Origin of the sequence: Embleya sp. NPDC050154, assembly GCF_044460165.1 — a bacterium.
GTDB lineage: Bacteria > Actinomycetota > Actinomycetes > Streptomycetales > Streptomycetaceae > Embleya.
Window position 1 is genome coordinate 1 of the sequence record NZ_JBITJP010000014.1, and the last position, 55,987, is coordinate 55,987.

49 protein-coding genes, 3 tRNA genes and 1 pseudogene (1 of these 53 cut by a window edge) are annotated in these 55,987 nt (G+C 71.6%); 22 read left to right on the forward strand and 31 right to left on the reverse strand.

Going from position 1 to position 55,987, the window contains the following annotated elements:
* Window positions 1–533: 533 nt before the first annotated feature.
* From ACIBSV_RS27265 to ACIBSV_RS27280, 4 genes are all read left to right on the forward strand, one after another.
* Window positions 534–827 (forward strand): hypothetical protein, encoded by a 294-nt coding sequence (locus ACIBSV_RS27265; RefSeq protein ID WP_395867465.1) that lies wholly within the window; start codon window positions 534–536, stop codon window positions 825–827.
* A gap of 101 nt (window positions 828–928) precedes the next feature.
* Window positions 929–1,381 (forward strand): hypothetical protein, encoded by a 453-nt coding sequence (locus tag ACIBSV_RS27270; protein WP_395867467.1) that lies wholly within the window; start codon window positions 929–931, stop codon window positions 1,379–1,381.
* 132 nt (window positions 1,382–1,513) lie between these two features.
* Window positions 1,514–2,563, forward strand: coding sequence for a 5'/3'-nucleotidase SurE (locus ACIBSV_RS27275; RefSeq protein ID WP_395867469.1), 1,050 nt, complete (start codon window positions 1,514–1,516; stop codon window positions 2,561–2,563).
* Between the two features lie 96 nt (window positions 2,564–2,659).
* A complete protein-coding gene (locus ACIBSV_RS27280; protein WP_395867471.1) occupies window positions 2,660–3,529 on the forward strand; it encodes a spermidine synthase in 870 nt (289 codons plus the stop codon).
* A gap of 88 nt (window positions 3,530–3,617) precedes the next feature.
* Here the strand turns inward: ACIBSV_RS27280 and ACIBSV_RS27285 are convergent, their stop codons facing one another.
* From ACIBSV_RS27285 to ACIBSV_RS27320, 8 genes are all read right to left on the reverse strand, one after another.
* Complete coding sequence (locus tag ACIBSV_RS27285; RefSeq protein ID WP_395867473.1) at window positions 3,618–4,427, reverse strand: ABC transporter permease; 810 nt, start codon at window positions 4,425–4,427, stop codon at window positions 3,618–3,620.
* Complete coding sequence (locus ACIBSV_RS27290) at window positions 4,408–5,322, reverse strand: 2-aminoethylphosphonate ABC transporter permease subunit (RefSeq protein ID WP_395867475.1); 915 nt, start codon at window positions 5,320–5,322, stop codon at window positions 4,408–4,410. Before ACIBSV_RS27290 ends, ACIBSV_RS27285 begins: the two co-directional genes overlap by 20 nt.
* Window positions 5,319–6,476 (reverse strand): ABC transporter ATP-binding protein, encoded by a 1,158-nt coding sequence (locus ACIBSV_RS27295; RefSeq protein ID WP_395867477.1) that lies wholly within the window; start codon window positions 6,474–6,476, stop codon window positions 5,319–5,321. Before ACIBSV_RS27295 ends, ACIBSV_RS27290 begins: the two co-directional genes overlap by 4 nt.
* 49 nt (window positions 6,477–6,525) lie before the next feature.
* Complete coding sequence (locus ACIBSV_RS27300; protein WP_395867478.1) at window positions 6,526–7,614, reverse strand: 2-aminoethylphosphonate ABC transporter substrate-binding protein; 1,089 nt, start codon at window positions 7,612–7,614, stop codon at window positions 6,526–6,528.
* A gap of 27 nt (window positions 7,615–7,641) precedes the next feature.
* Entirely contained in the window at window positions 7,642–8,319 is a 678-nt protein-coding gene (locus tag ACIBSV_RS27305; RefSeq protein ID WP_395867479.1) for a phosphonatase-like hydrolase, read from the reverse strand.
* Window positions 8,320–8,387: 68 nt separating this feature from the next.
* Entirely contained in the window at window positions 8,388–9,512 is a 1,125-nt protein-coding gene (locus ACIBSV_RS27310) for a TIGR03364 family FAD-dependent oxidoreductase (protein WP_395867480.1), read from the reverse strand.
* A 143-nt stretch (window positions 9,513–9,655) separates the two neighbouring features.
* Entirely contained in the window at window positions 9,656–10,336 is a 681-nt protein-coding gene (locus tag ACIBSV_RS27315) for a GntR family transcriptional regulator (protein WP_395867956.1), read from the reverse strand.
* Between the two features lie 84 nt (window positions 10,337–10,420).
* Window positions 10,421–11,584 (reverse strand): glycosyltransferase, encoded by a 1,164-nt coding sequence (locus ACIBSV_RS27320; protein ID WP_395867482.1) that lies wholly within the window; start codon window positions 11,582–11,584, stop codon window positions 10,421–10,423.
* Window positions 11,585–11,753: 169 nt separating this feature from the next.
* On the opposite strand from ACIBSV_RS27320, the gene ACIBSV_RS27325 reads away from it, so the two are divergent.
* The 4 genes from ACIBSV_RS27325 (at window position 11,754) to ACIBSV_RS27340 (ending at window position 14,117) form a co-directional block, all read left to right on the forward strand.
* Window positions 11,754–11,999 carry a hypothetical protein gene (locus ACIBSV_RS27325; protein ID WP_395867484.1) on the forward strand — a complete coding sequence of 82 codons (246 nt, stop codon included), beginning with the start codon at window positions 11,754–11,756 and terminating at the stop codon, window positions 11,997–11,999.
* A gap of 215 nt (window positions 12,000–12,214) precedes the next feature.
* Window positions 12,215–13,123, forward strand: a complete 909-nt coding sequence (locus tag ACIBSV_RS27330) for an LLM class F420-dependent oxidoreductase (protein WP_395867486.1) — start codon at window positions 12,215–12,217, stop codon at window positions 13,121–13,123.
* Window positions 13,120–13,566, forward strand: coding sequence for an NIPSNAP family protein (locus tag ACIBSV_RS27335; protein ID WP_395867488.1), 447 nt, complete (start codon window positions 13,120–13,122; stop codon window positions 13,564–13,566). Before ACIBSV_RS27330 ends, ACIBSV_RS27335 begins: the two co-directional genes overlap by 4 nt.
* Window positions 13,563–14,117 (forward strand): Dabb family protein, encoded by a 555-nt coding sequence (locus ACIBSV_RS27340; protein ID WP_395867490.1) that lies wholly within the window; start codon window positions 13,563–13,565, stop codon window positions 14,115–14,117. Before ACIBSV_RS27335 ends, ACIBSV_RS27340 begins: the two co-directional genes overlap by 4 nt.
* Before the next feature lie 3 nt (window positions 14,118–14,120).
* Here the strand turns inward: ACIBSV_RS27340 and ACIBSV_RS27345 are convergent, their stop codons facing one another.
* Entirely contained in the window at window positions 14,121–14,408 is a 288-nt protein-coding gene (locus tag ACIBSV_RS27345) for a DUF397 domain-containing protein (protein WP_395867491.1), read from the reverse strand.
* Window positions 14,409–14,593: 185 nt separating this feature from the next.
* On the opposite strand from ACIBSV_RS27345, the gene ACIBSV_RS27350 reads away from it, so the two are divergent.
* Window positions 14,594–15,031, forward strand: a complete 438-nt coding sequence (locus ACIBSV_RS27350) for an ATP-binding protein (protein WP_395867493.1) — start codon at window positions 14,594–14,596, stop codon at window positions 15,029–15,031.
* Window positions 15,032–15,059: 28 nt separating this feature from the next.
* Here ACIBSV_RS27350 and ACIBSV_RS27355 read toward each other — a convergent pair whose 3' ends face one another.
* Together ACIBSV_RS27355 and ACIBSV_RS27360 are read right to left on the reverse strand one after the other, a co-directional pair.
* Window positions 15,060–18,563 carry an AAA family ATPase gene (locus tag ACIBSV_RS27355; RefSeq protein ID WP_395867495.1) on the reverse strand — a complete coding sequence of 1,168 codons (3,504 nt, stop codon included), beginning with the start codon at window positions 18,561–18,563 and terminating at the stop codon, window positions 15,060–15,062.
* The gene (locus ACIBSV_RS27360) at window positions 18,560–19,816 is read right to left on the reverse strand and encodes an exonuclease SbcCD subunit D (RefSeq protein ID WP_395867497.1); all 1,257 of its coding nucleotides are present in this window, start codon (window positions 19,814–19,816) and stop codon (window positions 18,560–18,562) included. The genes ACIBSV_RS27355 and ACIBSV_RS27360 overlap by 4 nt, the downstream gene beginning before the upstream one ends.
* 216 nt (window positions 19,817–20,032) lie before the next feature.
* Here ACIBSV_RS27360 and ACIBSV_RS27365 point away from each other — a divergent pair, with 216 nt between their 5' ends.
* Entirely contained in the window at window positions 20,033–20,380 is a 348-nt protein-coding gene (locus ACIBSV_RS27365; protein WP_395867499.1) for a hypothetical protein, read from the forward strand.
* Window positions 20,381–20,402: 22 nt separating this feature from the next.
* A tRNA-Val gene (locus ACIBSV_RS27370) sits at window positions 20,403–20,474 on the forward strand.
* Between the two features lie 113 nt (window positions 20,475–20,587).
* Here ACIBSV_RS27370 and ACIBSV_RS27375 read toward each other — a convergent pair.
* The 3 genes and pseudogenes from ACIBSV_RS27375 to ACIBSV_RS27385 form a co-directional block, all read right to left on the reverse strand.
* Window positions 20,588–21,028, reverse strand: a pseudogene (locus tag ACIBSV_RS27375) (transglycosylase family protein); the annotation flags it as partial.
* A 129-nt stretch (window positions 21,029–21,157) separates the two neighbouring features.
* A complete protein-coding gene (locus ACIBSV_RS27380; protein ID WP_395867502.1) occupies window positions 21,158–21,469 on the reverse strand; it encodes a hypothetical protein in 312 nt (103 codons plus the stop codon).
* 257 nt (window positions 21,470–21,726) lie between these two features.
* Window positions 21,727–22,302 (reverse strand): GNAT family N-acetyltransferase, encoded by a 576-nt coding sequence (locus ACIBSV_RS27385; RefSeq protein WP_395867504.1) that lies wholly within the window; start codon window positions 22,300–22,302, stop codon window positions 21,727–21,729.
* 198 nt (window positions 22,303–22,500) lie between these two features.
* Here ACIBSV_RS27385 and ACIBSV_RS27390 point away from each other — a divergent pair, with 198 nt between their 5' ends.
* From ACIBSV_RS27390 to ACIBSV_RS27400, 3 genes are all read left to right on the forward strand, one after another.
* Complete coding sequence (locus ACIBSV_RS27390; protein WP_395867506.1) at window positions 22,501–24,651, forward strand: bifunctional glycosyltransferase 87/phosphatase PAP2 family protein; 2,151 nt, start codon at window positions 22,501–22,503, stop codon at window positions 24,649–24,651.
* A gap of 127 nt (window positions 24,652–24,778) precedes the next feature.
* The gene (locus tag ACIBSV_RS27395; protein ID WP_395867508.1) at window positions 24,779–25,210 is read left to right on the forward strand and encodes an ATP-binding protein; all 432 of its coding nucleotides are present in this window, start codon (window positions 24,779–24,781) and stop codon (window positions 25,208–25,210) included.
* A gap of 275 nt (window positions 25,211–25,485) precedes the next feature.
* The gene (locus ACIBSV_RS27400; RefSeq protein WP_395867510.1) at window positions 25,486–27,447 is read left to right on the forward strand and encodes a phosphatidylglycerol lysyltransferase domain-containing protein; all 1,962 of its coding nucleotides are present in this window, start codon (window positions 25,486–25,488) and stop codon (window positions 27,445–27,447) included.
* Between the two features lie 122 nt (window positions 27,448–27,569).
* Here the strand turns inward: ACIBSV_RS27400 and ACIBSV_RS27405 are convergent, their stop codons facing one another.
* On the reverse strand, window positions 27,570–29,000 hold the full coding sequence (locus ACIBSV_RS27405; RefSeq protein WP_395867512.1) for a PQQ-binding-like beta-propeller repeat protein: 1,431 nt from the start codon (window positions 28,998–29,000) through the stop codon (window positions 27,570–27,572).
* A 461-nt stretch (window positions 29,001–29,461) separates the two neighbouring features.
* Here ACIBSV_RS27405 and ACIBSV_RS27410 point away from each other — a divergent pair, with 461 nt between their 5' ends.
* On the forward strand, window positions 29,462–30,607 hold the full coding sequence (locus ACIBSV_RS27410) for an MBL fold metallo-hydrolase (RefSeq protein WP_395867514.1): 1,146 nt from the start codon (window positions 29,462–29,464) through the stop codon (window positions 30,605–30,607).
* 67 nt (window positions 30,608–30,674) lie between these two features.
* On the opposite strand, the gene ACIBSV_RS27415 is transcribed toward ACIBSV_RS27410, so the two are convergent.
* From ACIBSV_RS27415 to ACIBSV_RS27430, 4 genes are all read right to left on the reverse strand, one after another.
* Window positions 30,675–31,607 carry a universal stress protein gene (locus ACIBSV_RS27415; RefSeq protein WP_395867516.1) on the reverse strand — a complete coding sequence of 311 codons (933 nt, stop codon included), beginning with the start codon at window positions 31,605–31,607 and terminating at the stop codon, window positions 30,675–30,677.
* Window positions 31,604–33,067: an amino acid permease gene (locus ACIBSV_RS27420; RefSeq protein WP_395867518.1), complete on the reverse strand. Its 1,464-nt coding sequence runs from the start codon at window positions 33,065–33,067 to the stop codon at window positions 31,604–31,606. The genes ACIBSV_RS27415 and ACIBSV_RS27420 overlap by 4 nt, the downstream gene beginning before the upstream one ends.
* Window positions 33,068–33,441: 374 nt before the next feature.
* Window positions 33,442–33,514 (reverse strand) — tRNA-Arg (locus tag ACIBSV_RS27425).
* Between the two features lie 564 nt (window positions 33,515–34,078).
* A tRNA-Ser gene (locus ACIBSV_RS27430) sits at window positions 34,079–34,167 on the reverse strand.
* A 144-nt stretch (window positions 34,168–34,311) separates the two neighbouring features.
* On the opposite strand from ACIBSV_RS27430, the gene ACIBSV_RS27435 reads away from it, so the two are divergent.
* On the forward strand, window positions 34,312–37,554 hold the full coding sequence (locus ACIBSV_RS27435; protein WP_395867520.1) for a PAS domain-containing protein: 3,243 nt from the start codon (window positions 34,312–34,314) through the stop codon (window positions 37,552–37,554).
* A 295-nt stretch (window positions 37,555–37,849) separates the two neighbouring features.
* Here the strand turns inward: ACIBSV_RS27435 and ACIBSV_RS27440 are convergent, their stop codons facing one another.
* Window positions 37,850–38,167 (reverse strand): hypothetical protein, encoded by a 318-nt coding sequence (locus ACIBSV_RS27440; RefSeq protein ID WP_391587367.1) that lies wholly within the window; start codon window positions 38,165–38,167, stop codon window positions 37,850–37,852.
* 337 nt (window positions 38,168–38,504) lie between these two features.
* On the opposite strand from ACIBSV_RS27440, the gene ACIBSV_RS27445 reads away from it, so the two are divergent.
* The gene (locus ACIBSV_RS27445) at window positions 38,505–40,160 is read left to right on the forward strand and encodes a long-chain fatty acid--CoA ligase (RefSeq protein WP_395867522.1); all 1,656 of its coding nucleotides are present in this window, start codon (window positions 38,505–38,507) and stop codon (window positions 40,158–40,160) included.
* Between the two features lie 142 nt (window positions 40,161–40,302).
* Here ACIBSV_RS27445 and ACIBSV_RS27450 read toward each other — a convergent pair whose 3' ends face one another.
* The 6 genes from ACIBSV_RS27450 to ACIBSV_RS27475 form a co-directional block, all read right to left on the reverse strand.
* Window positions 40,303–41,109 (reverse strand): DUF1906 domain-containing protein, encoded by an 807-nt coding sequence (locus tag ACIBSV_RS27450; RefSeq protein ID WP_395867524.1) that lies wholly within the window; start codon window positions 41,107–41,109, stop codon window positions 40,303–40,305.
* 259 nt (window positions 41,110–41,368) lie between these two features.
* Entirely contained in the window at window positions 41,369–42,550 is a 1,182-nt protein-coding gene (locus ACIBSV_RS27455; RefSeq protein ID WP_395867526.1) for a lipid-transfer protein, read from the reverse strand.
* Window positions 42,547–42,996: a MaoC family dehydratase gene (locus ACIBSV_RS27460; protein WP_395867528.1), complete on the reverse strand. Its 450-nt coding sequence runs from the start codon at window positions 42,994–42,996 to the stop codon at window positions 42,547–42,549. Before ACIBSV_RS27460 ends, ACIBSV_RS27455 begins: the two co-directional genes overlap by 4 nt.
* The gene (locus ACIBSV_RS27465) at window positions 42,993–44,120 is read right to left on the reverse strand and encodes an acyl-CoA dehydrogenase family protein (RefSeq protein WP_395867530.1); all 1,128 of its coding nucleotides are present in this window, start codon (window positions 44,118–44,120) and stop codon (window positions 42,993–42,995) included. The genes ACIBSV_RS27460 and ACIBSV_RS27465 overlap by 4 nt, the downstream gene beginning before the upstream one ends.
* Complete coding sequence (locus tag ACIBSV_RS27470) at window positions 44,120–45,094, reverse strand: bifunctional MaoC family dehydratase N-terminal/OB-fold nucleic acid binding domain-containing protein (RefSeq protein WP_395867532.1); 975 nt, start codon at window positions 45,092–45,094, stop codon at window positions 44,120–44,122. Before ACIBSV_RS27470 ends, ACIBSV_RS27465 begins: the two co-directional genes overlap by 1 nt.
* A gap of 8 nt (window positions 45,095–45,102) precedes the next feature.
* Window positions 45,103–46,284: an acyl-CoA dehydrogenase family protein gene (locus ACIBSV_RS27475; RefSeq protein ID WP_395867534.1), complete on the reverse strand. Its 1,182-nt coding sequence runs from the start codon at window positions 46,282–46,284 to the stop codon at window positions 45,103–45,105.
* Between the two features lie 294 nt (window positions 46,285–46,578).
* Here ACIBSV_RS27475 and ACIBSV_RS27480 point away from each other — a divergent pair, with 294 nt between their 5' ends.
* Both ACIBSV_RS27480 and ACIBSV_RS27485 read left to right on the forward strand, forming a co-directional pair.
* Window positions 46,579–46,986, forward strand: coding sequence for a peptidase inhibitor family I36 protein (locus tag ACIBSV_RS27480; protein WP_395867536.1), 408 nt, complete (start codon window positions 46,579–46,581; stop codon window positions 46,984–46,986).
* Window positions 46,987–47,178: 192 nt separating this feature from the next.
* Window positions 47,179–47,784 carry a DUF4291 domain-containing protein gene (locus ACIBSV_RS27485; protein WP_395867538.1) on the forward strand — a complete coding sequence of 202 codons (606 nt, stop codon included), beginning with the start codon at window positions 47,179–47,181 and terminating at the stop codon, window positions 47,782–47,784.
* A gap of 46 nt (window positions 47,785–47,830) precedes the next feature.
* Here the strand turns inward: ACIBSV_RS27485 and ACIBSV_RS27490 are convergent, their stop codons facing one another.
* The gene (locus ACIBSV_RS27490) at window positions 47,831–47,986 is read right to left on the reverse strand and encodes a hypothetical protein (RefSeq protein ID WP_395867540.1); all 156 of its coding nucleotides are present in this window, start codon (window positions 47,984–47,986) and stop codon (window positions 47,831–47,833) included.
* Window positions 47,987–48,277: 291 nt separating this feature from the next.
* On the opposite strand from ACIBSV_RS27490, the gene ACIBSV_RS27495 reads away from it, so the two are divergent.
* Window positions 48,278–48,823 carry a nuclear transport factor 2 family protein gene (locus ACIBSV_RS27495; RefSeq protein ID WP_395867542.1) on the forward strand — a complete coding sequence of 182 codons (546 nt, stop codon included), beginning with the start codon at window positions 48,278–48,280 and terminating at the stop codon, window positions 48,821–48,823.
* A 601-nt stretch (window positions 48,824–49,424) separates the two neighbouring features.
* The gene (locus ACIBSV_RS27500; RefSeq protein WP_395867544.1) at window positions 49,425–50,423 is read left to right on the forward strand and encodes a GlxA family transcriptional regulator; all 999 of its coding nucleotides are present in this window, start codon (window positions 49,425–49,427) and stop codon (window positions 50,421–50,423) included.
* 138 nt (window positions 50,424–50,561) lie between these two features.
* On the opposite strand, the gene ACIBSV_RS27505 is transcribed toward ACIBSV_RS27500, so the two are convergent.
* Together ACIBSV_RS27505 and ACIBSV_RS27510 are read right to left on the reverse strand one after the other, a co-directional pair.
* Complete coding sequence (locus ACIBSV_RS27505; RefSeq protein WP_395867546.1) at window positions 50,562–51,452, reverse strand: MmgE/PrpD family protein; 891 nt, start codon at window positions 51,450–51,452, stop codon at window positions 50,562–50,564.
* A gap of 143 nt (window positions 51,453–51,595) precedes the next feature.
* Window positions 51,596–52,996: a VWA domain-containing protein gene (locus ACIBSV_RS27510; RefSeq protein WP_395867548.1), complete on the reverse strand. Its 1,401-nt coding sequence runs from the start codon at window positions 52,994–52,996 to the stop codon at window positions 51,596–51,598.
* 137 nt (window positions 52,997–53,133) lie between these two features.
* Between ACIBSV_RS27510 and ACIBSV_RS27515 the strand changes: the two genes are divergently transcribed.
* Window positions 53,134–53,310 carry a hypothetical protein gene (locus tag ACIBSV_RS27515; protein ID WP_395867549.1) on the forward strand — a complete coding sequence of 59 codons (177 nt, stop codon included), beginning with the start codon at window positions 53,134–53,136 and terminating at the stop codon, window positions 53,308–53,310.
* A gap of 305 nt (window positions 53,311–53,615) precedes the next feature.
* On the opposite strand, the gene ACIBSV_RS27520 is transcribed toward ACIBSV_RS27515, so the two are convergent.
* Window positions 53,616–54,317 (reverse strand): transglycosylase family protein, encoded by a 702-nt coding sequence (locus tag ACIBSV_RS27520; RefSeq protein ID WP_395867551.1) that lies wholly within the window; start codon window positions 54,315–54,317, stop codon window positions 53,616–53,618.
* Between the two features lie 1,083 nt (window positions 54,318–55,400).
* On the reverse strand, window positions 55,401–55,987 hold the 3' portion of the coding sequence (locus tag ACIBSV_RS27525) for a response regulator (protein ID WP_395867553.1). 70 nt of this gene lie beyond the right edge of the window; the window shows 587 of its 657 coding nt (coding positions 71–657); its start codon lies off the right edge, out of view; its stop codon occupies window positions 55,401–55,403.

The following is a 55,987-nucleotide window of genomic DNA, read 5'->3' on the forward strand; positions in this document are numbered from 1 at the left end:
CCAGCTTAGCACACCGTTTCGGCGGCTTCGCTTTCCTCGCTTTCGGCTTCCACCGCGTTTCCGCGTTTTCCGCCTCCCGGACTCTAGCAGATCTTGCGACCCGCTTTTCGTCCGTTGCTTTCGGCCTTCGAAACTTTCGTTTCCCCGGCTTCCGGCTCTTCGAGCTTAGCAGCCCTTCCGGCCTGCTTCGCCCATCGCTTCGGCTTCGGAAATTTGTTCTCTCCGCTGCTTTCCGCGACGTCCCGAACATTAGCGGATCGCATTTCGCACCGTCGAATCGGCAGCAATTTACGTTCCGGCGTTCTTCGGGACACCCGAGCACAGAACGACGGTGTGACGCGCACGCGCACCACACCTGGTTCGAATGATCGGGATGGCCACCCCGGGACCAGCCAGCACGAGCGCCTAGGCTCGCGTCTGTCTCAGGTCTCCCTGTCGGGCAACTTGGAGGACCCTACCGGGGGTCGGAGCCGACTGCAAACCGGCGCGCGTGGCCTCCGTTTCAGGTGTTCGAACCCGAGCAGACTCCCCGCATGGTGACCTCTACTGCACGGCGAGTGAACCCGATCGCGACTGTCGTCAGTGTCGTGGCCGCGGTGATCGCCGTCATCCTCGTTCTGCACATCATTCTGTTCGTCTTCGAAGCCAACCCCACCAACGGCGCGGTGGAGACCATCGCCGACTGGGCCGACTGGCTGGCCCGCTGGGCCAAGGACCTCTTCACGCCCGACAACGTCAAGGCCCGGGTCGCGGTGAACTACGGACTGGCCGCGGTGGTCTACCTCGCCGCCGGCGCGCTGATCTCGCGTTTGGTCAGCCGGGTCTGACCGCGAACGCGGTCCGCTCGATACTTCCGTACGGTGGCGGCGCACCAGTCGCGATGATTGGTACGAGGACCGAACCGCAGCGCCGCCGACCGGAGGGCCCCATGTCCCTGCTCACCCCGGACAGCCTGGGCGATCTCCTGGGCTTGTTCGATTTCGGGAACGGGTGTGTCACCCGGGTCCACATCGACGACCCGTTCAGTCCGGGTGGGGCCACGGCACGTGTCCTGGTGGATGCCCGTGATCGGGAGCACGGCTGGCCGTGGATTCCCGTCGAATTCACCCTTACGGGACTTCGCGACTACCGGGTCGAACACGGCAAGGGCTTCTCCGGAATGCTCTATTTCGACCCGGTGCTGTCCCGATTCACCGATGAGACGTACGGGGACCTCTTCTATCTGGACTTCGATCCGGTGGACGGCCCCGGCGCGTACGAGCCGGTCGACGCCGGCGACGTCGTCGGTCGGTCCCAGTGCTTCTTCGCCGCCGAGAGTTGCTCGTGGCGTGCCCTGCCGCCCGCGGAGAGTCCCCGACTCAGGCTCATTGGTAACGCTTAGGTCTCAAACCTTTCACTTACTAGGTTTAGCTTCTACGTTCACTCGCAACCCGGATCGGTGGCGAGTGTTCGAGTCGTGAACGCTCGACTGTCGATTTCTCCGCATTCGATACGAAGTCGAGTCGAGGAACCCATGAAGCTTCAGCGGAAGCGTTTCGCCGCCCTGCCCGCGGCCATCGGCGCCGGGGCCCTGCTCCTGGCCCTGACCGGGAGTGCCGACGCGGCCCCCGGACACGGTGACAATCATTCGTCGGTGGCCGGGATGCGGATCCTCCTGAGCAACGACGACTCGATGCAGAACGCCAAGCCCGACGGCGCCGACGGCCGAGGCGTCTACGAGGTGCGCCGGGCGCTGTGCGCCGCCGGGGCGGACGTCGTGGTGATGGCGCCCTGGCAGTTCATGAGCGGCTACGGCACCGCGGCCACCGGCGGTGGTGCGCTCACCGTGTCCCGGCGCACCACGCTGCCGGCCGGTTTCGAGGGCGACTGCGCCGGGGCGCCGAGCAAGGGAGTCGTCTTCGGCGTGTGCAAGGGCGACGCCCCGTGCGGCCCGACCACCCCCAGCGCCACCCCCGTGGACACCGTACGGCTCGCCCTGCGTGGCGGGCTCGCCGCCAAGGTCGGCTGGCGCACCGGCCCCGACCTGGTGCTCACCGGCATCAACTCCGGGCCGAACGTCGCCTCGGTCACCAACGACTCGGGCACGCTGGGCGCCGCCATCGCCGCGATCGACAACGGCAAGCCGGCCATCGCGCTCAGCGGCGGCTTCGACATGGCCTCCTTCAAGGTGACCCCGGAGACCTACCGCGCCTTCGCCGACTTCCTGCCCTCGTACGTGGCGCAGCTCAAGGACCGCAAGGCGCTGTCGGACGAGTACGTCGTCAGCATCAACTACCCGAACGCGGTGCCCGGCCGGAAGCCGGGCCGGCCGGTGTGGACCGAGATCGGTACCGAGACCGTGGTGGCGATCCAGTACACGGCCAAGGCCGACGGCGACACCTTCGCGATCGGCCAGGGCGACTGCGCGGTGCCCGGTACCTTCTGCCGCCCGGAGACCAAGCGGCACGCCGACTGGACCGAGTTGAACAAGGGGAACATCACCGTCTCCGCCGCGACCGGTGACCGCACCCTCCGGGGCGGCGCGGACGACCGCCTCGAGCGGTTCGTCAGGACCGGCCGCTGAGCCGACCGGCGAATCGCGACCGAGGCGGCCCGCCCCGATCCGAGTCCGGGATCGGGGCGGGCCGCCTGGGTCGGCCACCGCCTCGATACTGGTCGGATGGCAGACAAGCAGCGCCGACGCGGTCGTGCTCCCGAGCCGGTCCGTGCCGAGGTGGGTTCCGGCAGCGCCGAACTGGAGCCCGATCCGGATCGGGCCCGGGCCTGGACGCTGCGCCTGCACGGATCACCGCAGTCGCACGTGGATCTGGGTGATCCGACCTGGCTGGAGTTCGAGTACGTGCGTCGGCTCGGCCATGTGGTCGACCTGATGGCGGACACCGGCAAGCCGCTGCGGGCTTTCCACCTCGGCGGCGGCGGGCTCACGCTGGCCCGCTACGTCGCGGCCACCCGGCCGCGGTCGCGCCAGCAGGTGGCGGAACTGGACGGGGATTTGGTCGAGTTCGTCCGCCGCGAGCTGCCGTGGGAGAAGAACTGGCAGATCCGGGTGCGTACCGGTGATGCCCGCGAGGTGGCGGGCAAGGCACCCGACGCCGCGTTCGACCTGGCCGTGGTCGACGTGTTCGCCGATTCCCGGGTGCCCGCGCATCTGACCTCGGCCGAGTTCGTCGGCGAGGTGGCCCGGACACTGGCCCCCGGCGGGGTGTACGCGGTGAATTTGGCCGACGGCGGGCGACTCGACTTCGTGCGATCCCAGGTTGCGACGGTGCGCTCGGTGTTCCCGAACCAGCTGCTGATCGCCGACCCCGCGGTATTGCGGGGTCGGCGGTTCGGCAACGTCGTGCTGGTGGCCTCGCACGGCGAGCTGCCGATCGCCGAGTTGGCCCGGCGGACCGCCGCCGACCCGTTCCCGGGGCGGATCGAGCACGGCTCGGCGCTGGCCGACTTCCCCGGTGGGGCCGCGGTGGTGCACGACGCCACGGCGGTCGCGTCGCCGGCCCCGCCCGCGCGTACCTTCGGCCGGAACTGAACCGGCGCGCACCGAACCGGCGCGCACCGAACGGACGCAAGGCGACCCCGCGCGCACCGACCCGGCGGCAAGGAACTCGGGCGAACCGCTATCGCCGTCGCTTGCGCTCCTCCACCCGGCCCTTGAGCAGGCCGACGAGCAGCAGCACCACCAGGGTCGCGACCAGCAGGACCACCGTGACCGCAGACCCGAGCAGCACCTTGCCCCGGTCGGTCAGGGTGAACACCGAGACCGGCAGGGTCCGCCATTCGGCCGGGTAGACCATGATCGTCGCGCCGACCTCGCCCATCGACAGCGCGATCGCCAGGCTCGCCGCCGCCGTGATCGACGGCAGCAACATCGGCAGCCGCACCCGCAGCAGCACTCGGGCCGCGCTCGCGCCGAGCGAGGCGGCCACGTCCGCGAAGGCCGCGTCGGTACGGTCGAGCCCGGCCGACACCGTGGAGTACGCGAACGTCACCACCAGCACCGCGTGCGCGGCGATGACGATCCACTTGGTGCCGTTGAGCAGGATCGGGCCGTCGCTGAAGGCCACCAGCATGCCCAGACCGACCACCACCGACGGCACCGCGACCGGTAGGTGGAACACCGCGTCGGTGAGCCGGCGGATCCAGCGCGGCGCGGTCCGGGCGGCGATCGCCGCCCACGTGCCGACCACGATCGCGATCAGCGACGCGCCCAGCGCGGTCTCGATGCTGACCACGAGGCTGTCGTAGTTGGTGCCCGCGGTGGCCTCGCGGATGTTCTCGCTCGTCCAGGACGCGGGCAGCACGCTGTTCCAGTCGCCGGCGAACGCGGCGATGCCCAGGATCGCCAGCGGGGCGAGCACGAGAGGGGCGAAGACGAGCGCGAAGAGGGCCCAGACGAGGGCTCGTCCGCTACGCGACCAGACCAGCACGGCCGGCTCCTGTCCGGGAGAAGACGAATCGGTAGACCGCGTAGAGCGTGAGCGACAGCGCGACCTCGACCACCGCGACCACGCACGCGCCCGGGTAGTCGAAGGTGACCGCGCCCTTGGCGTGCACGAGCATCGGCAGCGTGGTGACGTCCTTGGCGCCGATGAACAGCACGATCCCGAACTCGTTGAGGGTGAGCAGCAGGGTCAGGCTGCCGCCGGCCGCGAGCGCGGGCCATGCCTCGGGCAGCAGCACCTGGCGAATCACCCGCAGCGGTCCCGCGCCGAGCGAGGCCGCGACGTCGAGCCGGTCCCGGGGCACCAGCGCGAAGGCGGCGAGCAGCGGGCGCATCACGAACGGGGTGTAGAAGGTGATCTCGGCCAGCACCACGCACCACGGCGAGTACAGGAAGCCGACCAGCGGTTCGCCCAGGCCGAGCTTGTCCGCCGCCGCGTTCACCACGCCCGCCGTGCCGTACAGGAAGGTGAAGGCGAGCGCGATCAGGAAGGACGGGAAGGCGAGCACCGTGTCCACGATCCGTCCGACCGCGCGGGCGCCGGGGAAGGGCACGAACGACAACACCAGGGCCAGGAAGAAGCCGACCACCAGACAGCCGAGCGTGGACAGTACGGCGATCTTGACGGTGTTCCACAACGCGTCGCCGAACGAGGGCGAGTTCAGTACCTGGCGCCACACGTCCAGGCCGACCCGCTCGTCCTTGTCGACGAAGGACTGCTTGACCACGAGCGCGAGCGGATAGAGGAAGAATCCGGCGGCGAGCACGAGCGGTGGGAGTACCCACAGCGCGCGGGACGCGCCGCCGCGGGCCTTGCTCGTGCGCATCGGAGCCGGGGTGGGCTCGGCCGCGATCGGCGGTTCGGTCACGGTCGCGGTCATCCGGCCGCTCCCACCGGGACCAGGACGCACGGTGCGGCGGGCAGCGCCACGCCCAAACGCTCGCCGAGGGCCGGGACCTCGGCCAGGTCGGTGACGTCGATCCGGATCTCCCGACCCGTCGTGCCGTCGCCGTCGCCGTCGAGCACGCAGGTCAACCGGTAGTCGGCGCCGCGCCACTGGGTCGCGGTGAGCCGCGCGGGCAGCGTGTGCGGCTGGTCGACCGCGGTCACCCCGAGGGTGTGCGGGCGCGCCACCAGCATCGCCCGCTCGCCCTCGGCGAACGCGCGGGTCGGGTCGGCGGTGACGGTCAGCCCGCCCACCGCGACCTCGACCGCGTCTTCCCCGGCCGCGCACGCCGCGAGCACCCGTGCGCCGAGCAGGTTGGCCGCGCCCAGGAAGGACGCGGTGAACTCGCTGGGCGGGCGCCGGTACAGCCGGTCCGTGGCGTCCAGGTCGACCAGCCGCGCGTCCCGCATCACCGCGATCCGGTCCGCGAGGGCGAGCGCCTCGGTCTGGTCGTGGGTGACATACATGATCGCCACGTCCGGCAGGTCGGCGCGCAGCCGCTGCAACTCGCCGAGCAGGTCGGCGCGCAGCGTCGCGTCCAGCGCGGACAGCGGTTCGTCGAGCAGCAGTACGGGCGGGCGAATCGCCAATGCCCGCGCGATCGCCACCCGTTGCTGCTGCCCGCCGGACAACTCGCGGGGGTAGCGCCGGGCGTAGCTCGCCATGCCCACCATGTCCAACGCCTCGGTGACCCGGCGGGCCACCTCGGCACGCGGCACCCGGCGGGCCTTGAGCCCGAACGCGACGTTGTCCGCGACCCGCATGTGCGGGAACAGCGCGTAGTTCTGCACGACGACGCCGATCCCGCGCTTGTTCGGCGGTTCGTACGTGACGTCGCGGCCCGCCAGGGTGATCCGCCCGGAGGCGGGTCGGAGGAAACCCGCGACCGCCTTGAGCGCCGTGGACTTGCCCGAGCCGGACGGCCCGAGCAGGGCGACCGTCTCGCCCGGGGCGACCTCCAGGCTCAGTCCCTCCAGGGCCACGACGGATCCGTATCGGACCGTCAGGTCCTGGATGCCGATCGCCGGTCGGGTCGGCGCTGCGCTCACGGTGGTCGCCTCGGTGCGCTCGATGGCTGGTGCGGTCATGCGGGTTCCCTCCCTCTCCGCGGTTCTCTCGGGGTGTCGGTGGTTCGGGTCAGCGACCGACGGCCTTGTTGTACGCGGCCAGGTCCGCGTCCAGTTCCTTGAGCACCGTGTCCCATTCCGGCGTCCAGATCTCCACGCCCTCCAAGGCCTTGGCGATCTCGGCGGCGTTGGCGTCGGTCGGCTTGACGTCCTCGCGCGCGGGCAGGCCCAGCGCGTCGGCGGAGACCGAGGTCTGCGCCTCCGGGGAGAGCAGGTAGTCCATCAGCTTGCGGCCGGCGTCGGCGTGCGGGGCGCCGGAGGACAGGCCCATGAAGTACGGCAACGCGAAGGTCGAGGCCTTGCCCGCGTCGTCCGCCGGGAACCAGACCTTGAAGTTGGACTTGTCGTTGTGGATCGACGCCAGGTTCATCTGGAGGTCGCCGTTGGCCACGCTGAGCTCGCCCTTGCCGACCTTGGGCTGGAGCTTGCCGGTGGAGGAGGACGGGCCGACGTTGTTCGACTCGAGCCGCTTGAGGTAGTCGAGCGCGCCCTGCTTGCCGTACAGGTGCTGGAGCTGGATCAGCACGGCGGTGCCGTCACCGGCCTGGCCCGGCGTCGAGTACTGGAGCTTGGACTTGAACCGGCCCTCGGTCAGCTCCTGGAACTTGGTCGGCGCGGGCTTGGCCTGGTCGGGGTTGTAGATCCAGGACGCGTAGTTGTTGACCACGGCCACATAGCGGCCCTGCGCGTCCTTGGAGCCGGCCGGCACCTTGTCGGCGCCGGCGGGCGCGTACGCGGTGAGCAGGTTCGCCTGGGCCGCGCGCTGGATGAACGGCGGCAGCGTGATCGCCACGTCGGCCTGCGGGTTGCCCTTCTCCTTCTCCATGCGGGTGACCACCTCGCCGGAGCCGGACTCCACCAGGTTGACCTTGATCCCGGTCTTCTTCTCGAAGTCCGCGAAGCGCTTGGTGTACCAGTCGGCGAGCCCGTCCACGGAGTAGACCGTCACGCTGCCGGAGCCCTTGGCGGGCGCGCCGCCGGAGGCGGCGTTCGCGGCGGGCTTGGTGTCGTCCGAGCCGCTCCCGCCGGTCCCGCCGCAGGCGCTCGCGCTGAGCACGACCACGGTGGCGGCGGCGGTGAGGCCGAGGATGCGTCGCATGGAAAATCGCCCTTTCGAAAAGACGAATCAGCCCTGGAGCAGGGCGGGGAGGTCGCGGATGGAGCCGAGTACGTGGGTGGCGCCGGCCGCTTCGAGGGCGGCGCGGTCGTGCGCGCCGGTGAGCACACCGGCGGCGATGGAGGCACCGGAGCGCAGCCCGGTGAGCACGTCGAACGCGGTGTCGCCGACCACGGCGACCTCCCGCAGGTCCTCGACGCCCAGGCGCAGTACGGCGGTGAGCACCAGGTCGGGGTAGGGCCGTCCGCGCCCGGCGTCGGCCGGGCACAGGGTCAGGTCGGCCAGGTCGGTCCAGCCGAGCGAGGCCAGGATCGCGTCCTGGGTGGGTCGGCCGAAGCCGGTGGTGAGTGCGACCTTGACCCCGTCGGCGCGCAGCGCGCGGACGGCCGCCTCGGCGCCCTCGATCGGCGCGCACCGGCCCGCCGCGACCAGGTCGGCGTAGGCCGCCTCGAAGGCGAGGTTGGCGGCTTGCGCACGCTCCTCGTCGCCGTCGAGCAGGGCCCGGAAGACGGTGATCTTGCTTTCGCCCATGGTGGCGTGGACGTAGCCGAGCTTGTGCTCGAAGTCGGCGGAGCCGACCTCGACGCCGGCCGCGCCGATCGCCCGGGTGAACGCCTCGACGACGAGGCCGTCGTCGGCGACGGTGGTGCCGGCCATGTCCAGGACGGCGAGCTGATAGTGCGTCATGAGTGGTGCTCCGGTTGGGCTTTCGGCAACGGGCGGGAGTTTCGGGGGTGGGCGGGGCGCAGCCGGGCCTAGAGGCCGGCCAGGTTCGCGGTGCGTTCGGCGATGGCGGGCGAGCAGGTCATCCCGCGCCCGCCGGGGCCGGTCACCAACCAGGTCGCGGGGGCGACCTGCTCGCGGTGCACGACCCGGGTGGTGTCGGTGGTCTGCGCGTACACCCCGGCCCAGCGGCGGCGCACGGCCGGCAACGGCCGGCCGAGCAGGCTCTCGGCGACCTCGACCAGGTGCTCGTAGGGCGCGGAGTCCACGTCGAACGTGAACGGCTCGTCGTACTCGTGCGTGTCGCCGATGGTCAGGCCGCCGTCGAGGCGCTGGACCATCAGCAGTTGCATGCGGTGCTCGGCGGGCACCGGCGCCTGGGGGTGGGCCGCGCGGAGCGCGTCGAGCGCGGTGCCGGCGTAGGCGGGGTAGTAGCGGAAGCTGTCGCCGTCGGCGACCGAGGTGGTCAGCGGCTCGTCGAGCGGGTCGGTCTGCATCATCTGTAGGCGCACCCGGCGCACCGGCAGCTCGGGGGCGAGCTCGCGGACCAGGCCGGTCAGCCAGGCGCCGGTGCACAGCACCACCAGGTCGCCTTCGTGGGTGTGGCCGTGGTCGTCGCGTACGCCGGTGCCGCTCGGCAGCAGGTCGCGCACCTCGCGTCCGGGCAGCCAGGTGTACCGGCCGCCGGCCGCCAGGTGGGCGCGCAGCGCGGGCAGTGCGACCCGGGACTCGACCGCGCCGTCGCGCTCGCACCACAGGGCGGCGTCGAAGCCGCCGCGCAGCGCCGGGTTGTGCTCGCGGGCCTCGCCCGGGGTGAGCAGCTTCAGGCCGCGCTCGGTGGCGTCGGGCAGCGCGAGGGCCGCCTCGGCCACCGCGACCTCCTCGGCGCCTCGGCACACGGTGAGCGAACCGTTGGGGCGAAAGCCGGTACCGGGCACGTCGGCGCCGATCCGCTCCCACAGTTCGCGGGCCCGCAGCGCGGTGGCCAGTTCGTCGCCGACGGCCCGGCCACCGATCCACACCAGGCCGAAGTTGCGCACCGAAGCACCGCGCGCCTCGCGCTCGCGCTCGATGTGCACGACCTCGTGACCTCGATCGATGGCCTGCCAGGCATGCATGGTGCCCAGCACGCCACCTCCGACGACGATGACTCGCACCGGCTTCCTCCACGTTCTCGGGGGCGATTGCGACCAGCTTGGGAGTGGTCGATGCCGAGCATGCGGAGGCGGTATGTCGTCCGGATGAACAGTCCGTTAAGGTCCGAACCTGTTATCCTTTCGTGATCAAACCCTGTCGGGGCCTACGCGCGCAGACGCGTGGCGAAGCCCATCCGGTCACCCCGGAACAGCGCCCGGACCCGCTCGATGGGCACGCCGTCCGGGTCGTAGGACGTGCGCATGACCAGCAGCATCGGCAGCGCCGGGTTGGTCTCCAGGAGCAGCGCCTCGCGCGGCGCGGCCAAGACGGTCTCCACGGTCTCGTCTATCTCCGCGAAGACCACTCCCAGGTCCTTCTGCAGGCACAGGTACAGCGACCCCTCCGGGCGCAGCACGTCCAGGATGGTGGGAAAGCGGTCCAGCGGCAGGTACGTGCTCTCCAGGCCGATCGGCTCGTCGTCGGCGAGCAGCACCCGCTCCAGGTGCACGGTCAGGTCACCGGTGCGGATCCGCAACCGCTCGGCCAGATCGGGCTGCGCGACGTGGTGTTCGAGGGTGACCACCCGGCGGCTGGGGGTCAGCCCCATCGAGCGCACCGCCTCGGTGTAGCTGCCGAGGCTGACCGGCTGCATGAGCTTGGGCGGCGCGACGTAGGTGCCCCGTCCTCGGGCGGAGCGCAGTCGGCCCTCCATCACCAACTCGCCGATCGCCGATCGCAGGGTGCTGCGGGCGACCCCGTAGGTCGCGGCGAGTTCGCGTTCGGAGGGCAGCAGCGCGTCTTCGCCCAACTCGTCCATGAGTTGGAGCAGGCTCATCTTCACCATGTACGACTTGGGGACGCGGCCGTGTTCGGGGACGCCGTCGCGATAGGGACGGGCGGTGGAGTCTGGGCTGGGCACGAACGGAGCCTATTCGGCCGGCGCCGGGTACGTGCGACCCTTCCACGCCGCACCCCGCCCGCGCGCGTGCCGAACCGCCGAGTGCACGGTCATGCCCAGGTACAGCGTGGCCGCGAAGGGCAACAACACCGCCTCCGCGGCGGGCCGCCCGTAGTAGCGCACCATCGGCACGTAGGTCCCGGTCATCAGGGCCCACACCGCGAGCGCGAGCAGCGCGAGCGCGGCGTCGCCGCCGACGATCGCGGCGAACAGCGCGACCGGCGCGGCCAGGTAGATCAGCGCCAGCCCCACCACGGTGCCCGCGAGCAGCAGCCAGGAGTGCCGCAACTGCGCGAAGGCGCTGCGCGCGACCATGTTCCACAGGTCCGCCAACGCCGGGTAGGGCCGCACGCTGTCCACGTGCCGCACCGGGTCGGCCAGCACCAGCCGGATCCGCCCGCCCGAGCGCTTGACCGCGGTGCCCAGCGACACGTCGTCGATCACCGCGTCCCGGATCGCCGCCACGCCGCCGGCCCGCTCCAGCGCGGTACGCCGGACCAACACGCAGCCGCCCGCGGCCGCCGCGACCCGCGAGCCGGGCCGGTTCACCCGGCGGAACGGGAAGAGCTTGCCGAAGAAGTACACGAAGGCGGGCACGATCAGCTTCTCCCACCGGGTGTGCGTGCGCAGCCGGGCCATCACCGAGAGCAGGTCCAGGCGCTCGTGTTCGGCCTCGCCGACCAGGCGGGCGAGCGAACCGGGCGCGTGCGCGATGTCCGCGTCGGTGAACAGGATCCAGTCCACGTCGCCGACCGACTCGACGCCGTGCCGCAGCGCCCACACCTTGCCGGTCCAGCCCGCCGGCGGCTCGCCGGGCGAGGTCACGGTGAGTGGCACCCGGGCCGCCGCGCCCAGTCGCCGGGCCAGCTCGCCGGTCCCGTCCGTGCTGCCGTCGTCGACCAGGAGCACCTCGACCCGGCCGGGAAAGTCCTGCGCGAGCAGCGTGGGCAGGCTGTCGCCGAGCACCGCCGCCTCGTCGCGCGCGGGCACGATCACCGCCACCGACGCGGTCTCGGCCACCGGCGCCACGGCCCCGCCAAGGCGCACGTCGGTGCGCCAGAACCAGCCGTGGCACAGCGTCAGGTAGAGCCAGGCGAGGCCGGACACGGCGGTGATCCACAACAAGACGTCCACATCGGAAGCCTGCCGGCTCCACCGCGCCACTCGGGCGCTCCTTCCGGGTGAAGTCCGCGCGCGAACGGAGTCCTCGTCTCAAGAGCGCGAGCGCCGCGCCCGATAGCGGGTAGGGGAGCGTTCTCGACAGCTGGGTGAACTACCCATCGGCAGAAGGGCGGTGCCCGTCATGGGCGACGCGACGACGAGGACCCAGGAGCATGTTCGCGGCGGGGCCACCCGCTGGCAGGGATTCGAGGTCGGCACCCGCGTACGCGTGCAGGTGGGCCTGAGCACCGGCCACATCGGTGAGGTGTGCGAGGTGTTCGCCGACGCGCATCGGCCGCCGCTGTCCCCGTACCAGTGGTACTCGGTGCGTTTCGCCGACGGCCTTCGCCCGCTGTACCGGCACGACGAGCTCGTCGAGCTCGCCTAGCCCCTTCCCTCCCGATCCGCCGTCCGGCCCGGTCGGCCTGCCCGCACAGACCGCGTGCGCCCGCGCCCCGATGGCGGGCGCACGCGGCATTCCCCGGGCCGAAGACCCCGGGTCGTCCGCCCTCGGTCGCGTGTCCAACGACACCGTCGGTCGGGTCTTGCGCTCGCACGCCCGCCGGGGCAGGGTGCGGACACGGGATCTGAAAGGGCGTCAGAATGACGATCAAGCTGGGCGCGATGGCGCCCTTCGCGGACGGTCTGATCACCTCCGGCGGCTTCCTGCGCGACTTCGCCGGGACGCTGGAGGAGTGCGGCGTCGAATCCGTGTGGACCGTCGAACACGTCGTGGTCGCCGAGGACTACGAGCCCCTGTACCCGTACTCGGATTCCGGTCGCACCCCCAGCGCCGCCGGCGTGGTGCCGATGCCCGACCCGCTGGAGACCATCGCCTTCCTCGCCGGCGCCTCGCGCACGCTGCGCTTCGGTACGGCGATGGTGGTCGCGCCGCTGCACAGCCCGGTGGTGCTGGCCAAACGGGTCGCCACCATCGACCGGCACTCGGGCGGCCGGTTGATGCTGGGCCTGGGCATCGGGTGGCAGAAGGAGGAGTACGCCGCGGTCGGCGCGTCCTTCACCGAGCGCGGCGCCCGCCTGGAGGAGTGTGTCGGCGCGATGCGCGCGCTGTGGGCCGACGCCCCCGCCACCTTCAGCGGCAGGTTCACCTCCTTCGAGCGCGTGCACTGCCTGCCGCGCCCCGAACGTGGTGCGGTGCCGGTGGTCCTGGGCGGCAACAGCGAGCCCGCCGTGCGCCGGGCCGGGCGGCTCGGCGACGGCTGGTTCCCGTACACGATCGCGCCCGACGAGTTCGAGACGCGCGCCGAACTGCTGCGCACGTGCGCGCGTGCGGCCGGCCGCACGGCGGACGCGGTCGAGATCACCGCATGGCCGGGCTCGTGCGACCGCGAGCTCCAGCACGACCCGAACTGGGTGCGCCGGTTCACCGACGCGGGCGCGACCCGGCTGGTGTTCGCGCCGAACCCGGCCGAACTGGCCGGTCCCGGTGGGCTGGACACGTTGCGCGAGCGGATCGCGCGCTACCGCGAGACCGTGCTGGACAAGCTGTGAGCACCGCCGCCGAACCCGTTCCCGACCCGGTGAACATCCTCGACCACGTCACCCTGACGAACGATCAGGTGGCGTTGTGGCTGGGCCAGTTCCATGATCGCTATCTGCCCGGCGCGCAGCGGCGCGGAATGCGGCTGGAACGCGTCTGGCGTTCGCCCGCGGGCCGGGACGCGACCACCGTGCACATCCTGTGGGTGCTGCCGACGATCCGCGCGTTCTACGCGATGCGCGGGGCCGCGGCGGCCGATCCGGACGTCGCGGCGTTCTGGGCCGCCACCGACGGCTATGCGCTGGATCGGCAACGCCGGGCGCTGCAACCGGCGATGTCCGCGTCCGCCGCCGAGCCGGATCCGGCCCGGGTGGGCGCCGGCGACGCGGCCGCCACCGCAGCGGATCACATCCCGGCGGACCACACCGCACATCGCACGGGAGCACACGCATGACTCGTCGAGTGGTGCTGGCCACGACCATGCCCGACCCGGGGCACCGATCGCTCTCGGCCGGGCCGGACCTGCCCGGCTGCGTCGGCGGGCACGGCTACTCGTGGGATCTTCGGTCCGACGCGCGGCCCGAACTCCCGGCGCGGGCCGACGAGGTCGCGCTGCGCCCGGTGCGCGCCGGGTTCGCGCCGCTGACCGGTCCCCGGGTCAAGCGCACGCTGCTGTTGACCGTACGCGCGGGCACACCCGCCGACGTACTGGCCGAGTTCGAGGCGGATCTGATCGCCATGCCGCAGCACATCCCGACGATCCGCTCGTGGGCGCTCTCCCGGGTGGTGGAGCGGACCGGGCGGTCGCGGTGGACGCACGCGTGGGAGCAGGAGTACGCCGCGGTCGAGGGGCTGACCGGCGAGTACCTGCTGAACCCCTACCACTGGGCGCATGTGGACCGCTGGTTCGACGGCGAGGTGCCCGGGTCGATCGTGGAGCCGACGCTGGCCCACGTCTTCCGCTGGAGCGATGTCCCGGTGCTCACCGAAACCGTTCCTGACTGATCGTCACTTTCCGCGCCCGACAAGGGCAACCAACAGGTGGGTCCATTCGCGGTCGGTGAACCTCAGGACCGCACACGCACGTTGCTTCGAATCGCGCACCACCACCTCGCAGGGGTGACGATTCACCACTTCCACACAGTTCCCCTGCACGCTGCTGTAGGAGCTCCGTCGCCACGTCGGTGCGTGGGTTTCCCGCAACGAGGTCGCCATCGGCCCGTCCCCCCTGACTCGTCGAGGCCACGCCGACGGGGCGAGTCGAACCCGCTTCCTCCATGTGAGGGCCAGGGACATCGCCCGATCGGGTGAACCGTGTACACGCGGACACCGAAGTGGCGGCGAGAGTTGCACCACCGGGTTTCGTGGAGCATCCTACCGAGCACCCTCACTTTACGCGCTTACAAGATCACTTAAAGCGACGGGACGGGGCGGGGCCGCTTGCGGGGGCAAACGCAGCCCACGCAACAGGAGGTAGCTGCATGACCACCCTGGCCGATCCGGAAGTGGCGGACGCAGAGGACGAGGTCAGCCCGACCATCACGCTGCCGGCGATGCCCGCGTGCGTGTCCGCCGTGCGGGAGCATGTCCGCGTGGCGCTGACGGTTTGGGACCTCGAATCCTTGTCCGACATCGCCGTACTTCTCGCCTCCGAACTGGCGACCAATGCCGTACGCCACGCGGGTCTGGGACGCCCTTTCAGCGTCGTGGTCCGCCGAGACCGCGCCCCCGACGGCGCCGCCTGTGTGTGGATCGAGGTGCACGACACGGACACCCGGGTGCCCCAGGTGGTCGAGGCGACCGACGACGACACCACCGGGCGCGGCCTGCTCCTGGTCGAATCGTTGTCCGACGGCTGGGAGTCGATCCCCGAACCCGGGGGGAAGTGCGTGCGCTTCCGGCTCGCGATGACCGCCTGAACCCGCCCGTACGGCGCCCGCCGCGGGCTCACTCCACCGGTTGCGCCGCGGCCGACCGGGCGACGTAGACCGGCAGTTCGTGCACGTGGGCACGGCCGGGCGCGAGCGTGTCCACGGCGAGCCGACCCAGGTGCGGGTGGTGGGTGAACAACACCACCTGGAACCGGTCGGCCATCGCGTCCAGCACCGAGAGCATCGCGCGCGTGCGCCCGTCGTCGAACGTCATCGCGATGTCGTCGAGCACGATCGGCATCGCCCGACCCGCTTCGGCGTACGCGTCCAGCGAGGCCAGGCGCAGCGCCAGGTAGAGCTGATCGCGGGTGCCCTCGCTCATCTCGTCCACGCCGACGGAACCGGCCGCGGCGACCGGGGAGGAGCCGGCCCGCCGCGCGCGCAGCACCGGGGCGCCCTTGCGGCCGTCGGTCTCCACGAGCAGCCGGTCGAAGCGTCCCGCGGTGAGCGCGGTGAACACCTCCTCCGCCCGGGCCAGCACCGGAGCCTGGTTCTGCTTGCGGTAGTCCTCCATGCAGCGCAGCAGCACCTCGCGGGCCAGCCGCAGCCGGACGAACTCCTCGGTGTCCTCGGCGATCGTGGCGACCGTGCCGGCCACCTCCTCCTGGGCCCGGGCGGCGGCCACCGACTCGCGCTCCAGGTCCCGCACGATCTGCCGGCACCGACCGAGTTCCTCGCCCGCCGCGGCGTACGCCGCCTCGGCCTCCTCGACCCGGCGCGCGGCGTCCTCGATCGCCACGTCGAGTTCCTCGGGGTCGTGCCGCGCGGCCTCCTGTTCGAGTTCGGGGGACAGCAGCGCACCGTGCTCGACCAGCGCGTCCTCGATCGCGCGCAACCGCGCGGATCGGCCTACCGAGGCGCGCAGTTCGTCGGCGTCGGCGGCACCGGCGGCCTCGACCAGCGCGGCGAGTTCGCCCTCGGCACGCTCGACCGCGCCCCGCCCGGCGGCCACCGCGTCCTCCAGCCGGGCGATCCGCTCGGCGAGCCTGCCGCGGGCCTCGTCGGCCCGCCGGGCCCGGGTGGACTCCTCGTGCAGCGCGAGCACCGCGGCGAACGCCGGACGCCCGTCCGCCTCGATCGGCTCCGGCCGTCCGCACGCGGCGAACACCTCGGCCACCCGCGCGCCGAACGCGGCCACCCGCTCGTCCGCGCGGATTCGGCGCCGCTGTGCCTCGGCCGCGTGCCCCACCGCCGCCGCCACCTCGGCCAGCGTGTGCACCGCCGCTGCGACCGCGTCGGGGTCGCCCTCGGGCAGGTCCAGGCCGTGCACCAGTTCGTGCCAGCTCCGCTCCCACGCCGCGCGCTCGTCCCGGGCCCGGTCCGCCTCCGCGTCGGCTTCGGCGAGTTCGGCCTCGGCCTCGCGCACGGCCGCGAGCCCGCTCTCGCGCACCCGCATCGCGTCCGCGAGCGCGTCGCGACGGGCGTCGGCCAGTTCGATCAGCGCGGCCAGGTCGCTCGTGCCGGCCGGCGCGCCGGACTCGGCCAGCGCGACGCGAAACGCCCCCGCCAGTTCGGCGGCGCGCGCCCTGCCCGCGGCCAGTCGATCCCGCGCCGCGCGCGCCTCGACCTCGATCCGGGCCAGCTCGGCCAACGCGTCCAGGAAAGCGCCGGCGTCGTGGGGGTCCGGCGCGGGCAACCCGCTGGGCGCCCAGGCCGCCGCCCACTCCGCCGCGAGCTCGGCCCGGCGCGCGGTCAATTCCAGCCGCCGCTCGGCCAGTCGGGCCAGCGTGCGCTCGTCGTGCTCGACATCCACCCGGAGCCGGCCGAGCCGGACCGCGTCCTCGGCCCGGCGGGCGATCCGCTCGGCGATCTCGTCCGCCACCCGAACCGCGCGTTCGTAGGCGTCGATCCGGTCGTCGGTCAGCGGCGGGCTCGCGCACACCAGCGTCCACAGCCGATCGCGCTCGGCCCGGGCGGCGGCCCAGTCGGCGGGCGCGGGCGGCGGATCGGCGAGCGCGAGCACGGCCAGCTCGCGCCGCCGCGCGTCGTGATCGGCCACCGCCTCGTCCTCGGCCCGCGTACTCGCGTGCAGTTCCTCGCGGACCCGGCCCACCCGGTCCAGGTGGTCGGCGACCCGTTCCCGGCCGGGCAGTCGCAGCCGCGCCGGCCGGTCCTCGGCGAGCGGCGCCAGGTCCGCCAGGTTGTGCCGGGCCCGCAGGTCGTGCGCCTCGCGTTCGAGCTCGGCCACCCGCCGTTCGTCGCGCGCGATGTCCTCCACCAGGTTGCCCGGCACCGCCCGAAGCAGCGCGCGCAGCGCGGCCGGGTCGGCCGGCTCCGGGGTCAGCGCGCAGGTCGCGCGCGCCGCGTCCAGCCGGCCGCGGCGATGCGCGACCTGCTCGCCGGCGCCCGCGAGCCGGGCCTCGCACACCTTGAGGTGGTCCCGCAGCGCGGTGACCCGGTCGCCGACGCCGGGCGGCACGTCGTACGCCGTGGGGTCGTCCAGGGCACGGTCCGGGCGCACCCGGGACAGCAGTTCGGCGGCGCCCGCCCGGGTCTGCGACGCCTCGGCGTCGGCGTCGGCGGCCAGCTCGACCGCGTCGCGGATCGCCGCGACGTCCGCGTGCAGCGCGTCCACCTCGGCCACCTGCGCCGACAACGCGCGGTCCACCACCAGTTCGGCCGCCTCTCGGCGGGCCTCGGCCGCCTCTCGCGCGGCCCGTTCGGTCTCCGCCGTCGCCTCCCGCATCCGCTCGTCGAGCGCGGCCAACTCGGCCGCGAGCTCGGCGGGGGCCGGTGCGCCCTCGGCGAGCAGTGCGGCCCGCTCGGCGTCGAGCGCGGTGCGTCGGGCCAGCACCGGCAGCGCCTGGCGGACCCGATCCAGCCGGCTCGCCTGCGCGCGCGCCTCGCTGCGGTAGCCGCCGAGCCGGTCGCGCTCCTCCTCGGCCCGCCGGGCCTCCTTGACCGCGTCGCCGAACACCGAGGGTGCCAGCGCGTCGTCCTGGACCCGCTTGCGCAACCGGCCCAGCTCGGTCAGTCCCGCGTTGATCCGCTGGTTCTTCCCGCGCGTCTTGTACAGCTCGTCGGCGCGCTCCTCCAGGCGGGTCAGCACCTCGCCGAGTCGGGCCGAGGAGCGCGACTCGAACAGCGCCCGCCCCACGTCGCCCTCGCCCCGGAGCAGTTCCGCGCCGCCCTCGCGCAGCCCGGCGTGGTCGAGCGCGAAGACGTGCCGGAAGTCGTCGCGGCCCACGCCCGCGAGCAGTCGGGTCAGCTCGGCCTCGGCGAGCACCGTGCCGTCCGCACGGGTGAGCGGGTTCTTGTCCCGCTTGTGCCGCACCACGTCGAGCACGCTCCCGCGCTCGTCCCGCACCAGCGCGCCGAGCTTGAGGTCGCGCATCGCGTGCACGAAGTCGTACGAGGTCTGCCGGTCCATGCCGTACAGGAGCTGGTCCAGGGCGTGCCGCACGGTGGACTTGCCGGCCTCGTTCGGGCCGCTGATCACGTGCACGCCCGGGGCACCGAGCTCGATGTGCCGGTCGGTGAAGCAGCCGAACGCGATCAGGTCGAGCCGATCGATCCTCATCCGGACTCCCCGTCGGTCCCGGTGACCAGCGCCGTGAGCAGGTCGACCGCCTGATCGAAGATGTCCGCGCGCCAGGCCCGGTCCGCGGGCGTGATGCCCTCCTCAGCCACCTTGGGGTCGAGCGTGCGCAACCCGGGCACCGATCGGATCAACTGTTCGAGGGCGTCGGGATCCGCGCGCAGGGCCTTGGCGGTGCGGGCCAGGTCCTCCACCAGTGCGGGCAACTCGACCCCCGTATCGCCCAGTTCGGCGTGCCGGGTCTCCAGGCGGACCTTTTCCAGCCACACCCCGGAGAACTCGGCGGCCAGTGCCCGGGCCTCGAACACGAACCGGCGTTCGTCGCGCCACAGCGCCTCGTGCGCGTCGGACGCGCCGACGACCCGGACCCGGGCCGCCAGCAGTCGATCGCCGGCCGCGGCCCGCTCCTCGGCCATCCGCCGGCGCACCAGATCGAGCACGTCCTCGATGCCGGTCGCCTCGGTCGCGTCCACGTCCAGGCGCGCCCAGCGCACCACGTCCAGGTCGCGGTGCTCGATCTCGGCCCGGCCCCGGTCGCCGTCGACCGTGATCAGCGTCGCGCCCTTGGGCCCGGTCTCGCGGGCGTGCCGGCCCTGCACGTTGCCCGGGAAGACGATCCACGGCTCGGCGGCGTGCACCACCTCGCGCGCGTGCACGTGGCCCAGTGCCCAGTAGTCGTAGCCGCGCGAGAGCAGGTCGCCGACGCTGCACGGCGCGTAGTTCGCGTGCCCCTCGGCGCCGGTCAGCGCGGTGTGCAGCAGCCCGACGTTGAACATCCCGCCGCGCGGCGCCGGATAGCTCACCGCGAGGTTCTCGGTCACGTCCCGCACCGCGAAGCCCTGACCGTGCACGGCCAGCCCCAGGTCCTCGTACGCGACGGTCTCCGGGCGCGCGGTGGAGAACCGGTGCACGTTGGCGGGCAGGCGCAGTTCGCGGGTGATCCGGCTGTCCGCGTCGTGGTTGCCCGCGACCAGCAGGACCGGGATGTCCGCCTCGGCGAGGCGGCGCATCTGCACCGTGAAGAACAATCCCGTGTGGTAGTCCTTCCAGTCGCCGTCGTAGATGTCGCCCGCGAGCAGCACCGCGTCGACTGCCTCGGCCAGCGCCAGGTCCACCAGGTTGACCACGGCCCGCCGCGCCGCACCGCGGATCTCCGCCGCGGGTGCCCCCTCGTAGCCGGAAAGTCCGCGCAGCGGGCTGTCGATGTGCAGGTCGGCGGCGTGCAGCAGCTTCATGAAGCGGGGCGCCTCCGGTCGGCGTTCACAGGGCAGCCCAGGATAGGCACACGGCACCGACAGGGCGGGCCCTCTTCGTCGATGTGTGGCGGGCCGGCCGGACCCCGGCAAAGGTGGGGCTGGCCCCACCCCCGATCCGCCAGGCACCTACCTGGTTCGCGGGGGGCCGCCCGGCCAGGCTGGAGGAAACGCTGCACATCCGTCCTGGAGTTCGCCGTGACAGCTCGACACACCGACCGGAGCCGGCCGATCCCGGGTCCGCTCGCCGCCTGCGCGGTCTGTGCGGTGGCGGGCGCGATCCTGTGCCTGGCGGCCGCGCACCGCTACGGATTCTCCGCCGACCTGGACGTGCGCGGACTGCTGCGGCGACCCGCGCCCACCATCACGCTGGTGTTCGGGCTGTCCGGTCTGTTGGTGGCGCTGCGCGCCCGGCCGAGCCGGGGAAAACCGGTTGAACCGACCCGGCGCCCGGCGGCATTGTGGAGACTCCGCCGAAGGGCGGTGAGCACGAGCGGGCCGCCCCGTCACGGGGAGGGGGCGACCCACTCGCGTGTTACTGGTTAGGATGTGCACGAAACCTACGCAGGCTCGCGTAGCTCAGCGGGAGAGCGCCTCGTTCACACCGAGGAAGTCACTGGTTCGATCCCAGTCGTGAGCACCGATCAGATCATGATCACGCGCCAACCGAGGGCCGCTCCGAAGAGCGGCCTTCGGCACGTTCAGGACCGTGCCCGGCAGCAGGTGATCCGGGTCCTCGCCGATCGTGTCGCGGTTCGCGTCGTACAGCGCCTGCCAGCCGCCGATCACGCCGAGGTCGCGCGCGATCGACGACAGCGTGTCGCCGACCTTGACCGTGTAGGTCGACCCGAGAATGCCGATCTGTCGGGCGCATTGCGGCCACGCTTCCCAGCCCTGCATGCGCAGGATCACCTCGGCGACGGCGATCTGCTCCTCGCGGGTGGCCCGATCCGGGCGGGTGGCGTACTCCTGTCCGCCTGCCTCGTCCCACGTGCTCGGCAGGATCTGGAGCCCGCCGTAGTAGCCGTTCCCGGTGTTCAGGTTCCATCGACCGCTGCTCTCGCAGTCCGCGAGGGCGTCCCAGGTCCGGTCCTCGACGGCCTCGGCAACGGTGGCCGGGGCCACGGCCAGTCCGGCGCCTACGACACCGACCAGCAGGATTAAGACGGATGATCTGATCAACTGTTTGGCCATGTCAGCCGACAGTAGGCAGCCGGCGCCCCGATTCCGGTGACCGGACCGGGGGCAGGCCGGGGAATCACCCGAGTGCCCCAACGCGGGCGGCGGTGCGCCCGGAAACGAGCGGGTCGGATCGAGCCGGCCCTATCCGATGTCGGGCAACAGGCCCGACGGGATGTCCAGACCCGAGGGAAGCAGCCCGGACGGCAACAGACCGGAGGGCAACAGGCCGGTGGGCAGACCCGGTTGGTTGGGCCCCTGGGTGGAGGGCGTCTTCTTCGGAGCGTCCCCGTCGTCGTCCCCACGGGTGATCAGGATGATCGCGGTCACCACGGCCGCCACCACCACCAGTGCGATCACCAGCGTGATCAACGGGTTGCCGCGCCGGCCGCCGCCCTGCGGAGGCGGCTGCCCGGGCTGTTGCGGATACCGCGGTGGCGGTTCGTGGTGCGACACGGCTTCGACTCCCCCAAGCGACCGGTGCCGGGGCCGAACTATCCCCGAACACCCATGCTGTCACGATCGGGACGCGCAGGAGCCGATCCACCGAAGTCCAGGCGAAATGATCACCTGATCGAGGGGAATCCCGAACCGCCCGGGCCGGGGCGCGGGTTCGATCCCCCGTCGTGGTGCGCGGCGGGGGATCGAAGCCATGCCCGGGGTCCGGCCGATTCCCGCTCCCAGCACCGGAGGTCTCGCTCGCTCCCCCGGACTCACAGGTCCTTGGTCAGCAGTTCGAACTCCAGGTCGTCCCGCAACGGCCGGCCGAACCGCTCGTTGCCGTACGGGAACGGGGACAACACGCCGGTACGCGCGAATCCGCGCCGCTCGTACCAGGCGATCAGTTCCTCGCGCTGCCGGATCACGGTCATCTGCATGCGCTCGGCGCCCCACAGCCGCACCGCGACCCGCTCGGCCTCGGCGAGCAGCGATCGACCCAGGCCGCCGCCCTGTCGTCCCGGGCGGATCGCGAACATCCCGAAGTAGGCGACCGAGTCCGCGCGGCGCTCGAGCTGGCAACAACCGAGCAGTACGCCGTCCCGCTCGGCGATCCACATCACACTGTCGGCCCCGTCCACAACCGCCGCGACCGCGTCCGCGTCGGTGCGCTGCCCCTCCAACAGGCTCGCCTCCGTGGTCCAGCCCCGTCGACTCTCGTCTCCGCGATAGGCGGACTCGACCAGCTCGACCAGGGCAGGGATGTGGGATGCATCGGCCTGGCGGAAGGAGATCGGTATGAGCCCCTCGGGGGCCTCGTGCGTCCGCGTCGACGCGTCCTGCGGCACCATTGTTGTTTCTCGCCCCTCGTCGATTCGGCGATGTGTTCCATGCCGCCCCCGAGCGTACGGCGTGGGTCTCGCGAGGGGCCTCCGCTTTCCGTCGCGCTCGGGCGGTGACAAGGTGTCCGAAGCGTGGCAACCGAATGGCCTCGCCACGGATCGAGGGCCATCGGGCGACAGGACACGGAAAAACGGGAGAAGTCGCACATGGTGAGGGCAGGCGTTCGCCGGCTACTGGACATACGAAGGACCAGGATCTCTCTGGCCCTGGTGGGTCTGTGGCTGCTCGCCGCATGCGTCGCCATTCGACAGGCCAACGAGGTTCTCGACCGACCACAGGACCGCAGACTGCCCGAGTTGGACGCCTGGCTGGGTCCGGAAGGCGTGCTGCACCTGCCCGGTTCGCTCTACGACACCGACTCGCGCGGCACCACCTTCAGCGAGACGCCGTTCGCGGGCTGGGTGCTGCGCCCGCTCACCAAGGCGGCGGAGAACGCGCTGGGCGTCGCGTGGACGATCGTGACCCTGCTGATCGTGGCCGCGATCGGGGTGCTGGTCGCGTACGCCCTCCCGGCGTTGCGCACCCGCCGCGCGCAACTGCTCGCGGCGCCGCTGATCATCAGCCTTCTGGTGCTGTCGCTGCCGGTCCGGGGCAACCTCTCGCTCGGCCAGATGAGCCTGCTCCCGGTGCTGCTCGCGTTGCCCGCGATGCTCAGACCGGCGCCGGGCAAGCCCGCCTCGATCGCCGTGGGCGTCGCCGCCGCGCTGCACCCGGCGATGTTGCTGTTCGCCGTCTACCTGTGGATGACCGGCAAGCAGCGCACCGCCGCGAACGCGACCGCGACGTTCCTGGGGTGCACCGCGCTCGCCTGGCTCACCATGCCGCGCGACTCCTTCACCTACTGGGTGCACCACGTCGCGGGCGCGGGCCTGGGCGGGGACGCCGACGCGCTGTCCAATCAGTCGCTGCACGGCCTGATGTTGCGGATCGGGCTCTCCGGGCCGCTGGAGATCATGCTCGTGGTGCTGCTGTCCGCGGCGGTGCTGTGGTTCGGCATGCCGCGCGCGGTGGCCTACGCCAAGGACGGCCAGGCGCTGCTCGGTGTCGCGCTCGCGGGCTGCGTGATGGTCGCGGTGGCCCCGGTGTCCTGGCAGCACCAGCAGTTGTGGATCCTGCTCGCCGCCGCCGGCCGGCTGGGCGCCCGGCAGACCGACCGCATGGTGTGGCCGGTCGCGGTCTTCATGATCATGACGTTCGACAGCAAGACGCTGATCTGGGGCAAGCTCTCCGCCGTCCGGGTGGTCGCCGACAACGGTCCGCTGCTGCTCGCGATCGCGTCGGCGTGCGCGGTGCCGTTCATCACCAAGGCCTCGGCCAAGTGGACCCCGCAGGCGATGCCGCAGGGGGCCGCCGCACAGGGCCGGTTCTCCTGGATCCCCGCGCTGCCGTTCGGCTGGCGTCCGCTGTCCCGGCCGAACCTGCTGCTCGAACTGCTGATGATCAGGGTCGGCTACCAGGTCTACTCGTTCATCCGCGCCTCGGTGCCCGACCAGCGCCGGGTCGCCGAGGCGCACGGACAGCAGATCATCGACCTGGAGAAGTTCCTGCACGTCGACGTCGAGCGGAGTCTGAACCACTTCGTGGCGAGGATCGGCTGGCTGGAGAACGGCATGAACTTCTTCTACGAGACGTTCCACTTCATCGTGCCGCTGACCATCCTGGCGATCCTGTACATCCGCAAACCCGCCGCGTATCGCTCGGCCCGCACCGTGCTGAGCGTGGCCACGGTCACCGGCCTGGTCGGCTTCTGGCTCTACCCGCTCGCGCCGCCGCGCCTGATGCCCGGCTACGACTACATCGACACCGTGCACGGCGTACAGGATCTGAACAACCCGAACTTCGGCGCGCTGACCAAGATCTCCAACCAGTACGCGGCGATGCCCTCGCTGCACGTGGGCTGGTCGTTGTGGTGCGGCCTGATGATCCTGGCCATCGCGCCCAAGGGTTGGCGCTGGCTGGGCCTGACCTATCCGCTGGCGACCACGCTGGTGGTGATGGGTACCGCGAACCACTGGATCATGGACGCGGTCGGCGGTGCCGCCGTGGTCGGCCTGGGCTTCGCGGTCCAGTACCTGCTCACGGGACGCTCGGCCTTCTCGGTCGAGCCGCCCGCCGTGCCCGCGCCCGTGCCGGCGACGGTGTCGGTCGGCACCAAAGACGGGTCCGCCGTCGTGGATAACACAGCGATGTCGACCCGGGCCGGCGACTCGGTGGTGATCACCCGTACGACGGAGTCAAAACAGGATGATTCCGATCCACGCGACGATTCCGACAAACAGCCAGTCAGTCACAAATAGTGACGACACACCTTGGCATTGCCAACACTTTGCCAACGACGCCCGCAACCCGATCGTGTTTCGAGCGGTAGTCACTGTGGCCGGTGCCGGAGGGGCCCGGCCTCCCAGTGACACCTCGAGGAGCACCATGACGCACATCTCGCGCCGCGTAGCCCAGGCCGCGCTGCTCATCGCCGCCGGCGCCGCCCCGATCCTCGGCGCGTCCGCCGCCCACGCGGCGGACCTGCCCACGGGCGGCCTCGGCGCGCTGACCCAGCCGGACGTCGGCGGCGTCGCCGACAAGGTGCCCGCGGCCGCCGAGGGTGCGGGCAACACGGCGGGGGGCACGGCCTCCAAGACCCTCCCCGCGGCCTCGAAGACCGCAGGTCAGACGGCCGGCACCACCGCTTCGAACCTGAACAAGACGGTGGGTGAGGGCGCCGCGGCGGCCGCGCCGGCCGCCGGTGACGCGGTCGGACAGGCGGCCCCGGCCGCCGGTCAGCTCGCCGGTGGCGGCGTGCCCGCCGCACCGTCCCTGCCCGCCGTGCCCTCCCTCGGCGGACTCCCGCTGGGCGGCTGATTCATCCGGTTGGAATCCCAGTGAAACCGGCGGGGCCGGTGCGGCGTGTCCATTCATGCCGCACCGGCCCCGCCGTGCGTCCGCTCCGCGCTTATCCACCATTGGGATTAGCAAACGATCGGGTATCCCTCCGTGGGATGACGTACAACGGGGCCGTCGTGCGCATCCAAATACCTTGGTGCGTGTCTACGCTGTTGTGCGAGCGTTACGAAGAGTCGCAATCCTGGACATAAGACACAGGAGACTCTTCCACCACCCCACAATCGAGGAGCACGGTGTCTGCCACGACGCGGGCCGCCGCGAACGGCCACAACAAGAACGGCACCGGCACCCCGGCCGCCGAGCGCGTGCGCGGGATCTCGGCTGGGGTGCTGATCTGGTATCTGCGGATCGTGGCGGCGCTCGACTTCGTCTCGGCGATCTCGGTCCCGTTGCGGGACCGGGTACGACACCACGACACGGGGGAGTACTACACCCCGTTCCTGGTCACGTCCGGCTTCACCTCGGCCGCGCTCGCGGCTTTCCTGGCCATCATGCTCGCCCGCCGCAAGCGGGCCGCCTGGGCGTTCACGGCGATCCTGCTGGTGCCGTCCACCGGCGTGTACATCTGGGCCTTGTGGTTCGACGACCTGCGGCAACACCCGTTCAACTGGTCGTCGACGATCATCACCCTCCTGATCTGCGTCGCACTGCTGCTCAGCTTCGCCGAGTTCGGCGCCAAGGGTGACCGGGGCAACGTGCTCAAGGCGGGCCTGGTGCTGGCCGGCGGCGCGGTGGTCGGCGTGGTGCTCGGCTCGACCCTGGTCAACGCGACCGACCGGATCCCCACCTCCAGCATGGGCGACCGGATCCTGTACGCGGTGCTGCGCATCTTCACCCTCGCGCCGGACAGCGACCTGGGCTCCGTGTCGGTGCCGCGCTGGGTCGACATCGTGATCAACGTGGCCGGCGTGATGTTGTTCCTGCTGGTGCTGTTCGTGCTGTTCCGCGCGCCCAAGGGGCGCGAGTTGCTCACCCCCGACGACGAGGTGCTGCTGCGCGAACTACTCGACAAGCAGGGCGAGCGCGACTCGCTCGGCTACTTCGCGCTGCGTCGGGACAAGGCGGTGATGTGGTCGCCCAGCGGTAAGGCGGCCGTCGCCTACCGGGTCGTGGGCGGCGTCTCGCTCGCGTCCGGCGACCCGATCGGCGACCCCGAGGCGTGGCCCGGCGCGATCGACCGCTGGCTCGCCGAGGCCGAGGACCGCGCGTGGGTGCCGGCCGTGATGGGTGCCAGCGAGGAGGCCGGCACGATCTTCGCCCGGCACGGTCTGGACGCGCTGGAGCTGGGCGACGAAGCGATCGTCGAGGTGGCCGAGTTCAGCCTGGAGGGCCGCGCGATGCGGGGCGTCCGGCAGGCGTACAACCGGGTCAAGCGGGCCGGCTACACCACTCGGGTACGCCGGCACGAGGACATCCCCGAGGGCGAGATGCGCGAACTGCTCGACCTGGCCGACCACTGGCGGGACGGGCAGACCGAGCGCGGCTTCTCGATGGCGCTGGGCCGATTGGGCGACCCCGACGACGGGCGCTGCCTGATGGTCGAGTGCATGGACGACGAGGGTCGGCTGCGTGCGGTGCTGAGCTTCGTACCGTGGGGCTGCAAGGGCGTCTCGCTGGACCTGATGCGCCGCGACCGGGACTCGGACAACGGTCTGATCGAGTTCATGGTGCTGGACGTGATAGAGGGTGCGAAGGCGTACGCCGCGGCGAACGCCAAGCCCGCCAAGGGCAAGGGGAAGGGCCGCGCGCCGGAGCCGGACGCCGAGGCCGCTCCCGAGCCGACCTCGCCGGTCGACATCGAGCGGATCTCGCTCAACTTCGCGATGTTCCGCTCGGTCTTCGAGCGCGGCAACAAGCTGGGCGCGGGCCCGGTGCTGCGGTTGTGGCGCACCGTCCTGGTGTTCTTCTCGCGCTGGTGGCAGATCGAATCGCTGTACCGGGCCAACGAGAAGTACCGGCCGATCTGGGAGCCGCGCTACATCTGCTTCCGCAAGGCGAGCGAGCTGCCTCGGATCGGCATCGCGGCGGCCCGGGCCGAGGGCTTCCTGACCACGCCCACGCTGCCCCAGTTGTTCGGTGCCCGGCACGAGCAGCGGGTGGCGGCCCTGGCCAAGCGCAAGGCCGACGAGACCACGCCGCCGCTCGCCGGGTGGACCGCCGAGCAGCGGGAGCCTGCGGAGCACAAGCGGCCCTGAGCGGTCCGGGCGATCGCGCCGAAGGGCGGCGCTCCCCTGGGGAGCGCCGCCCTTCGGCGTTTCGGCGGGGCTTGGCGGACCTGTTCGGTGGATCCCGGCGGGTCCGAGCCGGCCCGGTCGACTCAGACCAGTCGACGGATCTCGCCGCGCACGCGGTAGAAGCCGCCGCGGTCGGCCGGGTGTACCGAGTCCACCACGTAGCGCGCGCCGGCGACCCGGACGTTCTTCGGGAACTGCACGTTCCAGCCGCTCTCGTAGCCGGCCGTGACCACGTGCACCCGCAGCCGGCCGCCGCCCTGGTCGACACACTCGACCACGACGCCGGTGCCCGCGTCGGTGGTGGTGGCCACCTCGGTGGTCGGCACCACCGCCTCGATCGTGGCCGCCTTGACGTCGCGCACCTGCGGAACGGTGCCGACCTGGGCCGCCTCGATCGCCGCCTCGCTCACGTCGATGCAGGCCAGCGAGCCGTCCGTGGTGACGATGTACAGCCGCTCGTCGTGGTACTGCATCGAGTAGGCCGAGCCGCACGTGGTGCCCAGCTTCCACAGTCGCTTGCCGTCCTCGGCGAAGCAGTAGACCGTGGAGGAACTGTCGCCGGCGAAGACGTACTTGCCGTTCTCGGCGGTCGCGCAGGAGAACACCGACGCGTCGCAGTCGTAGGTGGTGCGGATCGTGCCGTCCGACTTGGCGATCCGGTGCACCTTGTTGCCGGAGGTGCCGGCGTAGACGTCGTCCTTCTCCTGCCACCCGAACAGCACGCCGCCCCGGGTCTTGGTCCGCCACAGCTCCTTGCCGTCGCCGGCCGCGAACGCCTGGACGCCCGCGCTGTGCCCGTGGAAGATCGCGTTCTCGTCGCAGCGCACCATCCACGCGCCGGTGCCGTTGGTGGCCGCGGCCCACAACGACTCGTCCTCGTGGTCGATGGTGGTGCAGCCGCCGTTGGAGTCGGACACGCCCAGCACGCCGTCGTGGATGTCGAGCCAGTAGATGTCGATGTTGTCGGTGATCTCGTAGGCCACCCGCGGGGCCTTGCCGCCGACGTCGTACACGTTGCCGTTGTCGCAACCGGCGTAGATCCACGAGTCGTCCGCGACGATGCACTTGACGCCGTTGGGCAGTTGGTAGCGGCCGGTGACCTCGCCGGTGTGGTCCAGGAACCACACGTCGCCGCGCTGGTTGCCCACCAACACCCGCTCGGAGTCGACGAAGATGCCGAACGCGGAGGAGCCGGTGCGGTAGCGCCACAACACCGGCGCCGAGTTGCGGGCCGTGGTCGGCCGGGACACGATCTCGCGGCGGGTGATCGCGCGCGGCTGGCGAACGCCCTGTACCGCGGGCTCGTAGCCCTTGCGCAGCTTGGCCGCGACCTTCTTCTTGGCGTCCGCGGCGGCCTTCTCCGGGGTGGCGTGGGTCACCGTGCCGGTCTGGCCCTTGGCCCCGATCCGCCCGTACGTGACCGTGACGTCGACGCCGTCGACGACGACCTCGTAGTACTTGTGCGCGCCGTCGCCTTCTTCGGACAACTCAAGGTAGGTACGGGTCTCGGGCATGACGACTCCTCGGCTCCGCTGCTCTGTTCGGGTGGCTGTGGGTGTGCTGTCCGTGCGGGGTGGCTGCGGTTGGTCACGGTGGTCGCGGTGGTTGCGGGGCTCCGCCGTGGGAACCGTGACCGGGCGCAAGAACCATGCCGTACAAGGGGACTGATGCGCCGTCATCCCCCGTGGCGATGGCTCGACCCTACTCACGTGAGCCGACAGGGGTGGGGCCGGTGGGGCAACGCTTCGCTCACTCGGACGGCGCAACCCGGTATCGAGGGGTCGGTTCTCGGACAAAGCACTCCCGCGTTCGTCCGACCTCTACTCCGAGGGGAGGAGCGGTACGGGTGCACCCCCTCCCCCGGGACGACGTTTCAGCCATGGAGGCCGGGTTAATCTCCACTCATCCCGATCACCGGTCGCCGGTCCGGCCTCAGCACGGTCGGCCGAAGGCCCCGCTTGCCCGAGGAGTCCATGTGGCCGGGCACTTCTTGACGTCTTTGGCGCCCGCTGCGTTCGGCGCCAGACCCGCCGGTGAGCGCCTGGCGCGCATCCAGGGATCACCGCACTTCCGCGACGGCGCGTTCCGGAATCCGGTGCCGACTCGGCGTGGCAGCCCCGGCGCGATCGGCAAGATGTTGCGCGCGCAGAAGGCCGCGGCCGGATTGCGTCGGCCGGCCGGCGCCATTCCGCTGGTCACCCCGTCCGCGTTGGACTTCGCCCGGACGCCGATGACCGGGCTGCGCGCGTGTTGGCTCGGGCACGCGACCGTGCTGGTCGAGCTGGACGGTGTGCGGGTCCTGTTCGACCCGGTCTGGAGCACGCGGTGCTCGCCGTCGGCGGCGTTCGGCCCGGCGCGGCTGCACGCGGTGCCGGTGCGCTTCGCCGACCTGCCCGAGGTGGACGTCGTGGTCGTCTCGCACGACCACTACGACCACCTCGACATGGCCACGATCCGGGCCCTGGCCGGGCGCGACGCGGCGTTCGTGGTGCCGCTGGGCATCGGGGCACACTTGGAGCGGTGGGGCGTCGGCGCGGAGCGGATCACCGAGCTGGACTGGCACGAGGCGGGCGAGGTCGCCGGGCTGACTTTCACCGCGACGCCGGCGCGGCACTACTGCAATCGCGGCGCGCGGGTGCTGGGCACCGTGCTGTGGGCATCGTGGGTGGTGGCCGGGCCCCGGCACCGGGTGTTCCACAGCGGGGACAGCGGCTATTTCCCGGGCTTCGCGGACATCGGGCGCGAGCACGGGCCGTTCGACCTGACGATGATTCAGGCCGGCGCGTACGCGGAGGCGTGGCCCGAGGTGCATCTGCACCCGGAGGGCGCGGTGCAGGCGCACACGGAGCTGGGTGGTGGGTTGATGTTGCCGATCCATTGGGGGACGTTCGATCTGGCGCCGCATGCTTGGGAGGAGCCCGCCGAGCGGTCGGTGGCGGCGGCTCGGGCGCTGGGCACCGATCTGGTGATCCCGCGTCCCGGCGCGCTGTTCGAGCCGGCGCTGGTCGACGGGGCCGAGGTGGAGCCGTGGTGGCGGGAGGTGGCGGCGGCGCCGAACCGGTGGGCGGGCGACGTGGAGGCGGAGCCGGCGGCGTCGGTCAGGGCGGTGCCGGCGGCGTGAGGGTGACCGGGGGCCGAGGGGGCGGGGCCGGGTAGAGGTGGTCGTGGTCGGTTCGTCCCGGCCGAGATCACCTTGGGTCGGGCGTGTCCCACAGTTCGGCTCGAACGCCGCGGGGCAGGACCATGACCGGAGTGCGGGCATTGCGGACGATCTTGTGCGAAACGTCGCCGACGAAGACCCGTTTGACCGGGCCGACCGTGCTGGACGCGCAGATCAGCAGGTCGTCGGCCCAGGTGACGGTGTCCATCGCGGCGCGTACGTCGTCGCCCTCGGCGGTCTCCGCGTCGACCGGCACGTCGATCTCGGCCATCGCCGTCGCGAGGTCCTGCCGGGCCTGTTCGCGCGCGGCCCGCAATACCTGGTGCTCGGCGGACTGGTGCTGCTTGCCCGAGTACAGCCGGACCGGGCGCAGCACCAGGGTGAGCAGCCGCACGTCGGCATCGAGTCGGCGGGCGAACTCCACGCCGCAGGTGAGCACTCCGGTGAGCCGCGGCTCGCGCTGGTAGGCGATCGTGCACCGGGCGATGCGAGGCGGCGGGTGGTCGGCGAAGCCGCGTGGGGCCAGCGCGACCGGCACCGGTGAGCCGTGCAGGAGTTGATCGGCGGTGCTGCCGAGCGCGACGCGCGCGGTCCGGCCGCCCGGGGCCGGGCCCAGCACCACGAGCGCGGCGCCGTGACTCTCGGCGATCCGGGCCAGCCCTCGGCCGCTGCCGCGGTTGTGGCCGATCGCGCGTTCCACCGGCAGTTCCGGGGCCCAGTCGCGAATGCGGCTCTCCGCGTCGTTGAGCAGCCACTCGGTCTCCTCGCGCAGGAACGCGCGCCACTCCGCGTCCACGGCGCCCACCCCCGCGCCGGGCAGCGCGGGTGGTTGGATGTGCGCGAGCACGACGCCGGCGCCCAATTGCCGGGCGAGCAGCATGCCCAGCGCCAGCGCGTCCTGGCCGCGCGGCTCCGGCCGGCAGCCCACCACGATGCGCATCCGCGCGCCGTCCCCGCTCACGGGCCCACCTCGGCGTCGGCGGATCGGGCACGCCAACGCGAGTGGCGGTAGCCGTACAGGAAGTAGATCGCCACGCCGGCCGCCATCCAGACCAGGAAGACCTGCCACGTGGTGCCGGAGAGCCGGGCCATCAGGTAGACGCAGAAGCCGACGCCCAGGATCGGGGTGATCGGGAAGAACGGGGTGCTGAAGCCGCGAGGCAGGTCGGGCCGGGTCCGGCGGAGCACGATCACGCCGATGTTGACCAGCGCGAACGCGAACAGGGTGCCGATGCTGGTGGCCTCGGTGAGTCGGCCGAGCGGGACCAGCGCGGCGAGTGCGGCCACCCACGTGCCGGTGATCAGCGTGTTCGCCACCGGGCTCTGGGTACGCCGGTTCACCTTCGCGAAGATCGGCGGGATCAGGCCGTCCCGGGACATCGCGAACAGGATTCGGGTCTGCCCGTACAGCACGGTCAGCACGACGCTGGCGATCGAGATGATGGCGCCGGCGGACAGGATCGTGGACGCCCAGGAGCTGCCGGTGACATCGGTGACGATCTTCGCGAGGGTCGCCTCGCTGCCCTCGAACTCCTGCCAGGGCAACGCGCCGAGCGCCGCGAGCGCGACCGCGACGTAGACGATCGTGACGATCGCGAGCGAGATAAGGATCGCCAACGGCAGGTCCCGGCGCGGGTTCTTGGCCTCCTCGCCGGCCGTGGAGGCGGCGTCGAAGCCGATATAGGAGAAGAACACCTGGGACGCGCCGGCGCTGATCCCGGCCACGCCCAGCGGTGCGAACGGGGAGAGGTTGCCGTCCTCGAACGCGGTGAAGGCGATCGCGCAGAAGAACGCGAGCGTGATCAGCTTGATGAAGACCATGATCGTGTTGGCCACGGCGCTCTCCGACACGCCGCGCATCAGCAGGATCACCGCGAGCAGCACGACGATCACGGCCGGGACGTTGAACGTACCGCCGTCACCGGGTGGTTGGCTGATCGCGTCGGGGAGGCTGACCCCGAAGGCGGAGTCGAGCAGTTCGTTGACGTACTGCCCCCAGCCGACCGCGACGGCGGAGATGGACACGCCGTACTCCAGCAGCAGGCACCACCCGCACACCCACGCGATGCCTTCGCCGAGGGTGGCGTACGCGTAGGAGTAGGACGAGCCGGACACCGGGATGGTCCCGGCGAGTTCGGCGTAGGACAGCGCCGAGAACAGCGCAGTGATCGCCGCGAGCAGGAACGAGATCACCACGGCCGGGCCGGCCTTGGGCACCGCCTCGCCCAGGATCACGAAGATGCCGGTGCCCAGGGTCGCGCCGACACTGAAGAAGGTCAGTTCGAGCAGCCCCATGGTGCGCCGCAGGCCGGTTTCCTCCCCGCCTTCGCCGCCGCCGCCGCTCTCCTCGAGGATGGCGTCCACGGGTTTCGTCCGCAGCACTCCGCTGCGCGAGCGGGGTACGGCGTGGCTGGCGGGCAATCCGGCCTCCCTGGGGAACAAGTCCGAGAAGGAACGGGTGCCCCGATGTCCGGGTATCGAACGAGCCTTCAGCCATTCGGCCCGGCCGGGGACAGCCGACCGGGCGGCGCACGGGCGGGCATGAACGGCGCGTGCTCGGCGCGCGCATCGATCCGGGGGTGCCCGTCAACCGTCCGGACCCGAAGCGGTGTCGGGCCGAGTGAATGCGCCGTCGTCCGCGTCGGCGCACCCTTCGGCTGATCGCCGGCAAACCGGCGGTCCGGCTTCGACAAGTCGCCTCGACGTGGACTCGGCCGGACCGGTCTGCGAGTTCGAAAACGCAAAACAGGCCAGACCCTGTTCGAGGTCTGGCCTGTATCGGAAGCACAATCTTGTGCGCTCGGCAGGATTCGAACCTGCAACCTTCTGATCCGTAGTCAGATGCTCTATCCGTTGAGCTACGAGCGCTTGGTCGCTTTGACCGAGGTCAACAATACATGCTCCCCGGCCGGGGGTGAAATCCATTGTTCGAGGGTCGGTCGGAGTCGGGCATTTGGTGATCAAGCACCTTCATTTGGAGGGTGATCGGCGACGGGACGGGCGGGGCGGGCGGGTAGTCGGCGGGGCTCTTCGGAGAGTGGCCGACGGAGGCCGGCGAGCTTGGTGAGGAGTCGGTCGCCGGCGTGGATGTCATCCCGTGTCGTCCCCGTGACGTCCCCGCGGCGACGCGCGCGGGGGTGCTCTCACTCTGTTCGCTGTGAGCTGAAAGCGCCTTTTCGGACATGTCGGCCGGTGGGGGAATCGGAAGGCGCTTCGCCGTGTCGGGTGGGCGGATCGCGGGCCGCAGGCGATGGGCCGGGCGAGGCGCTCGGATCGGGTGGGCGGCGAGTCGGGCGACGGCTCCGGAAAAGAGCCTTATATCGGACATCACGTCCCGAGTCGTGACCCGCGGTCGCCGTGCGCTCACCGAAACATCATCGCCATGGGCGCGAAACAGCCCGCCCGGTGGGACCGGACGGGCTGTTCGTGAAGCGGAGGCTCCGGGATTTGAACCCGGGATGGGGATGAACCCAAACCGCATTAGCAGTGCGGCGCCATAGACCGGACTAGGCGAAGCCTCCATCGGTGTTTGCCGACGAGGAACAGATTACTAGGCTCGTCAACGTGACTGCAAAAACAATGGGATAGTCGGTCGTGACATGCCTCGGCGGCGACGGGCAAGATGGCCGTCGCGCAGTACGAGGACCGGAGGAGGTACGCGCTTCGTGAGCAGCAGGCCATCCCGAGGCGCTGCTCGCCTCGCCGCCATACTCGACGCCCTGCCGGACGCTCTTCTGCTGGTGAATCGCAACGGCACCGTCGTCAATGCGAACGCCATGGCACTGGAGGTCCTGGAGGCGCCGGGTACTCCCGTGGTGGGTCGCGGGCTTCTCGATCTGTTGCCCTCGTTCGACCACCGGCGCATCCCGGGTTCGGTCCGGGCCAACGACTCGCGCGACACCCGGACCAAGCCGACCCGGATGTCCGCGCACCGCACCGACGGCGGCGTGTTCCCGGTCGAGGTGACCAGCGCGAACCTGCCCGCCGGGTACGACGACGAGTTGCTGATGATCGTCGTGCGCGACCTGACCGGAAAGGTCGACGTCGAGGCAGAACTCGCGCGCCAGCAACGGCAGACCGAGATGATCCTGCGCGCGGCCTGCGAGGGCATCATCGGCATCGACGCCGAGGGCAACATCGTGCTGGCCAACCCGGCCGCCGCCCGGATCCTGCGCCATCGCGCGAGCGACCTCGGCGGCCGGAACGTACACGAACTGCTCATGCACGCCCGGGCCGACGGCACCACGCTGCCCGCCGAGGAGTGCCCGCCGCTGGTCACCCTGGGCAACGGTCGCCGGCAGCGGCTGCGCGACCAGGTGTTGTGGCGCGGCGACGAGGGCTACGTGACGGTGGACATGATCACCGCGCCGATCCTGCTCGGCGGTGCCGTGGTCGGCGCCGTGATGACCTTCAGCGACACCGCGCGCGAGAAGCTGCTCGGCGAACGTCGGTCCCAGCTCGCCGAGTTGGTCGACGGCGAGATACTGGGGCGGCTCGCGGCGGTGCGCGGTCGACTGAAGAAGGTGGCCGACGGAGCGGCCGGTGACGTCGGTCACGGCGCCCGGCGGATGGTGCGTCAGGTCGCGGGCGAGTTGGAGAGCCTGGAGGAGCTCGCGGGCGAGGTGCTCGCGCACCAGGCGGCCGGTACCGAACCGGCCGAGCCGCAGGACACCGACGGGGCGGCCGAGCCCGAGCGGGTGCCGACCACGGTGGACGACCTCGTCGATCGGGCCATGGAGACGGTGACCTACCTCGCGCGCGGCGCGGGCGTGGAGTTCGCGGTGAACGCGTCCCCGGTCGGGGTGCGGGTGGACGTGGACGCGATGACCCGAGCCCTGGGCCACCTGCTCGCGGACGTCGTCGCGGCCGGACCCGAGGGTTCCACCGTCGTGGTCGCGGCGGCCCAGCGCGGCGATCTCGCCCGGATCGAGGTGCGCGGTCCGGAGAGCCGGGGCAGTGCCGTCCGGGTCCCGCTCGCGCGCGCGGTCGTCGAGGCGCACGGCGGCACCGTCGAGTCGCACACGATGCCCGGCCGAGGCAGCACGTACGTGGTCGAGTTGCCCGCCGACGCGGAGGCCGCCGAACAGGTCGAGAGCTCCGGCGAGCACCGCGCGGCCAAGGGCCGCCGGGCGCGCCAGGCGGGCCGACCGGACCCGGCCGCCGACAAGGCCGGCAAGGGTAAGGGCGACGGCGACAAGGGCAAGGACGGGAAGAGCGAGGCCGAGGGCGCCGCGAAGCCGACCGACGAGGACGAGGACGCCGCGGCCGAGTCGACCGGTCCGGAAGCGGACGACGCGGACGAGGGCGAGGCCGCCGAGCCGAAGAGCGGGGCGGACACCGCGGAGCCGAAGGGTCGTGCGGAGGTCGAGCGGGCCGGGAACGCCGCCGCACGACCCGCGCCCGCGCCGGGCAGCGGGGTCGAACTCGCCGTGCGCGGACGCGGTGCGCAGCCGCCTCGGGCCCGCCTGGAGCCGGCCGGTTCGTCCACCCCGCCGGTGCCCGCACCGCCACCGCCCGGTTCGGTGGCCGCCGCGCCGCAGGGACCGTTCGCGTTGCCGCCGGGCACGGTCGCGCCGGTGCCGCTGGTGCCGGCGAGCACGGGTTCCGCCGAAGGCGGGCACGAGCGGCCCGACTCGGACGGGTACGACGAGGCCGAGGAGGCCGCGCGCAACAACAGCGGCGCGTTCGAGGCGGTCTATCCGCCGCGTTCGCGGCGCGGCCGGCCCTCGCGCGACACGCACGACGCCGGCGAGTCCGCCGACGGACCGTCCGGATCGCACCGCGGGGTCGCCCGCCAGGTCGGGGCCGAGGTCGAGCGGCCCGAGCCGACCGCGCTGCCGCAACGACCCGCCGCCACCGCTTCGCCCGCGTCCGCGCCGGCGGCCGGCGGGCGGCTCAACGGCACGCACACCCCGCAGGGCGCGCAGGCCCGGCGCCGGTTGTCCACGCCGCCGGCGGCCATCCCGGCCCAGGGTCGTACCTCGGACGGTGCCGGACGAACCACCAGCGTGCAGGATCGGCCGGGCCGGCCCGCCGCCGCCGACATGCCGACCGAGTTGTTGCCACCGATCCCTGCCGGGCCGGATCAACCGATTCCGGTCCAGGGCCGGCGACCCGGCTTCCCGGCCGCGCCGCCCGGGGACGCCGAGGCGATGTCCGGCGCCGACCTGCCGACCATGGTCACGCCCGCACCGGACGGGCAGCCGCGCCGACTGCTGGTCTGGCCCGAGCCGGACGGGGCGACGGCGGGCGCGTTGACCGCGCGCGGTTGGAGTCCGCTCCTGGTGCGTTCGCGCGAGGAGGTGGACGCGAGCGTCCCGGTGCAGCCCGCCGCGCTGTTCGTGGATCCGCTGACCGGGCCGATCACCCGTACCGCGCTCCAGTCGCTGCGCACCGCCGCCACCGCCGCGCAGATCCCGGTGCTGGTCACCGCCGGGCTGATGCAGGCCACCCGGGACGCCGCGTTCGGCGCCGACCCGGCCGTACTGCTGCGTTCGCTCGCGCCGGCGGACAGTGCCGGACACGCCTCGCGGGTGCTCCTGGTGGAGGGCAATCCGGATATCGCGGCGGCGTTCACCGCGTCGCTGGAGCGGCGCGGCATGGACGTGGTGCACGCGGCCTCGGAGAGCGAGGCGGTGTCCAAGGCGTCCAGCGTCGAGCCCAACCTCGTGGTGCTCGACCTGATGCTGGTGCGCCGGCGCCGGATGGGCGTGGTGGACTGGCTGCGCAACAACGCGCGCCTGCACTCGACGCCGATCGTCGTCTACACCACGCTCGACCTGGTCGAGCACGACCTGCACCGGCTGCAGACCGGCGAGACCGTGCTGTTCCTGGCCGAGCGGTCGACCCGCGAGGACGTACAACAGCGCATCGTCGACCTGCTCGGCAAGATCGCCTCCCCCAAGTAGGGGACCCGGGGAGGCAGACGCCAGGCAGGGAACCCGGGTGGGCAGGCGGCGCGCGCAGGCCGGCGCGCCGGGTCGGCGACCGACCCGGCACCCGCCAACCGCCGGCCCGCCCGCGCGTCACCCGGACGAGCGGACCACCCGGGCGAAACCTCGAACCCGTCCGGGCGAGGACCCGCTCAGCCGCACCGCCGCCGAGGCCCGGTCCGGCAGCACGGAATCGCACACGACCGCACCCGGACCGCCGGCACCCGAGGGCCGCACGGCACCCGCCGTATCCGCACCGACCCGCAGCGCCTCACCATGCCGCCGGCCCCTGGGCATGCAGCCGGCGACTCATCTCGCCGACGGTCAACGCCAGTTCGGTGGCGAGATCCATCGCCTGGGGGTGGTCGTGGTGTTCCCGCATCCACCAACACATGACCTGCACGATAGGCCCGGCGGACTCCGGATGTCCGATGATCGCGGTGCGCGCGCACAACGGACGCGGCGGCCCGTCGCGATCGAGCCGGAACCAATAGCCGTCCCGGAAGCCGAGCACGGGATGGCCGAGCGCGTCCGGCAGCACGACGTCGTACGGTCGGTGCGGTTCGGACCGCACCTCCAGCGGGTACATGGGGCGCCCTCCAAGGGGAAGCCGAGGGCTCGCCGGTCCCCCTCCGGAAGAGCGGAAAAGCGGGAATTACCGAATGCTCGCGGCGTTCCACCGAAAACGATGTGTCATCGGTGCAACCGGGACACCGTCGCATTCTTCCGTTCGACTGCTCCGATCGGCCGATCGCCACGCCTGGTTCACCCGTATGGGCGCACGGCGGATCGTGCCGGGCGCGTGGTCCGGCGCTCGACGCGCATATGGAAGCGCACGCTCCGGGGGCTGACAACCACCCGATCCGCGAGAAAGAATCCCTTCACCTCGACCGGTCCCCGTCCGGCGAATGCAGGGAGGCCACACAGTGCTGAGCACGATGCAGGACGTGCCCTTGACGATCGCTCGCATAATGCGACACGGCACCACGGTGCACGGCGGTTCGGAGGTGGTGACCTGGACCGGCGGCGCGCCCAGGCGGGCCACCTACGCGGAGGTCGGTCGGCGCTCCGCGCAACTCGCCCACGGCCTGCGCGAGCTCGGCATCACCGGCGACGAGCGGGTCGCCACCTTCCTGTGGAACAACCAGGAGCACCTGGAGTGCTACCTCGCGATCCCGTCGATGGGCGCGGTGCTGCACACGCTCAACCTGCGGCTGCCGCCCGAGCAGTTGATCTACATCGCCAACCACGCCGACGACCGGGTGCTGGTGCTGGACGGCTCGCTCGCGGCACTGGCCGCACCCCTGCTGTCCCAGCTCCGGACCATCGAACACGTCGTGGTCACCGGCGCCGACACCGATCTGGCTCCGCTCGCGGATTGCGGCAAGCAGGTGCACCGCTACGACGACCTGCTCGCCGGACGGCCGACCGAGTTCGACTGGGCCGAGGACATCGACGAGCGGCAGGGCGCGGCGATGTGTTACACCTCCGGCACCACGGGCAACCCCAAGGGCGTGGTGTACAGCCACCGTTCGACCTACCTGCACAGCATGCAGGTGTGCTCGATGGAGGGCTTCGGCCTGGGCTCCGGGGACATGCTGCTACCGGTGGTGCCGATGTTCCACGTCAACGCGTGGGGCCTGCCGTACGCGGCGATGTTGTGCGGCGCGTCGATCCTGATGCCCGACCGGTTCCTCCAGGCGGAGCCGCTGGCCACGATGATCGCCGCCGAGCGGCCGACGTTCGCCGCCGCGGTGCCGACCATCTGGACCGGCCTGCTCGACCACCTCGACGTGCACAAGACCGACGTGTCCTCGCTGAAGGAGGTCGTGGTGGGCGGCTCGGCCTGCCCGCCCGGTCTGATGCACGCGTTCGAGGAACGGCACGGAGTGCGGATCATCCACGCCTGGGGGATGACCGAGACCTCGCCACTGGGCTCGGTGGCCCGCCCGCCGGCCGGGCTCACCGGCGACGAGGCGTTCCCGTACCGGATCTCCCAGGGGCGGCTGCCCGCCTCGGTGCAGGCCCGACTGGTCGGTCCGGACGGTGTCGACGTCCCGCTCGACGGCGAGGCGGTCGGCGAACTGCTGGTGCGCGGTCCGTGGATCGCGGGTGCCTACATCGGTGACGAGGGATCGGTGGACGCCGGCGGCGGCGGCCGATTCAAGGACGGCTGGTTGTGTACCGGCGACGTCGGCACGATCACCGCCGACGGCTTCCTGCGGCTGACCGACCGGGCCAAGGACGTGATCAAGTCGGGCGGCGAGTGGATCTCGTCGGTCGAGCTGGAGAACACCCTGATGGGTCACGACGACGTGGTCGAGGCGGCCGTGGTGGGCGTGCCCGACGACAAGTGGGGCGAGCGCCCGTTGGCCACGGTCGTGCTGCGCGAGGGCGCGGAGACCACGATCGAGCAACTGCGCGACTATCTCGCGGGCAAGGTGGCCCGCTGGCAGGTGCCCGAGCGGTGGAGCCTGATCACCGCCGTGCCCAAGACGAGCGTGGGCAAGTTCGACAAGAAGGTGATCCGGAGCCAGTACGCCGAGGGGGCACTGGAGGTCAGCGAACTCGACCGGGGCTGAGCCGTCGACACGGGCGTCGCCGGTCGGGCCGATCCCGGCCCGACCGGCGTGCCGCACGGCACCGGTGCTCACGTCGTGCGGGAGTGACGCTCACGCGCCGCGTGGACCCGGTGGTGGTGGTCACCTCGCGTGGACCGGGTGGTCAGAAGACGCCCACCGGTCCGTCGACCGCGTTGCGGTCGATGTTCATCTTCTTGCCGCCGTGGGTCTCGGTGACGTTGCCGCTGTACTGGTGCACGCGCCGGTCGCGCCAATAGCCGTCGGGGAGCGCGCCGTCGCCGGTGGTGACCGCGCGATCGTCCCAGCGGGCGTACCAGACCGCGTCCGGGACGGAGCGCTTGTCGACCGCCTCGACCAGGTCGGCGATGCCGGAGTCGAGGCTGCTGTAGTAGCCGGCCAGGAAACCGCGTTCGCGGACCCGGTCGGACCACGCGGAGACGAAGTCCAGCACCGCGGTCCGGCAGGCGGCGTCGGTGTTGTCGTACGCCTCCATGTCGTACCAGACCGCGCTGCCGCGCTTGAATCCGAGCGCGGTGCTGCGGTCCACCACGTCGTCGGCCTCCGCGGCGCCCTGCGCCGCGGCGCGCGCCGGGTCGATCCTGCCCGGCTTGCCGGACTGCGAGCAGGGCGCCTGGAGGCCCACCTGGATCGGCAGGAAGTCCCAGCCCTGGCGATGTACGGCGGTGACCCAGTCGCGGGTCAACCGGCTGCTCCGGCAGGCGCGGTTGTCGCCCGCGACATAGATCCCGACCACCTTGTACGGCGAGTCCCGCCAGGCCTGCATGGTCTCCACGGTCGGTGTCTCGCACGTGTCGAAGCCCGGCCCGTCGACGAAGAAGGGCTGTCCCGAACGTGCGCGGGCACCCTCGGCGAGCCCGGCCGGCAACAGGCCGAGCACGGCGGTGAGCAACACGGCCGAGGCGATACGACGGGTGAGCGAAGGGCGCACGGTGCCTCCCGGCGTGGTGGGAAAGGACGTCCCACCACGCTGCGCACCGCGTCCGGCGGATCCGCCGGACCGCTCGGGCGACGCGCCGACGCGTCACCCGAGCGGCCCAGGCAAAGCGGCACCGGGCGGTCCGGGCGAACGGCACCGGGCGGCACCGGCAAGGCGGCACCCGGGCGGCACGGGCGCGCGGCACGGGCGGCGCCCGATCCGGTGGCATCCGGCCGCTTCGGTCGCGCCCACCGCCCCCGCCCGCCCCCGCCTACTCGACGCCCAGCACCAGCCCCGAAGTCGGCACCCCGGTACCCGCCGTCACCAGCACGTTGTGCACGTTCTCGACCTGGTTGACCGAGCTGCCGCGGATCTGCCGGACACCCTCGGCGATGCCGTTCATCCCGTGCAGGTACGCCTCGCCCAGTTGGCCGCCGTGCGTGTTCGTGGGCAGCTTGCCGCCCAGTTCCAGCCCGCCGTTCGCGACGAACGCCGGCGCCTCGCCGCGCCCGCAGAAGCCGAACTCCTCCAACTGCATCAGCACGAACGGGGTGAAGTGGTCGTAGAGCACCGCCGTCTGGATGTCGTCGGGGGTCAGCCCCGAGGTCTGCCACAACTGCTTGGCGACCACGCCCATCTCGGCGAGACCGGTCATCTCGTCCCGGTAGAAGCTGGTCATCTGGTCCTGGAGGCGACCCGCGCCCTGTGCGGCCGCGTTGATGATCGCGGGCTTCTGCCGCAGGTCCTTGGCACGCTCGGCACTGACGACCACGATCGCCTGCGCGCCGTCGGTCTCCTGGCAGCAGTCGAGCAACCGCATCGGCTCGACGATCCAGCGCGAGTTCTGGTGGTCCTCGAGCGTGATCGGCTTGCCGTGGAAGTACGCCTTCGGGTTGTTCGCGGCGTGCTTGCGGTCGGCGACCGCGACGTGGCCGAACGCTTCGGTGGTCGCGCCGTACACGTGCAGGTATCGCTGCGCGAACATGGCCACCCACGAGGCCGGGGTGAGCAGGCCGTGCGGCATGTTCCACCCCAGGCCCACGCCCTCGACGGTGGGGTCGCGCTGGAGTACGCCGGAGCCGAACCGGCGACCGGAGCGCTCGTTGAACGCGCGGTAGCAGACCACCACGTCCGCGACCCCGCTCGAGACCGCCATCGCGGCTTGCGCGACGGTGGCGCAGGCCGCGCCGCCGCCGTAGTGGATCCGGCTGAAGAAGGTCAGGTCGCCGATCCCGGCCGCCGCGGCGACCGCGATCTCGGGGTTGGTGTCCATGGTGAAGCTGACCAGGCCGTCCACCTCGGACGGCGCGATCCCGGCGTCGTCGAGCGCGGCGCCGACCGCCTCGACGGCCAGGCGCAGCTCGCTGCGACCGGACTCCTTGGAGAACTCGGTCGCGCCGATCCCGGCGATGGCGGTCTTGCCGCGCAGATTGTCGGCGTGCTTGAGGCTCACGCTTCGGCTCCTTCCGGCAGCTTCACCGTGACCGTGCCGGTGACGTGGTTGCCGAGCTTGTTGGCGCCGACGACGGCGATCTCCACGAGCGAGGTGCCGTCCTCGGCGGTGGTCTTGGCGGTCACCGTGCCGGTCAGGGTCATGGTGTCGCCGGGGTAGTTGGGCGCGCCGAGCCGGATCGCGACCTTGCGCAGTTCGGTCTCGGGGCCCGCCCAGTCGGTGATGTAGCGCCCGACCAGGCCGTTGCTGGTCAGGATGTTCATGAAGATGTCCGGCGAGCCCTTGTCCGCCGCGAGTTGCGGATCGTGGTGCACGTCCTGGAAGTCGCGGGTGGCCAGCGCGGTCGACACGATCAGCGTGCGGGTCAGCGGAATGGCCAGCGGCGGCAGTTCGTCGCCGACGGACACCTGCGCGTGGGTTCGGCTCACGAGGTCCTCGGTGGTCATCGGCTGCCTCCCTGGGCGGGCACGTGGGCGAGCAGCTTGCCGAGCGCGGCGAGCTGTTGGATGCCGCTGCCCAGGGTCACGTCGATCTGACGGCCCCAGAGGAAGTGGCGGTGGATGGGGTGGTCGACGTCGGAGCCGGTGCCGCCGTGCAGGTGCTGGCACGCGTGCACCACGCGCTTGCCCGCCTCGGAGGCGAACCAGCGTGCGACCAGTGCCTGTTCGGTGGCCGCCTCGCCCCGGTCCATCCGCCACGCGGCCTCCAGCGTGGTGACCCGGATGGCCTCGGTGTCCATGTACGCCTCGGCGGCGCGCAACATCACGCCCTGCTTGGTGGACAGCGGCTTGCCGAACTGCTCGCGGGCGTTCACGTGTTCGACCGTGCGGGCCAGGCCGCGCTCGCACACGCCCAGTTGCTGGGCCGCCAGCGCGACGCGCGCGCGGTCGACGATCCACGCGGCGACCTCGGGGCCGTCCTCGACGGTGCCGACCGGCCGGGCGGGCGCGTCGGTCAGTCTCAGGTTGCCCGACGCCCACGGCGCGGTGGTCGGCGCGGCCTCGATCTCGACCCCGGCGGCGTCCGCGTCCACGGTGAACACCGCGAGCGCGCCGTCGAGCGACGCGGTGACCAGGATCCGGTGGGCGACGGTGAGCCAGGCCACCGCGCGCTTGTCGCCGTCCAGGCGATAGCCGGCTCCGTCCCGTCGCGCGGTCACCTTGGGTACGGCGGGCAGTCCCGCGCCAACCTCGGCGAGCGCGCCGGCCACGATCCGCGAGCCGTCCAGGAGCCCGGGCAGGTCGCGTTCGATCAGCTCGTCCGAGCCGAACCGCAGCAGCGGGAGCAGCCCGTACACGACCGTGTCGAGCAGCGGGATCTGCGCGGTGAACCGGCCCTGTTGCTCCAACAGCAGGGCCAGGCCGACCAGGCCCAGGTCGCCGCCGCCGTGCCGTTCCTCGACGAGCGCGCCGACCAGACCGGCCTCGGCGATCTTGCCCCACAACTCGGTGTCCAGGTCCGCGCCGGAGTGCGTGAGCTTCTTCAGCCGCTCGTCCGTGGACTGGTCGGCGAGGATGCGTTCGGCCAGCGAGGACAGCTCGCGCTGGTCCTCGGTGAGGTTGAAGTCCATCAGTTCTCCCCAACCGCTCGGAACGCGGGCACGGTCAGCTCGGCGTCGTGGGTGACGAATTCCAGCTCGACCGGCATCCCGATGCGGACCTCGTCGTGCGGGACGCCGAGCACGTTGCCCAGCATCCGGACGCCTTCCTCGAGTTCGATCAGGCCGACCGCGTACGGCATGTCGAACGCCGGGAACTTCGGGTAGTGCATCGTGACGTGCGAGTACACGACGCCCTTGCCGGTGGACTCGACGGTCTGCCATTCGAGCGACGCGCAGTTGTTGCAGCCGGGCGCGAACGGGAAGCGCGGGGTGGCGCAGGCGGCGCACTTCTGGAACAACAGCTTCCCGGCGTCCACACCGTCCCAGTACGCCTGGTTGTCCTTGTTGACCACCTTGCGCGGGCGCAGCGGCCGCTCGGCGGGCGGCGCGGCCTTGGCCTTCTTCTTGTGCGGGGTGTAGCGCAGGATCCGGAAGCGGTGCGTGCCGACCAGTTCGCGGCCGGCCTCGCCGTCGACGTAGACGTTGGTCAGTGTGGTGATGAAGTGGCCGGTGCCCAGGCCGGTGGTCTTCTCGTCGGAGACGGTCTCGATCAGCTGGTCGTACTGCACCACCTCGCCCAGGCGCAGCGGGCGCAGGTACTCCTGCTCGCAGTTGGTGGCCACCACCGAGCCGAAGCCGTTGTCGGTGAAGTGTTTGTACAGCTCGCCGGTCGCCGAGTTCGCCGGGGCGCCGCCCTCCAGGCCGCGCATGATCCACACCTGGAGCATGGTCGCGGGCGCGACCACCTCGCCGAAGTGGGTGCGGGCGGCGGCCTCGGGGTCGGTGTACACCGGGTTCGTGTCGCCCATGGCCTCGGCCCAGTGCCGAATCATCGGCCCGTTGACCGGGTCGAGCGCGAGCACGCCGGAGACGTCGTGCACACCCTCGTACTTCTTGACGACCGCGAGGAAGGCGGCCTTGTCCTGGCTGTTGGGGTCGGTCATGTCGTCCTTCACCGCTTCACTCGGGTCATGCCAAGGCGAACCATGGCGACGATCTCGCGCTGGACCTCGCTGACGCCGCCGCCGAAGGTGTTGATCTGCGCGCGGCGGTTCATCGCCTCCAGGAGGCCGTCGCTGAACGCGCCGGGCGACTTGGGTCGCAGGGTCGCGTCCGGGCCGACGATCTCCATCAGGTTGCGATACACCTCGATGGCACCCTCGGTGCCGAAGAACTTCACGCCCGACGCGTCACCCGCGTTGAGCGTGTTGTTGCCGACGTCGTGCACGAGCCGCCAGCTGAACATCCGAACGGCGGACAGGCGGGCGTAGGTCTCGGCGAACTTGAGCTGGACCCACGGCTGGTCGACCACCTTGACGCCCGGCTCGATCTCGGTCTCGCGGGCCCATTCCAGCACCTCGGCGAAGAAGTCCTCGGCCTGCATGCCCAGCGCCGCGAGCGCGACCCGCTCGTGGTTGAGCTGGTTGGTGAGCAGCTTCCAGCCCGAGTTCTCCTCGAACACCAGGTTGTCGTAGGGCACCCGGATGTTGTCGTAGTACGTGGCCGTCGTGGTCATCCCGCCGACGGTGACGATCGGGGTCCAGGAGAAGCCCGGGTCGCTGGTGGGCACCAGGATCATCGTGATGCCCTTGTGCTTGGGGGCGTCCACGTCGGTGCGGCAGGCGAGCCAGATCCAGTCGGCGCCCTGGGCGGTCGAGGTGAAGATCTTCTGCCCGTTGATCACCCACTCGTCGCCCTCGCGCACCGCACGGGTGCGCAGCGACGCCAGGTCGGTGCCGGCCGAGGGCTCGCTGTAGCCGATCGCGAAGATGATCTCGCCGGCGAGGATCCTCGGCAGGTAGTAGCTCTTCTGCGCCTCGGTGCCGAACTTCATCAGGGTCGGGCCGACGGTGTTCAGGGTGACCATGGAGACCGGCGCGCCGGCGCGGTACGCCTCGTCGAAGAAGATGAACTGCATCTCCGGGCCCTTGCCCTGGCCGCCGTACTCGGCCGGCCAACCGATGCCGAGCCAGCCGTCGGCGCCCAGTTGCCGGCGCACCCGTCGGGTGGTGGGGCCGCCTCCCTCGCCCTCGCGGTCGAGTTCCGCGCGGACGTCGGGGGTGATCAGGCGGGTGAAATAGTCCCGCAGTTCTGCCCGCAGAGCGTCCTGCGCTGGGGTCGGGGCGAGATGCACGTCGCTGCTCCTTCACGTGCGTGGATCGCGTGGTCGCGACGCGGGTCGACGCCCGCCGGGCACGGAAGGGTCGCGGTCGGGTCTGCCCCGCGCTGCACATCGATACGGACCGGGAACGCGTGTCGCCCGGCAACATCGAATCTCTCCGACTCGCGATCGCTTGTCAATATCAAGCATTTTTTGGAGGCGGGATCACACCTCCGTCGACCCCGACCGGGGCGGCCGTGTCCTCCGGGCCATCGGACCGTTTGGCCTGGTGTCAGGAGTTCACGACATCTCGGCCGAGGAGCGTCGATGAGGAAGAAGTTCTCCGTACTGCTCGTGGCGGTGGCCGCCGCGACCGCCACCGCCGCACCGGTCTCCGCGGCGCACGCCGCCGACGGATACGACCGGTGCCCCGACGGCTACTACTGCATGTTCTCGGGCCTCGACGGGACCGGCGACATGATCACACTGAGGACGAGCACCCCGGATCTCGCGGCGCTCGGCATGAACGACCGGGCCAAGTCGGATTGGAACCGGACCCCCTCGACCATCTACCTCTGGTCCGACGCGAACTTCACCGGCTGCACGGCCGTGACCTCCGCCGGCCCGACCGGCAAGGGCAACTTCTTCCCCACCTACCGGGACTTCTTCGGTTCGGTGCAGTTCGACGGACCCGGCGGCCCGAGTTGCGGCACACCGCCCGGCGAGGACGGCTGAGCCCCGCCCGAGCAGGCTCCACCCGAGCGGGGGCGGGTGGGGCCGGACTTGGCCGCTTCGCGGCGACGGCCGGTGGGCTGGTGGGCTGGTGGGCTGGTGGGCTGGTGGGCTGGTGGGCTGGTGGGCTGGTGGGCTGGTGGGCTGGTGGGAAAACGATTGGTCGCGGGTCGGGTGGGCGAACAGACTGCGGACATGGAAATACCGAACCGACAGATCCGCGCCGCGTACACCGACGACACCGTCACGGTGTACCAGGCGTACAAGCCGCAGATCGCCGACGCGGCCATCCGGGGGCAGCGGTTTCCGGACACCTGGAGTCGGGAGCGGATGACCTGGGTCAAGCCCAGTTTCACCTGGATGATGTACCGCAGCGGATGGGCGACCAAGCCCAAGCAGGAGCGGGTGCTGGCCCTGGAGATCAGCCGCGAGGGCTTCGAGGCCGCGCTCGCCGGGGCGTGCCTGAGCCACTACGACCACACCACCTATCCGGACCGGGACACGTGGGGTCGGCGGCTGCACGCGACCACGGTGCGAATCCAATGGGACCCCGAACGCGACCTGACCCTGCGGCCGTTGGCGCATCGTTCGTTGCAGCTCGGCCTGGCCGGGTGGGCGACGCGCGCCTACGCCGACGAGTGGACGCGCCGGATCACCGACGTGACCGCGCTCGCGCACCGGGTGCACGATCTGGTCCGCGCCGGTGACCTGGCCGCGGCCGCCGCGGCCGTGCCGGCCGAGCCGGTGTACCCGCTTCCGGACGCACTCGTCCCGGTGATCGGCGCCACCGCGCTCGACTGAGCCGCGCGCGACCGAGCGAGCCGCGCCCGACCGGGCGGTACCCGGCTCACTGCACGGTCGGCCCGCCGTCGATGCCGGCGATCCGTCCGGTCATGAAGCTGCCCGCGGCGGGGGTGATCTCGCCGACCGGTTGCGCCGGTTCGTTCGCGGCGTTGTCGAGCACGATGTCGATGCCGCCGAAGTGCGCGACGGTCGTGTCCACCAGCGCGCCAATCGATCGAGATCGCCGCAATGGGTGGCCACCGCGATCGCCCGGCCGCTCAGGTCGAACATCGCTTTGGCGTCCCGCACTTCGCCCGCGTCGCTCATCTGTCGCCACCTCGTCGTCCGGAACACGCACGCCGCACCGGGCGGAACCACCGGTGTGCCACTCGGGCGGATTCAGGTGTGCCACGCATGCGATTTGCATTGCACAGTCAATTACTTGTATTGCACAGTGAACTACTTCGATGCAAGGTGTCGGGAGACACAACGACCGGCGGAGGGTGGACACATGACCGGGCTCATCGACGCGCGACGCACGTGGGAACTCGCCGAGAAACGCCTGGCGGCGGAGAACGATCCGCGCCGGCAGGCGATCCTGACCACCCTGATTGCGCACATGCGCGCCGAGCACGAAGGCGACCTGGACGCCCTGATGGCCACCGTCTCGCCGCGGGCCGTCTACCACCAGTGGGGCGCTTCCCCGGTGGATCGCGCCCCCAAGAGTCACGCCGAGGTCCGCGAGTTCTATCGTGCCGTGGTCGACAACGACTGCGGCCGACTCGCGCACCACATCGACCGCCTGACGGTGGATCAGGACACCGTGGTGACCGAGGGCATCCTGCGGATCGCCTATCCGGGACGGATCCTGGCCGGAATGGGCCGGTCCGTGCCGGACGTCGACGCGTTCTACCTGTACGAAACGCAAATGGCGATCGTGTGGGGCTTCGACGCCGACGCGCTCGTGCTGTGCGAGGACAGCTACTCCACGGGTGACGGCTTCGCCGACATGCGCCGGCTGGAACCGGACGAGGTGCCGGCGCGCAAGGGCGTCTGACGGCGTGTCACCGGGGCGCGCCGGGGCCGGCCCGGCCCACCATGGGACACGTCTTGTCCACAGGAAGCTCCGACATCCCCCAAAAGTTTCCACAGGCTGTGGACAACTTATGCACACCTGCGTCGACACCCACCTCCGCTTGCGCACTCGTCATACGAGCACCCGCCATACGAGCACCCGTCTCGTGCACACCTCCGCCCCGACCGTGGTCCCGGCTCGGGGTACGCCCGCCGGGCGTGGCAGAAATCCATCCATGGTTGGCATTTCTGCCACTCACCTCGACCCCACGACAGCGACAAGGATCGAAGGCGAGCCGGAAGCCGCCACACACCTCGGCCCCGAGGACCTTCCCGGGGTGTGCGGTACGCCGATCCGGCCGCTCGATCCCATCGGTCACGGGGCGGATGGGCGCGAGTCGCACCAAGGATGCGCCCGGAGCCTGCCGCGGGAACGGACAGGACCCGGACGTCGCGGGACGGATCGGGAACGAGGAGCCGCTCGTCGCCCGAGCGCTCGCGCGGACCACGGCCCGGCCGGCCGATCCACCGGATCACCGGCCGGTCCGTGGTGGCATCCACGCCGGGCGGGTTAGGTTGCCGCCATGCGGCGCGTGGGGATTCTGCTGTTCGACCCGGTACGGGTGTTCGAATACGCGGTCGCCTTCGAGGTCTGGGGAGTCAATCGCACCGACCGGGGCGTCCCGGCCTTCGAGCTTCGGGTGTGCGGCCCGCAACGCGCCGGGGTGAATCTGGGGGCCGGCGTCTTCTGCATTCCCGACTACGACCTGGACGGCCTCGACGAGTGCGATCTCGTGATCGTCCCGGGCAACGAACACCGGGTCGTGCCGAGGCGCGACACCTTCCCCGACGACGTGCTGCGGGCCCTGCGGTCCGCGCACGAACGGGGCGCCACGATCGCCTCGTTGTGCTCGGGTGCCTTCGTGCTCGCCGCCGCCGGCCTGCTGGACGGACGGCGCGCGACGGCACACTGGCTGGACACCGACGACCTGGCCGACCAATACCCGGCCGTCACCGTGGACGCCAACGTCCTGTTCGTCGGCGACGGTTCGATCTGGACCTCGGCCGGCTCGGCGGCCGGCATCGACCTGTGCCTGCACCTGGTCCGCGTCGACCACGGCGCGACCGCCGCCATGGAGATCGCCCGCACGATGGTGACCGCGCCCTTCCGCTCGGGCGGCCAGGCCCAGTTCGTCAACAACCCGGTACCGGCCTCGCCCGCCGCCCCGGACGACGGCCTCGGTCGACTGCGCGGCCGGGTCCTGGACGACCTGCGCCACCCCTGGACCGTCGCCGAGTTGTCCGCCCTGGCCGGCATGTCCGAACGCAGCTTCGCCCGCCACTTCGCACGCAGCACGGGCACCTCGCCGCTGCGCTGGTTGTCCACCCAGCGGGTGCTGGCCGCGCAGCGCCTCCTGGAGATCGGCGACCTCTCGATCACCGCCATCGCCCGGCACTGCGGCTTCGGCTCCCCCCTGGCCCTGCGCCAACACTTCACCCGGCACGTCGGTGTCGCCCCGAGGGACTACCGCGCCGCCTTCCGCGGCGCCCCGGGCCGCGGGACACCGGGCACGGGCGCATAGCCGAGCAGCGGGCCGATCCCGCGTGGTCGACGCACGAACCGGATCGGCTCCGCCCGCTTCGTTCGACCGCCGTCGCCCGACGGCCGACCATCGCCCCGACGCCGGGCGGCTCGACCCGGTGGGCGGGTTCCGGCCGGCTCAGGTGCCCGCGGCCACCCGCACCGTCAGGGCCAGGATCGAGTCGAGGGACGGGGCGAAGGCGAGCGCGCGGATCTCGGCGACCAGGGCTCGGGCGTCGCGGCGGCTGCCGCCGAGACGTTCGCAGGTCTCCAGGTCGAACTGGTAGTCCGTGGTCTTCGCCGCCGGATGCGGCTCGCCGACCCACTCGCCCCCCAGCCCGCCGAGCACCCGTTCCGGTCGCAGCCGCCAGGCCCGACACAACTCGTCGATCCCGCCGACGGGGCCGTTCGCGCCGGACGCGGCCAGTCGCGCGGCGATGATCGCGTTGCCGGCCGCGATCCCGGTGGTGAGCCCGGGGGTGCCGCCGGTGCCGTTCGGCGCACCCGCGAACTCCCCCGCGATGCCCACCGCGTCCCGGACTCGGCACCGGTCCAGCGTCATCAGCCGGGCCGCCGCGAGCGCCGCGCCGAGCACCCCGACCGAGCGCGAACCGTCCGGCGCGGCCAACCGGCAGGCCATCTCGTGCCCGGCGATCACCGCGAGCAACACCTCGTCGCCGCGCGCCTTGACCTCCTGGCCGACCGCCATGGCCACCGGCAGCACCACGGCCATCACCCCACCCGCGCCATCGGGTTCGGGCCGTGCCGCGCCGATCAGCATGCCGTTCGCGAGCGCGGCGGCGGGCGCCGCGAGCCGGCCCGCGGCGTGCCCGATGAGTTCCGCCTCCGGTGGGCCGCCGATCCCGACGGCGACGTGTACGGCGGGGTCCACCAGGCCCACGCGCGCCGCGCCGACCCCGGCCGCGATCGCGGTCAGGATCCGCCGACCGGCCGCCCGTCGTACCGGCACCGGGACATGACGCATCGTCAGTTCCGTGGCCCATTCGGCGAATTCACCCGACACCGGCATAAAAACCCTCCCCGTACCTCGTCTGCACGACGGCGTGGTGCCAAAGGACGGCGCAATGTCCCATTGTGACCGTCCCGGTGACGTCGCGTCAGCCCCCAATCACTCGGGCGCACGGGTGGTGGTCGGAGCGTGCGGGCGTCGGATCAGCGCACGATGCCGGCCGCCCGGGCGGCGGTCAGCCACTGCGGGAACTCGGTCAGGATCCGCTCGTACAGCTCGACGTCGGAGATCCGGTCGATGTCGTCCACCTGGAAGAAGCCGGCGTTGTCCACGAGCCGACCGGGCATGGTGTCGATCCGCTCCAGGATCCCGTAGTTCGAGCGGCCCAGTCCGACGAACTGCCAGAAGATCGGCAGCCCCGCCGCGTCGGTCAGCAGGCGCTGGATCTGCTTGCTGCGGTTGACCCCGCCGTCCGAGTAGAACAGCACCAGCACCGGCGCACCCGGCTCGCGGCGGTAGCGCGCGATGATGTCCTCGATCACCGCCGGTTCGTTGTTGCCGCCGAACACGCCGGACAGGTGGTCGGGCGAGCGCTGTGCCCCGTTCGGCAGCGGGGGCGACTGCGGCCGGTTGTTGCGGCCGTCGATGTACACGTTGTCGGCGATCCAGCGCGGCAGTTCCGGGATCCGGACCGGGTCCAGCGGCGCGAACTCGTCGGCGAAGATCCACGCGTCCAACTCGCCGTCGTCGTCGAGCCGGGCCGCGATCGGCGCCATGCGCTCGACCAGGCGCCCCACCGCGCCGTTTCCGTACAGCTCGCGCATCGACCCGGAGCGGTCCAGCACGATCGCCACCCGGGCCCGCACGTCACGCAGGCCCTTCTTCTCCAGGGTGATCCGCACCGCCTCCTTGCGCAGCGAGATGCGCGCGCCCACCTCCGGCGGCAGCCCGGCCAGTTGCGGGTCGTCCGCGGGCGCGGGCAGGCGCATGGTCGGTTCGTCGCTGTACGGCGGCGGCGCCCACCCGGGCGTCGCACCCACCGGCGCGGCCGGCAACGTCCCGGCGGGCAGCCCGTCGCCGACGCTCCCCTCGTCCTCCTCGCCGACGTCCACGCCGTAGTCGCTCGCGAGTCCGGCCAGCCCGGTGTCGTAACCCTGGCCGATCGCCCGCAACTTCCACGCGCCCTGGCGCCGGTACAACTCGCCCAGCACCAGCACCGTCTCGCCGCCGCCGGCCTGCACCGGGAAGGTCGCGACGGTGCCGCCCGCGCCGTCCAGCACGGCCAGCGCGAGCCCGCCCACCCCGGCGAACGTGCCCTCGTGCACGGAGGCGGCCACCACCACACGATCCACGTCGGCGGGCAGCGCGGGCACATCCACCGCGACCGCCTCGCCGCCCGCGGTCGGGCCGAGGTGGCGTACCGCGCCGGCGGCCCCGGCCGGCTGGTTGTAGAACACGAAGTCCTCGTCCGAGCGCACCTTGCCGTCCGATCCGAGCAGGAGCGCCGAGGCGTCCGCGATCGGCGCGTCCGCCGCGCGGCGGATCACCAGGGTCAACGGGCCCGCGGGAACCGGGACATTGGCCCCGGCGATCAGAGTCGTCATGGTCGTCAGTGTGGACCGGATCGAGGCCCTGCCGCAGGAATGTGGGCACCGGCCGGAAGGCGGACGTGATCGGCATCACGGGTGATGAGGCGTCACATCGTGAATGATCGCCCCCATCCGGTGGGAACCAAGCGGTTATGGGCAACAACGGTCATCATCCGGGCGGCAATCGCGCGGACCCCGGCGAGTGGAGCGAGGCCGAGCACGAGCGTGCCCGACTGCTGGTCGAGCGCGCGGCGTCGATCGCCCGCCGCCTGGAGTCGCTGTGCGCCGCCGAGGCGGCCTCGACGCAGCGCGGCCCGGGCCGCACCTGACGGTGCCTCCCGGGCCGGTCGAGGGGCCCGTGGGACCCCCGCGCGACGTCCCGTCCCCTCCACGGCACGTCGTGGTACTGCCGTCACCGAAGTGAGAAAACCTGACAGAACGGCCGAAGGCGACCGCATCTCCCGGTGTTCGCACAGGAGATACGGCCGCCCCCGACCGTCTTCGCACAGCTCGCCCCGCGCACCACGTGCGCACAGCGTGTTCTTCGCACCGCTCACTCGACCGCCGTGCACCGCGTCGCGGGCACCACACGGCGTACGCCGAACGTTCGGGACCGAGGCGGTCCCGGGAGGTTCTAGCGCAGGACCAACTGCTGGCCCGGGAGGATCAGGTCGGGGTTGCTGCCGACCACACCCTGGTTCTTCGCGTACAGCGCCTGCCAGCCGCCGCCCACGTTGTTCGCCGCGGCGATCGCGCTGAGGGTGTCACCGGTCTTGACGACGTAGGCGCCCTCGGTCGAGGTGGTCGGCGCGGTCTCGGCGACCGGAGCCGCGGCCGGCTTGCTCGCCGGAGCGGCCTTCTTCGGCGTCTCGCTCTGCGGCGCGACGACGACCTTCTTCGGGGTGCTCTTGGGGGTGGTGCTCTTCGGGGTCGACTCCTTCTTCGGGGTCGACTTCTTCGGGGTGGTGCTGCCGGCGTCCGGGCTGCCGCCACCGCGGGTCAGTCCGGCCTTGACCGAGCACACCGGCCAGGCACCCGGGCCCTGGGTCTTGAGCACGTTCTCGGCGACCCGGATCTGCTCGGCCTTCGAGGCGTTCTGCGGGCTGCCGGTACCGCCGTTGGCGCGCCACGTGCTCTGCGTGAACTGCAGGCCGCCGTAGTAGCCGTTGCCGGTGTTGATGGACCAGTTGCCGCCGCTCTCGCACTGGGCGACCTTGTCCCACGTGGAAGTGGTGGCAGCGCCGGCCGAGGTCGCGGTCGCGAGCCCGACGAGCGGGGTGGCGGCGACGACGCCGACAATGGTCGCGGTGCGCAGGCGGCGCTGGGTACGACCCATGCCGCGGTGCGTGTTGGTGCGACCGAAAGCGTTGCGGAGAGACATACATTCCTCTCGGAATTCCCCTGGGGCGGATGGACCGGCGCGATCCTTGCGGATCACCCCCGCCCGGAACCGAACGGTCACGTCCAAGACGTGATGTCCGATGCCGCAACCCCGCGGCCCTCCCAGACCGCGAGTTCCGCCATGCCGTGCCGGCGAGAACCCAGGAGGTGCGATTTGCACATCGCCAGGACCATAAACAGGTTATCCGGCGCTTATCAACCCGCTCGGGTATTTACGCAGGTCAGGATAGGTATTAGAAATGCCCGTCGGACCCCTTCGAGCCGCCTTCCGGGCCTGATCGGCGTTTACCGGCCGGCAAACCTGGGAACCTTTTGCCCCTTTTGACCCACGGTTCTATACGCTACGCGATCGGTCCGTGACACACTGTCGAAACATCACCGGATGCGATCGCATGATCACGCAGGCCGGCGCCCTGGGAGCGGCATTTCGGGTGAGTCTTAAATACCTTTATGTCCGGCTTACACGTGCAGCGTGAGCGTCATCACAATTCCGGCGTCGGTAGCCTGTGGACACACCGGGTATAACCGGCCGGCCACTGCCCCGGACGACCGCGCCGGCCTGCATGTATTCACGCTGCGAGAGCACTCCGCCACCGGCCGGAAAAGTATGCCGAATGCGATCCGCACCACATCCGGATCTGTGACCCGCGCCACTTTCACCCGCGCGTGGCGCTATTTTCGCCCCTTTCGAGGGACTCCACCGCGGAACGCGATCCTCCGGAAGCCGGAGCTTCGGGAAAGCGGGCCGATATCACGATGCGTGGCGGCGGGAAAGCGGATTCCGTGCGCCGAAAGTCGCGCCCGGCGTACCCCTATATATAGGAGTGCTCTTCCGGGGTCGAGCGCGCCCCGGTACGGACGAATGCGCACCCCGGCGCGGGCCGAGACCCACCCGGGGTCGCCGGGGGGTGCGAGGTGCACCCGGACACCCCCGGGGCGGGCCGAGGCGGGTGCGACCGGTTCGGGCCCACGTTTCGTGCGTCGACCGGTTCCACCCGCGCTTCGTGCGTCGACCGGTTCAACCGCGCGATTCGTGCTTCGACCGGGGCAACAACCCGCTTTCGATGGCGATGACCACCGCGTGCGTGCGGTCGCTGACGTCGAGCTTCGCGAAGACCCGCAACAGGTGTGTCTTCACGGTCGCCTCGGCGATCACGAGTCGCTTGCCGATGTCCGCGTTGGAGAGGCCGTCGGCCACCGCGTCGAGCACCTGCACCTCGCGCGAGGTCAGCACCACCGGGGCGGGCCGGCGCATCCGGGCCACCAGCCGCTCCGCGACCCTGGGGGCCAGTACGGTCTGGCCCCGAGCCGCCGAGCGGATGGCCTCGACGAGTTGTTCGCGAGTGGTGTCCTTGAGCAGGTAGCCGATCGCACCGGCCTCGACCGCGCGCTCGATCTCGGCGTCGGTGTCGTACGTGGTCAGGATCAACACCCGGGTCCGGACCGGAAGGCCGACGATCCGGGTGGTGGCGGCCACCCCGTCCAGCACCGGCATCCGCAGGTCGATCAGCGCCACGTCGGGTTCCAACCGCTCGACCAGTTCGACGGCGGCGAGGCCGTCACCCGCCTCGCCGACGATCTCGATGGTGGGCTCCGCGGCCAGCA

What these genes read in the sequence shown, in the direction of transcription:
- ACIBSV_RS27325 (WP_395867484.1), top strand. Translation starts at nt 11,754, where the DNA reads ATGGGCGACGCGACGACGAGGACCCAGGAGCATGTTCGCGGCGGGGCC.
- ACIBSV_RS27505 (WP_395867546.1), bottom strand. Translation starts at nt 51,452, where the DNA reads ATGCCGGTGTCGGGTGAATTCGCCGAATGGGCCACGGAACTGACGATG.
- ACIBSV_RS27340 (WP_395867490.1), top strand. Translation starts at nt 13,563, where the DNA reads ATGACTCGTCGAGTGGTGCTGGCCACGACCATGCCCGACCCGGGGCAC.
- ACIBSV_RS27330 (WP_395867486.1), top strand. Translation starts at nt 12,215, where the DNA reads ATGACGATCAAGCTGGGCGCGATGGCGCCCTTCGCGGACGGTCTGATC.
- ACIBSV_RS27500 (WP_395867544.1), top strand. Translation starts at nt 49,425, where the DNA reads ATGCGGCGCGTGGGGATTCTGCTGTTCGACCCGGTACGGGTGTTCGAA.
- ACIBSV_RS27460 (WP_395867528.1), bottom strand. Translation starts at nt 42,996, where the DNA reads ATGACCACCGAGGACCTCGTGAGCCGAACCCACGCGCAGGTGTCCGTC.
- ACIBSV_RS27265 (WP_395867465.1), top strand. Translation starts at nt 534, where the DNA reads ATGGTGACCTCTACTGCACGGCGAGTGAACCCGATCGCGACTGTCGTC.
- ACIBSV_RS27300 (WP_395867478.1), bottom strand. Translation starts at nt 7,614, where the DNA reads ATGCGACGCATCCTCGGCCTCACCGCCGCCGCCACCGTGGTCGTGCTC.
- ACIBSV_RS27405 (WP_395867512.1), bottom strand. Translation starts at nt 29,000, where the DNA reads ATGCCCGAGACCCGTACCTACCTTGAGTTGTCCGAAGAAGGCGACGGC.
- ACIBSV_RS27385 (WP_395867504.1), bottom strand. Translation starts at nt 22,302, where the DNA reads ATGGTGCCGCAGGACGCGTCGACGCGGACGCACGAGGCCCCCGAGGGG.
- ACIBSV_RS27390 (WP_395867506.1), top strand. Translation starts at nt 22,501, where the DNA reads ATGGTGAGGGCAGGCGTTCGCCGGCTACTGGACATACGAAGGACCAGG.
- ACIBSV_RS27360 (WP_395867497.1), bottom strand. Translation starts at nt 19,816, where the DNA reads ATGAAGCTGCTGCACGCCGCCGACCTGCACATCGACAGCCCGCTGCGC.
- ACIBSV_RS27510 (WP_395867548.1), bottom strand. Translation starts at nt 52,996, where the DNA reads ATGACGACTCTGATCGCCGGGGCCAATGTCCCGGTTCCCGCGGGCCCG.
- ACIBSV_RS27520 (WP_395867551.1), bottom strand. Translation starts at nt 54,317, where the DNA reads ATGGGTCGTACCCAGCGCCGCCTGCGCACCGCGACCATTGTCGGCGTC.
- ACIBSV_RS27470 (WP_395867532.1), bottom strand. Translation starts at nt 45,094, where the DNA reads ATGACCGACCCCAACAGCCAGGACAAGGCCGCCTTCCTCGCGGTCGTC.
- ACIBSV_RS27290 (WP_395867475.1), bottom strand. Translation starts at nt 5,322, where the DNA reads ATGACCGCGACCGTGACCGAACCGCCGATCGCGGCCGAGCCCACCCCG.
- ACIBSV_RS27345 (WP_395867491.1), bottom strand. Translation starts at nt 14,408, where the DNA reads ATGTCCCTGGCCCTCACATGGAGGAAGCGGGTTCGACTCGCCCCGTCG.
- ACIBSV_RS27355 (WP_395867495.1), bottom strand. Translation starts at nt 18,563, where the DNA reads ATGAGGATCGATCGGCTCGACCTGATCGCGTTCGGCTGCTTCACCGAC.
- ACIBSV_RS27280 (WP_395867471.1), top strand. Translation starts at nt 2,660, where the DNA reads ATGGCAGACAAGCAGCGCCGACGCGGTCGTGCTCCCGAGCCGGTCCGT.
- ACIBSV_RS27305 (WP_395867479.1), bottom strand. Translation starts at nt 8,319, where the DNA reads ATGACGCACTATCAGCTCGCCGTCCTGGACATGGCCGGCACCACCGTC.
- ACIBSV_RS27270 (WP_395867467.1), top strand. Translation starts at nt 929, where the DNA reads ATGTCCCTGCTCACCCCGGACAGCCTGGGCGATCTCCTGGGCTTGTTC.
- ACIBSV_RS27395 (WP_395867508.1), top strand. Translation starts at nt 24,779, where the DNA reads ATGACGCACATCTCGCGCCGCGTAGCCCAGGCCGCGCTGCTCATCGCC.
- ACIBSV_RS27315 (WP_395867956.1), bottom strand. Translation starts at nt 10,336, where the DNA reads ATGGTGAAGATGAGCCTGCTCCAACTCATGGACGAGTTGGGCGAAGAC.
- ACIBSV_RS27465 (WP_395867530.1), bottom strand. Translation starts at nt 44,120, where the DNA reads ATGGACTTCAACCTCACCGAGGACCAGCGCGAGCTGTCCTCGCTGGCC.
- ACIBSV_RS27440 (WP_391587367.1), bottom strand. Translation starts at nt 38,167, where the DNA reads ATGTACCCGCTGGAGGTGCGGTCCGAACCGCACCGACCGTACGACGTC.
- ACIBSV_RS27295 (WP_395867477.1), bottom strand. Translation starts at nt 6,476, where the DNA reads ATGACCGCACCAGCCATCGAGCGCACCGAGGCGACCACCGTGAGCGCA.
- ACIBSV_RS27275 (WP_395867469.1), top strand. Translation starts at nt 1,514, where the DNA reads ATGAAGCTTCAGCGGAAGCGTTTCGCCGCCCTGCCCGCGGCCATCGGC.
- ACIBSV_RS27350 (WP_395867493.1), top strand. Translation starts at nt 14,594, where the DNA reads ATGACCACCCTGGCCGATCCGGAAGTGGCGGACGCAGAGGACGAGGTC.
- ACIBSV_RS27495 (WP_395867542.1), top strand. Translation starts at nt 48,278, where the DNA reads ATGACCGGGCTCATCGACGCGCGACGCACGTGGGAACTCGCCGAGAAA.
- ACIBSV_RS27515 (WP_395867549.1), top strand. Translation starts at nt 53,134, where the DNA reads ATGGGCAACAACGGTCATCATCCGGGCGGCAATCGCGCGGACCCCGGC.
- ACIBSV_RS27480 (WP_395867536.1), top strand. Translation starts at nt 46,579, where the DNA reads ATGAGGAAGAAGTTCTCCGTACTGCTCGTGGCGGTGGCCGCCGCGACC.
- ACIBSV_RS27485 (WP_395867538.1), top strand. Translation starts at nt 47,179, where the DNA reads ATGGAAATACCGAACCGACAGATCCGCGCCGCGTACACCGACGACACC.